The 57671-nt window shown below is 38.8% G+C and carries 60 protein-coding genes, 1 pseudogene and 1 riboswitch (1 of these 62 running past the window's edge); of the genes and pseudogenes, 9 read left to right on the top strand and 52 right to left on the bottom strand.

The features are described from left to right. From FD29_RS02200 to FD29_RS02185, 4 genes and pseudogenes are all read right to left on the bottom strand, one after another. Nucleotides 1–927: the 5' portion of a 2-oxo acid dehydrogenase subunit E2 gene (locus FD29_RS02200; RefSeq protein ID WP_057887349.1), read on the bottom strand. Its footprint begins 363 nt before the window's first position; 927 of the gene's 1290 nt are visible here — the first part of the coding sequence; its start codon is at nt 925–927; its stop codon lies off the left edge, out of view. Between the two features lie 24 nt (nt 928–951). Continuing rightward, nucleotides 952–1929, bottom strand: a complete 978-nt coding sequence (locus tag FD29_RS02195; RefSeq protein ID WP_057887348.1) for an alpha-ketoacid dehydrogenase subunit beta — start codon at nt 1927–1929, stop codon at nt 952–954. A 2-nt stretch (nt 1930–1931) separates the two neighbouring features. Then, a pseudogene (locus FD29_RS02190) lies at nt 1932–3036 on the bottom strand (thiamine pyrophosphate-dependent dehydrogenase E1 component subunit alpha). Between the two features lie 151 nt (nt 3037–3187). Then, nucleotides 3188–4186, bottom strand: coding sequence for a D-2-hydroxyacid dehydrogenase (locus FD29_RS02185; RefSeq protein ID WP_057887347.1), 999 nt, complete (start codon nt 4184–4186; stop codon nt 3188–3190). A gap of 236 nt (nt 4187–4422) precedes the next feature. Between FD29_RS02185 and def the strand changes: the two genes are divergently transcribed. From def to FD29_RS02165, 4 genes are all read left to right on the top strand, one after another. Continuing rightward, nucleotides 4423–4983, top strand: a complete 561-nt coding sequence (gene def / locus FD29_RS02180) for a peptide deformylase (protein WP_057887346.1) — start codon at nt 4423–4425, stop codon at nt 4981–4983. A gap of 140 nt (nt 4984–5123) precedes the next feature. Then, complete coding sequence (locus tag FD29_RS02175; protein WP_057887345.1) at nt 5124–5336, top strand: DNA-directed RNA polymerase subunit epsilon; 213 nt, start codon at nt 5124–5126, stop codon at nt 5334–5336. A gap of 3 nt (nt 5337–5339) precedes the next feature. Further along, the gene (gene rnjA, locus FD29_RS02170) at nt 5340–7031 is read left to right on the top strand and encodes a ribonuclease J1 (RefSeq protein WP_057887344.1); all 1692 of its coding nucleotides are present in this window, start codon (nt 5340–5342) and stop codon (nt 7029–7031) included. A 53-nt stretch (nt 7032–7084) separates the two neighbouring features. After that, nucleotides 7085–8035 carry a diacylglycerol/lipid kinase family protein gene (locus FD29_RS02165; protein WP_057887343.1) on the top strand — a complete coding sequence of 317 codons (951 nt, stop codon included), beginning with the start codon at nt 7085–7087 and terminating at the stop codon, nt 8033–8035. Nucleotides 8036–8149: 114 nt separating this feature from the next. On the opposite strand, the gene recD2 is transcribed toward FD29_RS02165, so the two are convergent. The 25 genes from recD2 to mraZ form a co-directional block, all read right to left on the bottom strand. Then, nucleotides 8150–10534 (bottom strand): SF1B family DNA helicase RecD2, encoded by a 2385-nt coding sequence (gene recD2, locus FD29_RS02160; protein WP_057887342.1) that lies wholly within the window; start codon nt 10532–10534, stop codon nt 8150–8152. Next, the gene (locus FD29_RS02155; RefSeq protein ID WP_057887341.1) at nt 10521–11189 is read right to left on the bottom strand and encodes a tetratricopeptide repeat protein; all 669 of its coding nucleotides are present in this window, start codon (nt 11187–11189) and stop codon (nt 10521–10523) included. The genes recD2 and FD29_RS02155 overlap by 14 nt, the downstream gene beginning before the upstream one ends. A gap of 8 nt (nt 11190–11197) precedes the next feature. Continuing rightward, nucleotides 11198–11848 carry a histidine phosphatase family protein gene (locus tag FD29_RS02150; protein ID WP_057887340.1) on the bottom strand — a complete coding sequence of 217 codons (651 nt, stop codon included), beginning with the start codon at nt 11846–11848 and terminating at the stop codon, nt 11198–11200. A 332-nt stretch (nt 11849–12180) separates the two neighbouring features. Continuing rightward, nucleotides 12181–13299 carry a tRNA 2-thiouridine(34) synthase MnmA gene (gene mnmA, locus FD29_RS02145; protein ID WP_057887339.1) on the bottom strand — a complete coding sequence of 373 codons (1119 nt, stop codon included), beginning with the start codon at nt 13297–13299 and terminating at the stop codon, nt 12181–12183. Between the two features lie 14 nt (nt 13300–13313). Continuing rightward, complete coding sequence (locus FD29_RS02140; protein ID WP_057887338.1) at nt 13314–13649, bottom strand: hypothetical protein; 336 nt, start codon at nt 13647–13649, stop codon at nt 13314–13316. 55 nt (nt 13650–13704) lie between these two features. Then, nucleotides 13705–14853: a cysteine desulfurase family protein gene (locus tag FD29_RS02135; RefSeq protein ID WP_083477736.1), complete on the bottom strand. Its 1149-nt coding sequence runs from the start codon at nt 14851–14853 to the stop codon at nt 13705–13707. A 12-nt stretch (nt 14854–14865) separates the two neighbouring features. Next, nucleotides 14866–15555 (bottom strand): 5'-methylthioadenosine/adenosylhomocysteine nucleosidase, encoded by a 690-nt coding sequence (locus tag FD29_RS02130; RefSeq protein WP_057887337.1) that lies wholly within the window; start codon nt 15553–15555, stop codon nt 14866–14868. 11 nt (nt 15556–15566) lie between these two features. Further along, nucleotides 15567–15854 carry a hypothetical protein gene (locus FD29_RS02125; protein WP_057887336.1) on the bottom strand — a complete coding sequence of 96 codons (288 nt, stop codon included), beginning with the start codon at nt 15852–15854 and terminating at the stop codon, nt 15567–15569. Next, nucleotides 15855–16424, bottom strand: a complete 570-nt coding sequence (locus tag FD29_RS02120; protein WP_057887335.1) for an NUDIX hydrolase — start codon at nt 16422–16424, stop codon at nt 15855–15857. A 247-nt stretch (nt 16425–16671) separates the two neighbouring features. Further along, nucleotides 16672–16893 carry a cold-shock protein gene (locus FD29_RS02115; RefSeq protein ID WP_057887334.1) on the bottom strand — a complete coding sequence of 74 codons (222 nt, stop codon included), beginning with the start codon at nt 16891–16893 and terminating at the stop codon, nt 16672–16674. Between the two features lie 13 nt (nt 16894–16906). Beyond that, nucleotides 16907–19684, bottom strand: coding sequence for an isoleucine--tRNA ligase (gene ileS, locus FD29_RS02110; protein ID WP_057887333.1), 2778 nt, complete (start codon nt 19682–19684; stop codon nt 16907–16909). A gap of 176 nt (nt 19685–19860) precedes the next feature. Further along, nucleotides 19861–20649, bottom strand: a complete 789-nt coding sequence (locus tag FD29_RS02105) for a DivIVA domain-containing protein (protein WP_057887332.1) — start codon at nt 20647–20649, stop codon at nt 19861–19863. Nucleotides 20650–20664: 15 nt separating this feature from the next. Further along, nucleotides 20665–21459, bottom strand: a complete 795-nt coding sequence (locus FD29_RS02100; RefSeq protein WP_057887331.1) for a YlmH family RNA-binding protein — start codon at nt 21457–21459, stop codon at nt 20665–20667. A gap of 2 nt (nt 21460–21461) precedes the next feature. Beyond that, on the bottom strand, nt 21462–21692 hold the full coding sequence (locus tag FD29_RS02095; protein ID WP_268871995.1) for a YggT family protein: 231 nt from the start codon (nt 21690–21692) through the stop codon (nt 21462–21464). A 53-nt stretch (nt 21693–21745) separates the two neighbouring features. Continuing rightward, nucleotides 21746–22159 (bottom strand): cell division protein SepF, encoded by a 414-nt coding sequence (locus FD29_RS02090; RefSeq protein WP_057887329.1) that lies wholly within the window; start codon nt 22157–22159, stop codon nt 21746–21748. A gap of 14 nt (nt 22160–22173) precedes the next feature. Continuing rightward, nucleotides 22174–23439, bottom strand: coding sequence for a cell division protein FtsZ (gene ftsZ / locus FD29_RS02085; RefSeq protein WP_057887328.1), 1266 nt, complete (start codon nt 23437–23439; stop codon nt 22174–22176). Between the two features lie 39 nt (nt 23440–23478). Then, nucleotides 23479–24828: a cell division protein FtsA gene (gene ftsA, locus FD29_RS02080; RefSeq protein ID WP_057887327.1), complete on the bottom strand. Its 1350-nt coding sequence runs from the start codon at nt 24826–24828 to the stop codon at nt 23479–23481. Between the two features lie 75 nt (nt 24829–24903). Beyond that, a complete protein-coding gene (locus FD29_RS02075; protein ID WP_162253410.1) occupies nt 24904–25503 on the bottom strand; it encodes a cell division protein FtsQ/DivIB in 600 nt (199 codons plus the stop codon). Nucleotides 25504–25621: 118 nt separating this feature from the next. Then, complete coding sequence (murG, locus tag FD29_RS02070) at nt 25622–26722, bottom strand: undecaprenyldiphospho-muramoylpentapeptide beta-N-acetylglucosaminyltransferase (RefSeq protein WP_057887386.1); 1101 nt, start codon at nt 26720–26722, stop codon at nt 25622–25624. A 9-nt stretch (nt 26723–26731) separates the two neighbouring features. After that, the gene (gene murD / locus FD29_RS02065; RefSeq protein WP_057887325.1) at nt 26732–28105 is read right to left on the bottom strand and encodes a UDP-N-acetylmuramoyl-L-alanine--D-glutamate ligase; all 1374 of its coding nucleotides are present in this window, start codon (nt 28103–28105) and stop codon (nt 26732–26734) included. A 16-nt stretch (nt 28106–28121) separates the two neighbouring features. Beyond that, nucleotides 28122–29087 carry a phospho-N-acetylmuramoyl-pentapeptide-transferase gene (mraY, locus tag FD29_RS02060; protein ID WP_057887324.1) on the bottom strand — a complete coding sequence of 322 codons (966 nt, stop codon included), beginning with the start codon at nt 29085–29087 and terminating at the stop codon, nt 28122–28124. A gap of 14 nt (nt 29088–29101) precedes the next feature. After that, nucleotides 29102–31270 (bottom strand): penicillin-binding transpeptidase domain-containing protein, encoded by a 2169-nt coding sequence (locus FD29_RS02055; RefSeq protein WP_057887323.1) that lies wholly within the window; start codon nt 31268–31270, stop codon nt 29102–29104. Continuing rightward, nucleotides 31267–31632, bottom strand: coding sequence for a cell division protein FtsL (ftsL, locus tag FD29_RS02050; RefSeq protein WP_057887322.1), 366 nt, complete (start codon nt 31630–31632; stop codon nt 31267–31269). Before ftsL ends, FD29_RS02055 begins: the two co-directional genes overlap by 4 nt. A gap of 15 nt (nt 31633–31647) precedes the next feature. After that, the gene (rsmH, locus tag FD29_RS02045; protein ID WP_057887321.1) at nt 31648–32598 is read right to left on the bottom strand and encodes a 16S rRNA (cytosine(1402)-N(4))-methyltransferase RsmH; all 951 of its coding nucleotides are present in this window, start codon (nt 32596–32598) and stop codon (nt 31648–31650) included. Further along, on the bottom strand, nt 32588–33019 hold the full coding sequence (mraZ, locus tag FD29_RS02040; RefSeq protein WP_057887320.1) for a division/cell wall cluster transcriptional repressor MraZ: 432 nt from the start codon (nt 33017–33019) through the stop codon (nt 32588–32590). Before mraZ ends, rsmH begins: the two co-directional genes overlap by 11 nt. 215 nt (nt 33020–33234) lie before the next feature. Here mraZ and FD29_RS11175 point away from each other — a divergent pair, with 215 nt between their 5' ends. Next, a complete protein-coding gene (locus tag FD29_RS11175; protein WP_371862700.1) occupies nt 33235–33360 on the top strand; it encodes a DUF4044 domain-containing protein in 126 nt (41 codons plus the stop codon). Nucleotides 33361–33435: 75 nt separating this feature from the next. Here the strand turns inward: FD29_RS11175 and thiT are convergent, their stop codons facing one another. The 12 genes from thiT to FD29_RS01980 all read right to left on the bottom strand — a co-directional run bounded on the left by thiT (nt 33436) and on the right by FD29_RS01980 (nt 47425). Next, nucleotides 33436–34014, bottom strand: a complete 579-nt coding sequence (gene thiT / locus FD29_RS02035; protein WP_057887319.1) for an energy-coupled thiamine transporter ThiT — start codon at nt 34012–34014, stop codon at nt 33436–33438. Between the two features lie 48 nt (nt 34015–34062). Beyond that, nucleotides 34063–34166: riboswitch (TPP riboswitch) on the bottom strand. A 33-nt stretch (nt 34167–34199) separates the two neighbouring features. Then, complete coding sequence (gene minD / locus FD29_RS02030; protein WP_057887318.1) at nt 34200–35000, bottom strand: septum site-determining protein MinD; 801 nt, start codon at nt 34998–35000, stop codon at nt 34200–34202. A 2-nt stretch (nt 35001–35002) separates the two neighbouring features. Beyond that, complete coding sequence (locus FD29_RS02025) at nt 35003–35671, bottom strand: septum site-determining protein MinC (RefSeq protein ID WP_057887317.1); 669 nt, start codon at nt 35669–35671, stop codon at nt 35003–35005. Then, entirely contained in the window at nt 35668–36210 is a 543-nt protein-coding gene (gene mreD, locus FD29_RS02020; RefSeq protein ID WP_057887316.1) for a rod shape-determining protein MreD, read from the bottom strand. The genes FD29_RS02025 and mreD overlap by 4 nt, the downstream gene beginning before the upstream one ends. Then, entirely contained in the window at nt 36210–37073 is an 864-nt protein-coding gene (gene mreC / locus FD29_RS02015; RefSeq protein WP_057887315.1) for a rod shape-determining protein MreC, read from the bottom strand. Before mreC ends, mreD begins: the two co-directional genes overlap by 1 nt. 46 nt (nt 37074–37119) lie before the next feature. After that, nucleotides 37120–38121, bottom strand: coding sequence for a rod shape-determining protein (locus FD29_RS02010; RefSeq protein ID WP_057887314.1), 1002 nt, complete (start codon nt 38119–38121; stop codon nt 37120–37122). A gap of 94 nt (nt 38122–38215) precedes the next feature. Continuing rightward, complete coding sequence (radC, locus tag FD29_RS02005; RefSeq protein WP_057887313.1) at nt 38216–38854, bottom strand: RadC family protein; 639 nt, start codon at nt 38852–38854, stop codon at nt 38216–38218. An 8-nt stretch (nt 38855–38862) separates the two neighbouring features. After that, on the bottom strand, nt 38863–40128 hold the full coding sequence (locus FD29_RS02000) for a bifunctional folylpolyglutamate synthase/dihydrofolate synthase (RefSeq protein WP_057887312.1): 1266 nt from the start codon (nt 40126–40128) through the stop codon (nt 38863–38865). Between the two features lie 75 nt (nt 40129–40203). After that, nucleotides 40204–42852, bottom strand: a complete 2649-nt coding sequence (locus FD29_RS01995) for a valine--tRNA ligase (protein ID WP_057887311.1) — start codon at nt 42850–42852, stop codon at nt 40204–40206. Between the two features lie 414 nt (nt 42853–43266). Next, nucleotides 43267–44484, bottom strand: a complete 1218-nt coding sequence (thiI, locus tag FD29_RS01990; protein WP_057887310.1) for a tRNA uracil 4-sulfurtransferase ThiI — start codon at nt 44482–44484, stop codon at nt 43267–43269. Nucleotides 44485–44493: 9 nt separating this feature from the next. Beyond that, nucleotides 44494–45639 carry a cysteine desulfurase family protein gene (locus FD29_RS01985; RefSeq protein ID WP_057887385.1) on the bottom strand — a complete coding sequence of 382 codons (1146 nt, stop codon included), beginning with the start codon at nt 45637–45639 and terminating at the stop codon, nt 44494–44496. Nucleotides 45640–45736: 97 nt separating this feature from the next. Next, nucleotides 45737–47425, bottom strand: a complete 1689-nt coding sequence (locus FD29_RS01980; RefSeq protein ID WP_083477733.1) for a septation ring formation regulator EzrA — start codon at nt 47423–47425, stop codon at nt 45737–45739. 323 nt (nt 47426–47748) lie between these two features. Here FD29_RS01980 and rpsD point away from each other — a divergent pair, with 323 nt between their 5' ends. Next, entirely contained in the window at nt 47749–48360 is a 612-nt protein-coding gene (gene rpsD / locus FD29_RS01975; protein WP_057887309.1) for a 30S ribosomal protein S4, read from the top strand. Between the two features lie 102 nt (nt 48361–48462). On the opposite strand, the gene FD29_RS11345 is transcribed toward rpsD, so the two are convergent. Both FD29_RS11345 and FD29_RS01970 read right to left on the bottom strand, forming a co-directional pair. After that, nucleotides 48463–48633: a hypothetical protein gene (locus FD29_RS11345; RefSeq protein WP_157049375.1), complete on the bottom strand. Its 171-nt coding sequence runs from the start codon at nt 48631–48633 to the stop codon at nt 48463–48465. 115 nt (nt 48634–48748) lie between these two features. Next, complete coding sequence (locus FD29_RS01970) at nt 48749–49348, bottom strand: DUF1054 family protein (protein ID WP_057887308.1); 600 nt, start codon at nt 49346–49348, stop codon at nt 48749–48751. 51 nt (nt 49349–49399) lie between these two features. Here FD29_RS01970 and FD29_RS01965 point away from each other — a divergent pair, with 51 nt between their 5' ends. From FD29_RS01965 to FD29_RS01955, 3 genes are all read left to right on the top strand, one after another. Next, nucleotides 49400–50704 carry a replication-associated recombination protein A gene (locus tag FD29_RS01965; RefSeq protein WP_057887307.1) on the top strand — a complete coding sequence of 435 codons (1305 nt, stop codon included), beginning with the start codon at nt 49400–49402 and terminating at the stop codon, nt 50702–50704. Then, nucleotides 50694–50972 (top strand): hypothetical protein, encoded by a 279-nt coding sequence (locus tag FD29_RS01960; protein WP_057887306.1) that lies wholly within the window; start codon nt 50694–50696, stop codon nt 50970–50972. Before FD29_RS01965 ends, FD29_RS01960 begins: the two co-directional genes overlap by 11 nt. Before the next feature lie 87 nt (nt 50973–51059). Continuing rightward, on the top strand, nt 51060–51533 hold the full coding sequence (locus FD29_RS01955; RefSeq protein WP_057887305.1) for a universal stress protein: 474 nt from the start codon (nt 51060–51062) through the stop codon (nt 51531–51533). A gap of 117 nt (nt 51534–51650) precedes the next feature. Here the strand turns inward: FD29_RS01955 and FD29_RS01950 are convergent, their stop codons facing one another. The 9 genes from FD29_RS01950 to FD29_RS01910 form a co-directional block, all read right to left on the bottom strand. Then, nucleotides 51651–52508: a helix-turn-helix domain-containing protein gene (locus tag FD29_RS01950; RefSeq protein ID WP_057887304.1), complete on the bottom strand. Its 858-nt coding sequence runs from the start codon at nt 52506–52508 to the stop codon at nt 51651–51653. Between the two features lie 103 nt (nt 52509–52611). Continuing rightward, the gene (locus FD29_RS01945; RefSeq protein WP_057887303.1) at nt 52612–52908 is read right to left on the bottom strand and encodes a glycine cleavage system H family protein; all 297 of its coding nucleotides are present in this window, start codon (nt 52906–52908) and stop codon (nt 52612–52614) included. Nucleotides 52909–52918: 10 nt separating this feature from the next. Then, the gene (locus FD29_RS01940) at nt 52919–54127 is read right to left on the bottom strand and encodes an FtsW/RodA/SpoVE family cell cycle protein (RefSeq protein WP_057887302.1); all 1209 of its coding nucleotides are present in this window, start codon (nt 54125–54127) and stop codon (nt 52919–52921) included. Nucleotides 54128–54138: 11 nt separating this feature from the next. After that, nucleotides 54139–54360, bottom strand: a complete 222-nt coding sequence (locus FD29_RS01935) for a DUF2969 family protein (protein WP_057887301.1) — start codon at nt 54358–54360, stop codon at nt 54139–54141. A gap of 10 nt (nt 54361–54370) precedes the next feature. After that, a complete protein-coding gene (gene yidD / locus FD29_RS01930; protein ID WP_057887300.1) occupies nt 54371–54664 on the bottom strand; it encodes a membrane protein insertion efficiency factor YidD in 294 nt (97 codons plus the stop codon). 1 nt (nt 54665) lies between these two features. Further along, nucleotides 54666–54848: a DNA-directed RNA polymerase subunit beta gene (locus tag FD29_RS01925; protein WP_057887299.1), complete on the bottom strand. Its 183-nt coding sequence runs from the start codon at nt 54846–54848 to the stop codon at nt 54666–54668. An 8-nt stretch (nt 54849–54856) separates the two neighbouring features. Continuing rightward, nucleotides 54857–55846, bottom strand: a complete 990-nt coding sequence (mreB, locus tag FD29_RS01920) for a rod shape-determining protein (protein ID WP_057887298.1) — start codon at nt 55844–55846, stop codon at nt 54857–54859. A 105-nt stretch (nt 55847–55951) separates the two neighbouring features. Then, entirely contained in the window at nt 55952–57274 is a 1323-nt protein-coding gene (gene murA / locus FD29_RS01915) for a UDP-N-acetylglucosamine 1-carboxyvinyltransferase (RefSeq protein WP_057887297.1), read from the bottom strand. Nucleotides 57275–57299: 25 nt separating this feature from the next. Then, nucleotides 57300–57533 (bottom strand): DUF1146 family protein, encoded by a 234-nt coding sequence (locus tag FD29_RS01910; protein ID WP_057887296.1) that lies wholly within the window; start codon nt 57531–57533, stop codon nt 57300–57302. Between the last annotated feature and the right edge of the window lie 138 nt (nt 57534–57671).

The following is a 57671-nucleotide window of genomic DNA, read 5'->3' as shown; positions in this document are numbered from 1 at the left end:
GTTCTTTACATTTGGAACGTAGAGTCCGTGTTCTGTATTCGTGGCGATACCGACATTGTAATAGTGCTTGTAAACTATTTCTTCAGTTGAATCGTCGATTGAAGCATTTAATTCAGGATATTCTTTCATTACCGCTACGAGAGCTTTAACAATATATGGCAAGAATGTTAAGTGAATACCCTTGTCAGCTGCAATTGCTTTGTACTTCTTACGGTTAGCCATCAAAGCGCTTACTTCAACGTCATCAAAACTCGTAACGTGTGGTGCGGTGTGCTTGCTAGTAAGCATTGCCTTAGCAATAGCTTTTCTAGTCATAGTCATCTTTTCACGTGTTTCTAGTTCTGGCGTAGCAGACTTGTATGGCGTAATTGGTTGGGCAGCAGTTGGTTGAGCTGGTGCAGCTGGTGTTGCAGCGTTTGCTGGTTGAGCAACGGCAGCTGGATTGCCACTCTTGAAGGCATCAATATCAGCCTTTGTAATTTGTCCATGTTTACCACTAGGTGTTACTTGGGAAAGATCAACACCAGTATCACGAGCATATTGACGAACTGATGGCATTGCTAAGTAATTGACATTAGCAGATCCGGTCGCAGTAGCAGCTGGAGTTGGAGTTGAAGCGGAAGTTGCTGCTGGAGCTGGTTTTTCTTCTGCCTTTGGCGCAGCCGGTGCGTCATCGCCAGTATCAGGTGATCCATCATCGATCACGATCAACGTGTCGCCAATTTCAACAGTATCGCCTTCTTTAGCAACAATTTGCTTAACGGTACCGGAAACTGGAGAAGGTAGTTCTTCAACCGATTTATCATTTTGAATTTCTACCAAGGAATCGTCTTCTTTAACGGTATCCCCTTCTTTTACAAGCCAGCTAGCGATTTCACCTTCGGCCATACCTTCGCCTAGCTCTGGTAATTTAAATTTGTATGCCATAGTTTTTTCCCTTCCTTCGATTAATTAGTAGTTGAGAATATCATTTACTTTTTCTTCAATTTCTTTAGCACGTGGAATCCAAATGTCTTCACCAAGAGCAAATGGATAAACACTGTTTGGTGCAGCAACTCTACCAATTGGTGCATCGAGAGAAAGGATCGCATCTTCGGCAATAGCTGAAGCAACTTGTGCTCCAACTCCGGCCATCTTTTGTGCTTCCTGAACGATTACAACTTTGTGAGTCTTTTCGATTGATTTGAAAATTGTTTCAGTATCGATTGGTGAAACTGTTCTAAGGTCGATAACTTCCACCGAAATGTTCTTTTTAGCTAACGTATCAGCTACTTTGAGTGCTTCGTTTACTTCAGCACCATAAGCGACGATCGTAATATCATTTCCTTCACGGACAACATTTGCTTTGTCCAAAGGAACTGTATACTTGCCATCAGGAATATCGTCTTTCATTGAACGATATAATTTCAAGTTTTCCATAAATAACACTGGGTCATTGTTTTCAATTGATGAGATCAAAAGCCCCTTAGCATCATATGGATTACTTGGCATTACAACACGCAATCCCGGAATTCCGGTAAAGAAGTTTTCCAAGTTATCAGCGTGCATTTCAGCCGTGTGAGTACCCCCACCATAAGGTGTTCTGATCGTTACTGGGGCATTCTTCAAACCGTCGAATCTGAAACGCATTCTTGCTAGTTGACCGGCAATTTGGTCGACTGCTTCAAATGAGAAGCCCATAAATTGGATTTCAGGGATCGGACGCCAACCGGTTAAACCTAAACCAGTTGCTAAACCTAAAATACCTGACTCTGCCAATGGAGTATCGAAGACTCGGTCTTCACCATATTTTTCTTGAAGTCCTTGAGTAGTTCTGAAAACACCACCATTTTTACCAACATCTTCACCAAAGATCAATGTTTTGGGATCGTCTTCAAGAGCAATGTCTAAGGCATCTGTAATTGCTTGAATATAAGTTTTCTTAGCCATTTTTACTTCGACTCCTTTGCTTCAAATTTACTGATTTCTTGTCTCATTTCTGGAGTTGGGATTTCAAAGGTACGTTTCAACATATCGGAAACCTTGTCAGCAGGAACATTGTCAGCTTCCTTGATAGCTTCCTTAAATGAAGCCTTGTATTCGTCGACTAACTTGTCCTCTTCTTCTTCTGACCAAAGTCCCTTGTCAGTGAGAACTTTTCTCAAACGGATCAATGGATCTTTTTCGAACCAAGGTTGTTCTTGTTCCTTAGTTCTGTAACGTTTAGGATCATCACCAGCACTTGAGTGAGCACCGAAACGATATGTCAAAGTTTCGATCATTACTGGTCCATTGCCAGCTACCATATAATCACGGGCAGCTTTAGCAACGGCATAACATGCCAAGATATCCATACCATCGACTTGCACGCTTGGAATACCTGCAGCAACGGCCTTTTGAGCCAAAGTTGGTGCAGCTGTTTGTTTAACACGTGGAGTTGAAATGGCGAAACCATTATTTTGAACGATGAACAAAACAGGTGCTTGATAAGCTCCGGCAAAGTTCATACCTTCATAACTATCACCTTGTGACGTACCACCATCACCGGTAATAAGTAAAGGCAATCGTGTCTTCTTCTTTATTCTTCTTGATTCCAAGACCAACTCCGGCAGCTTCAACATAAGCAGCACCGATGATGATTTGGGGCATCATTGAACGTGCTTTGAACTTGTTACCTACGACATGTCCTCTTGACCAAAGGTAAGCTTCCGTTACAGTAGCTCCGTGTTGGATCAATTGAGGAACATCACGATAAGCAGGCAATAAATAATCCTGTTTCTTCATTGCAAGAACAGTTCCCATCTCAGAAGCTTCCTCACCTTCAGTAGGTGCATAGAATCCCATGCGTCCTTGACGTGAAAAGTTCATTGTCTGTTCGTGTAATGCACGCTCCCATACCATCTTTTTCATAAATTCAACTAAATCATCATCTGAAAAAGTATCGAAGATCTCTTGATTAGTTATTTCAGCATTTTCATTTAATACTTGAACGGGTTTTGAAACGTTTGATAGATCATTTTTAATCGCTTCAAAGTCAACAATTGGTTTATTTGCCATTCTCCACAGTCCTTTCATAAAAAAACTCATCCCTTGTGAAATATTGTAAGGGCTTTCATACTTTTTAGTCTACCATTGATCTGCCAAAAAACAAGTGGTTTAGGCGCTCGGAGACTAAAAAATTTTTTCTTAATGTTTGTGAAAAAGATAACTATTTATCCAAATTAATTTCATTTTCAGACGTTCCCGTCTGTAATTCTGATACCATTGAATCCAACGAAATAGTTGCCATATTCTTGACCGCTTTTGTCGTATAAAAGGCGATGTGTGGCGTTAAAATGAATCTTGGACTTTGAATGACCTTCTTCAATAGATCATCTTTGAACTCTTGGTCGCTGAGATCAGTATTAAAAATTCCTACTTCATTTTCATAAACATCCATCACGGCACCGTATAACTTGCCATTAGCTACAGCCTCGTAGAGATCCTTCGTATTGATCAGGTCGCCACGAGCGGAATTAACGATGATCGCATTGTCTTTCATTTCAGAAATGGAATCACGATTGATCACAGTGTGACCCTTGCCTAGACTAGGAATGTGCAGTGTTACGACATCAGAATTCTTCAATAAAGTATCCAAACTGTCGACATACAAATCTTGTTTTTCAATATCGGGATTGTGAAATTTGTTGAAAGCGATAACTTTGGCACCAAATCCTTGATAAATTTTTATCGCTGCTCGGCCAATTCTTCCGGTTCCAGCAACACCGACGGTAAGTTCATTCAATTCACGGCCAATATCTGGTGCCCATCTGAAATCATGATTATCAACTTTTCTGAACATGTGCTTGAAGTTTCTCAATAAGGCCATCAATCCGGCCACAGAGTACTCAGCAATTGCCTCAGGCGAATAGCTAGGCACATTGGTCAAACGAATATTATTGCGTTTCAAAGCTGCCAGTGGAACATTATCGACACCAACATTTCTCAATGAAATAACATGAATCCCATATTCATTCATCACGTCAAAAATTTTTTCGTCGTATGGCAACTGTTGATAGGCTACAATTCCGTCATAACCTTGAGCTAGTTTGACTGTTTCAGGGGTCAACAAATCTGAAACGATCTTCACTTCAATATTATTGTCACGAGACCACTCTTGAATGTACTTCTTCTCATCTTCTCTGACACCAAAATCAATTAATTTCATCTGTAAAACCTCCGGTAGCATCTGTTTTATGTCACTAATATGAAATCGGTAACATTTACATTTAACATTTTATCATTGTGCGGATTAATATCACACAAATATCCCCTAGCTAAAATGTTTCCGCTTACTTTGATCAAAAATAGAAAAAAATTTCAAATATTTCTATTTTTAAAGGAAAATAATCTATAATAGATATACTAAGGTATTTTTGTACAATTAAACATTTGGAGGAAACTATGTATTTTATGAAAGATATCGTCCGTGATGGCGATCCCGTTTTAAGAGAAGTTGGCGCAAAGGTTCAATTTCCACTAAGTGATAAAGATAAAGCTTTGGCTGCAAACATGATGGAATATCTTGTTAAGAGTCAAGACGAAGAATATGCTGAAAAGCACCAATTAAGAGCCGGCGTTGGTTTGGCTGCTCCTCAAGTTGGCGTTTCTGAAATGATGGCTGCCGTCCTTGTTCCTAATGACGACGACCCTGACAAACCACTTTTGAAGATCACTTTGATCAACCCAGTTATTATCAGAAACTCAGTTCAACGTGCCGCTTTGTCTGAAGGTGAAGGTTGCCTTTCAGTCGATAAAGACGTTCAAGGATTTGTCCCTCGTGCTGATCGTATTACTATTAAATATGATGACTTCGAAGGTAACTCACAAACATTGCGTGTCAAAGGTTACCCTGCTATCGTTTGTCAACACGAGATCGACCACTTAAATGGCCACTTATACTACGACAAGATCAACAAGACTGCCCCATTCGACCTTGATCCAAGTACTATCGTCATTTCTTAATCAAGTTGTAAAGTATACTTACATTATTAGATATGGTAAACTTGTGCTATCTATTGATTACTGCACAAATGGACTGGAAAAAACGTCAAATGAAACTGACTTGTTTCATTTAATAATTCGAATTAAAGGAGAAATTTATATTGATTTATAAAGTTTTATATCAAACAAGTGAACTAGATAACCCCCGTCGTGAATTTACACATTCACTTTATGTGGACGCTGCTTCAAGTATCGAAGTACGTCAAGCAGTCGAAAAGAATACCGACTACGAAATTGAATTTATTCAGGAACTCGACGAAAAACATCTCGAATACGAGAAAAAGAGCCCTGACTTCAAATTAACGGAGTTTTAATTAATGTCCTTTAAAGTTAAAAATAATGAAGTCGCCGTTTTTGCCATCGGGGGCCTTGGCGAAATCGGTAAAAATATGTATGGAGTTCAATATCAAGACGAATTGATCGTCATTGATGCTGGTATCAAGTTTCCAGAAGACGAACTTCTCGGAATTGACTACGTCATTTCTGATTACAGTTACTTAGTAGAAAACAAAGATAAGATCAAGGGACTCTTCATCACCCACGGTCATGAAGATCACATTGGTGGTATCCCTTATCTTTTGCAACAACTTCCAAATATCCCCGTTTATGCCGGTCCATTAGCTTGTGCATTGATTAAAGGTAAATTGGAAGAACATAATTTACTAAGAACAACTGAAATGCACGTCTTACACGAAGATGATGTTATCAAATTCCCTAAGACTAGCGTTTCATTCTTCAGAACAACCCACTCTATCCCTGATACGTTAGGTATCGCAGTTCACACACCACAAGGAATCATTGTCGAAACCGGAGATTTCAAATTTGATTTGACTCCAGTTGCTGGATTGCCATCACCTAACCTTCAAAAGATGGCTGCTCTCGGAGCTAAAGGTGTTTTGTGCTTGCTATCCGACAGTACGAACGCCGAGATCCCTACATTCTCTAAGTCAGAACGTTCAGTTGGTTTGACGATCCACCAGATCTTTGAAACCATTCAAGGACGGATCATCTTTGCTACTTTCGCTTCTAACATCTATCGTATTTCACAAGCGGTCGATGCTGCGATTCAACAAGGACGAAAGATTGCTGTCTTTGGTCGAAGCATGGAACAAGCGATTGAAAATGGACGTGAATTGGGTTACCTAAATATCACTGATGATATGTTGATCGACCCACATGCTTTAAACAAGACGCCTGCAAGTGAAACTTTGATCCTATGTACTGGTTCTCAAGGTGAACCTTTGGCTGCTTTGAGTCGTATCGCTAACGGTACTCACAGACAGATCACGATTCAACCAGGAGATACCGTTATTTTCTCAAGTAACCCTATCCCTGGTAACACGATCAGTGTCAACCACTTGATCAACCAACTTTCTGAAGCTGGAGCCGAAGTTATTCATGGTAAAGTCAACAACATCCACGCTTCTGGTCACGGTGGTCAAGAAGAACAAGAATTAATGCTTCGTTTAATGAAGCCTAAGTTCTTCATGCCAATTCACGGTGAGTATCGTATGTTGAAGATCCACACCGAATTAGCTGAGTTGTGTGACGTGCCCCAAGATCACTCATTTCTCTTGGAAAATGGTGATGTCCTAGCTTTGACGAAGGACACTGCTCATGTTGTTGGTCACTTCCCTGCTGGAGACGTTTATGTTGATGGTAAAGGTGTCGGTGACATTGGTAACGTTGTGATCCACGATCGCCAAGTCCTTTCTGAAGAAGGTATGGTCGTTGTTGTAGCCACGATCGATTATCAAAAACACATCGTCTTAGCTGGTCCAGATATCCTTTCACGTGGTTTCGTTTATATGCGTGAATCAGGTGAATTGATTAACCAAGCACAAAAATGTGTCTTCCACTTGATCAAGAATGCTTTTGACGATGAAGATAACAAAGTTACTGAAGCAACTTTGAAACGTCTCATCATTGAAGGATTGCAAGAATTCCTTTACAAACGTACTGCTAGAAATCCTGTAATCTTGCCAATGTTAATTGGTACATCAATTTAAAAACTTCTAAAGTAGATCATTTGATCTACTTTTTTTATTTAAAGGGAACTAAGATGTCAGAAATCAAAAAAATTGAAATCATCCTGAACCATTTGGCTGGCAATGGTCGTGCTAAAAGTGCCTGCAATAAGGTAACTGAATTTTTAGAAAAAAACAGTCTAGTCTATGAAGTCCATCCAACCAAAAAAGCTGGCGACGGCGTCAGAATTGCTCGTAAGTTAGCCGATGAAAATCAAACTGGTGTCAAAATCGTCGTCATCGGTGGCGATGGTACGCTCAATCAGGCCGTCAATGGCATTAAACAATCTAATTATCCGCAAACACCGTTAGGATACATTCCGGGTGGTTCTGGTAATGATTTTTGCCGTGGAATCAAATTGAAAGTCAAGGATCCAGTTATCCTGATGCAAACTATTTTGGCCATGAAAGAACCCCAACGAATCGATGTCGGCAAAGCACTAGGTCCAAAATTTGAACATTACTTCGTCAATAATATCGGTATTGGCTTTGATGCCAGTACGGTTTATTTCACCAACCATTCGGAACGCAAGGAATTTTTGAACAAATTGCATCTCGGAACATTGTCGTATTTTACCAACCTACTCAAAGTCATCAAGCACCAACCTGCTTTTGGTTTGGGTGTCGACTTCGGATATCGGCACAAACACTTCGATTCAGCCTATATCGTCGTAGCCACTAATCACCCTTACTTTGGTGGTGGCTTCGCTATCGACCCTACTGCATCCCCCTTCAATCACCATTTAAATCTAGTCGTAGTTAAAAAAATCACCGGTATGACTTTTGTTAAACTATTCAGCAAATTGTTGACCAACGGTTCGCACTTACAAGATAAAAATGTCTGGCACATTGAAAAAACCAACTTTAAATTGCACAACTACACTAACCAACATGGCCAAATGGACGGTGAAGAGTTAGCTCAACACGAATTCCAACTATCCTTTACAATCGACAGCCAACTGTTTTGGCTACCTATAACAAATTAGATCAATCAAAAATGACCTCTGGATCCCAACTGGGAATCAGAGGTCATTTTTATGTTAATAACTGAAATCTGAAACATATTTGTCTTGCTCTCGATATAATTTTTTAGAAATAATTTAAGCTTCTTTTTTATCCATAAAGTCACTGGGAATAACGTTTTCCATTCCAATCATTGGATTGATAGCATTATTCATGACCATGTCCATTGTCAAAATGTATTCCTGAGGTTTTTCTGGCGTTGTTTCATCATCCTGGGACTTGACGTCACGTTTTACCTTGAAAGTATCGTAAATACGTTCCTTCAAGGTCGTCTGGCGTTCGCTTGATTGATCTCGGATCGAACGCTCAAAGGCTGAACGGTCTCCCACCATGATCAGCAGTCTCTTGGCACGCGTAACCGCTGTATACAATAAATTACGTCGCAACATTCGCGATTCTTCATTAACTAATGGCAAGATGACCATTTCAAATTCGGAACCTTGAGCTTTGTGAATCGAAGTACAATAAGCCAAAGCGATATTCGCCCAATCTTTTCGATCCAGCGTTACTTCATTGCCGTCAAAATCGATTACTAATTTGTCGACTTTATCCGTATTTTCTTTTGCCTTAATGATCCCGACGATTTTGCCAATCTCACCGTTGAAGACGTTGTCCTCTGGCGTATTAACTAAATAAACAACTTTGTCGTTGATCCGATACTTGATATTGCCCATCGAAACTTCTTTGCGCTTTGGTTTCATCGGATTAACGACATTTTGAATCACAAAGTTCAAATTATCGATCCCTGCTTGACCACGATACATTGGTGCTAAGACTTGCACATCCGCAATGTCAAAACCACGTTCACTCGATTTACTGATGATCTGTGACAAAACATCAGGCACGTTGCGACTGTTGCAGTTGATGAAACTTCGATCGGAACGATTTTGAAAGACGTCATCCACAATAATACCTTCATTAATATCGTGAGCCAATTGGATGATGGTTGAGTCTGAATCCTGGCGGTGAATATTTTTCAAAATTGTCGTTGGAAAGACTTCACTGTTGATCAAATCGGAAAAAATTTGACCAGGTCCAACTGATGGCAACTGATCTTTATCACCAACCAGAACAACTTGCGTTCCCGGTTGAACTGCCTTGATCAACGTCTTAAAGAGTTTTGTATCGACCATCGACATCTCATCAATGATCAATAATTTGCAATCTAAGCTCGGTTCAGCAAATTCATCATCTTCTGTTCCTGTCAAACCTAACAAACGGTGGATCGTCATAGCTGGTAAACCAGTCGATTCTCCCATGTGCTTAGCAGCTCGACCAGTTGGTGCTGCTAAAGAAATCGCATAGTCATCTGAAGCCGGATCTAAGGTGGCATCATTTAGTTTTCCATAGGCCGCTACGATCGCATTGATAATCGTTGTCTTTCCAGTCCCAGGACCACCGGTCAATAGAAAAATTGGATGCGTCAATGACTGCTCAATGGCTTGTGCTTGGGAGTCATCGTATTTAACATCAAAGTCACTTTCAACATGCTTGAGTTCTTTTTTAAAAGCTCGTTTAGTCCAAGAAACACCCTTGAACGTATCAGTGATCATCTTCAATGACTGAGCGATCGACCATTCACTGTCGGAAAGATCCTTTTCATAAACTTTGCCGTCTTCAACTAACAAGACGCCATCCTTTACCACGTCCCTCAATCCAGCCACAACTTTGTCAGTCATGTCAGTTTGCGAGTTGCTTCGTAAAACGCCAGTTACTCGTTGGATCAATTCTGTTCCCGGTACGTAAGTGTCGCCGGTCTCATTGACCATTGCCGTTACCATCTGGATCAAAGCTCCCTTGATCCGTCTAGGATCGTCGCCCGTGATTCCCAAACGCTTAGCCAATTCATCAGCTCGTTTGAAACCGACTCCTTTGACATCGATCACTAATCGATAAGGATCATCATTGATCTTCTCTAACGTCTGAGCACCGTACTTTTGGTATATCCTAGCACTCAAGGTTGGACCAAAGCCGTAGTGATTGAGTTGATATAAAGCTTGTTCTGCCTGATGATTGCTCGAAATTTGTTCGATGATATTTTGAGTTTTTTCTTCACCCAACTTGAGAAAATCCAAAGCATGGGGATCCTGCAATATTTTATCGATGGCATCGTTACCTAATTCGTCGACGATCTTCTCGGCCTTTTTCTTACCGATCCCTGGAAATTCGTCACTGGAAAAGAAACTGATCAATTCTTTTCTACCTGTAGGACGGCTCTGCTTATATGATGTAGCTTGAAACTGCTTGCCGTACTTAGGATGGTCGATTATTTGACCTTCAAAACGATACTCCTCTTCTTCAGAGATTTCGCCAAAACTACCGGTAACTACAATATCGCCAGCATCCCAATCGGTATTAGTCTTTTTTACCTTGATCGTAAAGATCTTGTACAGATTCTCCGGATTCTCGAAGAAAATGGCTTTAACTGTACCGATAAAGTATGGTTTCTCATTCTCCGCCATGATTATCACCTTGTTGTTTCAAATATTCCTGTAGTTCAGCTAGCTTCTTTTCATTCTTTAGATAGTACTTTTCGTCAATTTGTTTGGCTTGATTCAAGTATTCTTGATAATCCAGTTTCAAGTTCATCGCACACAAGGCCATATTAAAGTAATACTTGGCCTGTGGCTTAATTTTATTGGCAGCCTGATAGAATCCTAACGATTCATTGAAATTACCGTTAGCAAGCAATAAATCAGCTAATAATTCATTGGCTTGCTGATCCTTAGGAGCTTTTTCTACGGCCGTCAAAGCATACATAATGGCTAATTGCTTTTTCCCTTGTTGATCCAACGTTTTGGCCATCATGAAATAAGCTTCGAAGGCATAATTCTTGTCAACTAGCTTTTGAAAAATACTACCAGCTTTATCGAATTCATCAGCCAAGTAATAAACGTTACCCAAATTATAAAGTAAGTCTTGATTGTTTGGGAACATCTCCAATGATCGAGCCAATAATTCTTCTGCTTGTTCCAAATCGCCTGCTTGGACCAAATAAGTCGACAATTGTAAAATCTCTGGCAACTGTTTAGCATTTTGATTCAAATCGGCCACGATCAACTTAATAGCAGCTTCTTTATCGCCTTGGTTGAATAATTTTTCTGCTTTTTTATTCATTTAATACCTCAAATCGTATCTGAACTCTCAAGTTTCTTGTTCAAATAACCTGTTTCATTCCATTTAATTAATTTAAATTGTCCATTGTCATATTGTAAATGAGTCAAACTGGTATTGGAAAGTCCCCCATTTTTACGAATGTCAGCAACTTCAGTTCCCAATAACGATTGGATCAACGTTACGAGTGCAGCCCCATGACTGACAATCACGATGTTGTCCTGGTCGTTATTCTCAGCTACGATCTTCTTTACGGCCTTGGTAGTTCTATCAGCGACTTGTTCAAAAGATTCCCCTCGGATCAAAGAATAGTCGTAATCGGCTGGTTGATGTCTAAAAGCATAAATAACCTCAGGCATTTCCTCTTCCAATTCTGAAAACTTGCGTCCTTCCATAATACCCAGATCGAATTCTCTGAGATCATCAACGATCGTAAAAGGAATCTTTTCGTGTAGATCTTTGATCAAAGTTTCCGCCGTTGTCTTTGCACGGGGCAATGGACTTGAATACATATGACTGATCTTAATATTTTTTAGCCTTTTTGCCAGCAGAGTAATATCATGCAAGCTTTCTGGTAACAGTGGCGAATCGCCATGTCCACCTTGATATTTTCCCTCTAAATTCCATTCGGTTTTTCCATGTCTGACAAAATACAATTCCATTTTTTCTCACCTTACCAAGTTAGTTAATTATAATTATGGATTTTTTCAAGAATTTTTTCAAGTTAGGACCAAAACTTACAGAAAATTAGTGAATAATAATATGTCACGTGTAATATAACAAAAAATCATCTCTGATTCCCAATACGGGATTCAGAGATGATTTTACGTTACTCGAAAGCTGACATGTCCTGCTTTCTGAAATGAGTTACACAAGCTAGATTCCTGTGCATTGCTACGACTTAAAAATCATCCACCAAAATCGGGTGGCTAATTTCCAAGTCTAGGCAATTGCTCAGAATCTGACCACGCTTGTTGCACTCTCTTATATTACTTTAGATATATTGTAGCTTCTTCTCAGCCATGTAAGCAGCATCAATAGTAGCTCCACCTAGACACTCCTCGCCGTCGTAGAAGACAACTTCTTGTCCTGGTGTGATAGCACGAACTGGGTTATCGAACTCAACGTTGACCTTACCATCACCTAATACGTGAACTGTAACGCCAGTATCTTGTTGGCGATATCTGAACTTAGCTGTGGCATGGAAAGTATCGCCATAGTCAAGACCTGTGATAAATGATAGATCAGATGCATCCAAGTGATCAGCATAAAGTGCTGGGTTGTCATATCCTTGGTCAACGTAAAGAATGTTCTTTGACATATCCTTACCAACTACGAACCAAGGCTCGTTTGACTTACCATTACCACCGATACCAAGACCTTGTCTTTGACCGATCGTGTAGTACATCAAACCAGCGTGTGTACCCTTTACTTCGCCATCAGGTGTCATCATAGTACCTGATTGTGCGGGCAAGAACTCGCTTAGGAACTTACGGAAGTTTCTCTCACCAATGAAACATACACCAGTTGAGTCCTTCTTCTTAGCAGTAGCTAAACCAGCCTCTTCAGCAATACGACGAACCTCTGACTTTTGCATGCCACCGATTGGGAACAAAGCCTTTTGAAGTTGATCTTGTTGAACTGTACTCAAGAAGTAAGTTTGGTCCTTGTTAGCATCGCCACCACGTAACAAGTGAACGACACCGTTGTCATCACGGAATGATTGTGCATAGTGACCCATGGCAATGTAATCCGCATTCAACTTATTGGCGTAATCAAGGAAAGCCTTGAACTTAACCTCTTTGTTACACATAACGTCAGGGTTAGGAGTTCTACCCTTACGATACTCGGCTAAGAAATATTCGAACACACGGTCCCAATACTCCTTCTCGAAATTTACTGAGTAGTAAGGAATACCGATCTTGTTGGCAACCTTAGCTACATCCTCATAATCCTCTGTGGCTGTACATACGCCTGAATCATCCGTGTCGTCCCAATTCTTCATGAAGACGCCGATGACCTCGTAGCCTTGTTGTTTCAAAAGAAGTGCACTAACTGACGAGTCAACGCCACCACTCATACCTACTACAACACGCTTCTTCTTATTATCCATTTCTAAAACCTCATTTATTTGACTAATACATTTTTTTCTTTTAAAAAGTTCATTAAATAACGATAGTCACTGATTTCTTTTTCAGTGTCCTTGATCTTGAACATGTTGATATTGTGCATACCGCTTTTATCTGTGATAGCTAATTTCAAACTGTCCAAGTTTTTATCTACAGTTGCATGCAAATAATAACGGGCAGCGTAAGGAGAAGATCCATTGATCGGATGTTCCAAACGAAAACTGCCTTTGTTAGTTTCCATGAAACCTGCATCTAAAAGTGAATATTTTTTTACTGTTGGGTCAAGTTCATAAACTTCTTGATCACCTTGTACTTGAGCTTGTCGTTTATCCATTTTAATCATCCCTTATAATAAATTTTCTATTAATTATAAGTTTGAATAAAGTTTCCTAATTAGTCAAGTCTCTAACGATCTCAACCAACTTATTGGTAAATTTAACGACTTCTTCTTCCGTGTTATCTTTACCAAAACTGATTCTGACCGAGTCGTTGACCTTTTGACTGTCTTCACCAAACATAGCGATCAAGACATGTGAAGGTTCAAGACTTCCGGCAGTACATGCGGAACCACCAGAAATAGCAAAGCCTTCCAAATCCAATCTCGTCAACAATACCCCACGGTCGACTCCTGGCAAGTACAGATTCATAACATGATTCAAAGCATGTTCATCAGTTGGTCCATTGATTCCAAAAGCAATCTTATTGGCTTTCAAAATTTCTTGGATCTTTTGTTTAAACCCAAAGTAACGAGTTTGTCGAGCTTGTTTTTCTTCCGGAGTTAGCAATTCAACGGCTTTAGCGAACCCAGCGATAGCAGGAACATTTTCGGTTCCGGCCCGACGTTTGGTTTCTTGATCGCCACCTTTAATAAATGATGGAATCGAAATTTTATCATTTATATAAAGAAAACCGATAAATTTAGGCCCATTAATTTTATGAGCTGATGTAGATAACATATCAATGTGTTCTTTTTTGACATCGATATCTTCCATTCCAAAAGCTTGAACAGCATCCGTGTGGAAAAAGGCTTGGTGGTCTTTTAAGACTTCACCGATTTCTTTGATTGGATTCATTGAACCAACTTCGTTATTGCCATACATGATCGAAACTAGAATCGTATCGTCTCTTAGAGCATCTTTAACTTGTTGGGCTGTAACTTCACCACGAGTGTTAGGTTTCAAATAAGTCACTTCAAAGCCTAAAGTTTCGAGATAAGCTAATGGTTTCAGGATTGCTTCGTGTTCAATCGCTGTTGTAATGATATGTTTACCTAGTTTTTGTCTAGATAATGCTGTTTCGATTACGGCCGTATTATCACTCTCTGTACCACCGCTAGTAAAGACAATTTCTGAATCTTTAGCATTGATACTTTGGGCAATCGTATGACGACTTTCATCTAATACTTTACGAGCTTGGCGTCCAAAAAAGTTGGTAGCTGATGCGTTACCAAAATTATTTGCCATTTGATCGTGAATCACATCGACTACAGGTGTAGCCATTGGTGTGGTGGCAGCATTATCTAAATAAATAAATGCCACAATAAATCCCCTCTATTCTTGGTCTAAAAAGTTCAGCAACATAGTTACTGATTTGCGTCCGGCTTGTAAAACAAATTCGTCAAAGTTTACACTAGCATTTTCGTCACCAACATCACTCATTGAACGAATAACAACGAATGGTGTGTGGAATCGTGCACATACTTGAGCCACAGCGGCACCTTCCATTTCAGCTGCTAATGCATCTGGGAACGACTTTTTAATTGTAGCAATTTTTTCTTTTCCGTCAACAAATTGGTCTCCGGTTACGATCAAACCGACACGAGAAGTCAAACCAGTGCGTTCTGCAGCGGCAGAAATTCCCTTGACATAATCAGGATCAGCATTGAAATATAAGTCTTGTTGAGGTAATTGACCAACTTTGTAGCCAAAACCTGTTGCGTCAACATCGTGATAAGCCATGCGATCAGAAATCACCACGTCGCCGATGTGTAAGCCACTGCCAATTCCACCAGCAGAACCAGAATTAATTACAAAATCTGGTCGATAATGATCGTTGATGATTGTTGTCGTCATACCGGCTTGAACTTTACCAATACCACTTTGAGCAAGATATACTTCGTGGTTCTTGTATGTACCGATAGTGATATCGACCCCTGCAACTGACTCTTTTGTGACATCAGTCAGAGATTCTCTCATTAATTTAATTTCTTCTTCCATAGGAACGATTACGCCAATTTTCATACTTTAACTCCTTAAATGTAAAATAAGATTAAAAATACCAGAACGATTAGGCCGAATATTGTTATGATGGCAATATTTAGCTTTTTTTTCAATTTATTTGTCTTATCTTCAAAAGATCGCATATTTTCTTGAATAATTTGCTCTGGATGTTGCGTTTGATACTCTTGTTCGGAACGTCTCTGTTCTTGTTCTCGAATCTTTTGTTGCTGTGCTTCTACTTGATCAGCTCGTACGACCGTCTGAGGTTGATCAGCTTTCTTTACTTTCGAATTGTAAAAGTCTTTTATTTTTGAAAACATTTATTTTTCCTTTGCTTGCAGCAATTCCCAATAAGTAATGGCATAAATTGTCTTAGAATCGCAAATTACACCTTTTTCGATCTGAGCTTTGGCCTCGTCTAATGTTAAAGTTTCTACATTTAGAAATTCATCTGGGTCAAGTGGTCGTTTGAATTCGACTTTCTTTAAATCAGTTGCTTTGAACATAGTTAGTTTTTCATTGGAATAACCAGGACTAGCAAAAAAAGCAGTGATTTTCTCTAGATGGTCCGTTGTTAAGCCAAGTTCCTCATCCATTTCACGCAAAGCAACTTCTTTTAAGTCGCTGCCTTCGTCAGGATCGATCTTACCAGCAGGGATCTCCAAAGTCTCCTGATCCAAAGGTGTCCGCCACTGTCTGACAAAGATCATTTTATTATCATCTGTAAAAGGTACGATACCGACAGCTCCGTGATGTTCAACTACTTCACGAATATCTGGAATACCGTTTGGTAAGACGACTTGTTCGACGTCGACGTTAAAAATTTTGCCACCAAACATTCTCTTCTTGGCGACTACTGCTTCATAATATCTTGAATCTTCTTTATCCATTATTAAACCTTCTTGACCATTAATCTTCTAGCCGTCATCTTCATAACAGCTCTGCAAACGATAACTGCAATTTTCATTGTAACATGAAACGCCAGGATTGACCGTTGCAAATAGTTTACCAGAAATTAGCTCTAGCACAAAATCCAGAGAGGTACCCAAACCGGTTAACTTTTAATCAAAACCAAAGAGATCCTCTGATTCCAAAATACTGAATCAGAGGATCTCTTCTGTTAACTTATTTCAAATTTTAATCTTGGTCAGTGTCGTCTTCATCAAGAATAGTAACATTGACTGCTTGTGGGCCCTTGTAGCCCGGAGCTACTTCATAACTGACTGGCAAACCATCTTGAATGAAATAATCATCCCGATTCAATACTGAGTCAGCAAAGAAGAAGATATCATCGCCATCGTTTTTAATAAAGCCAAAACCACGGTTCTTATTAAATTTTATAATTTTTCCTGTGAACATTTATTCACCTATCCTATTCGTCAAAGCCGTCTGTTGCAGTTTCTGGATATTCCGCTGCAACAATTTTAGCACATCTAGTACAGAATGTTGGATAATGTTCGTCGCTGCCAACATCAGTCTTAGTCATACGACATCTTTGACAAACTTCGCCTTCAGCCTTTTCAACTAGAACGTCAGCAAGTTCATACTTGTCGGCATTTGTTAATTCAGCATCAGTCAATTCGAATTGTGACACAATCAATAGTTGACCGAAGTTACTGTTGATCTTATCAAGTACGGCTTTCAAGTCAGCACTTGGTTTGACAATAACTTTAGCTTCGAGTGATTTACCGATCAATTTGTCTGCACGGGCAACTTCTAGAGACTTCAAGACGTTATCTCTGAATTCCATGAAGACGGACCAGTCTTTTTCAATTTCTGCTTCATCAGAAATTTCTTCAACCTTAGGCATTTCAGCCAATTGAACGAAGTCTTCCGGTTCTTTTAAGTATTCCCAAACTTGTTCCATTGTGTGTGGCAAGATTGGTGTCAACAACTTAGCTAATTTAACTGCTACGTTGTAGATAACTGTTTGCATTGAACGACGAGCATGTGAATCTTCGGCATCAATATAAACAACATCTTTAGCAAAGTCTAAGTAGAATGTTGACATTTCGTTGACAATAAAACTGACAACTGATTTAGCAACATCAGCAAAGTCATACTTGTCATAGTCAGCTAAAACATCTTTAACCAAGTCGTTCAACTTAACCGTGATGTACTTGTCTTCGGCACGAAGATCATTGTAGTCAACCGCGTTAGTCTTAGGATCGAAGTCAGTTGTATTAGCTAACATGAATCTGATGGTATTTCTGATCTTACGGTATGTTTCAGAAACTTGTTTGAAGGAGTCAACTGATACAGAAACATCGGAACTTGAGTCAACTGAAGCAACCCACAAACGGATGATTTCGGCACCAAATTGTCTTTCGATATCAGCCGGAGCGATAACGTTACCAAGTGATTTACTCATCTTAACGCCGTTCTTATCAAGAGTGAATCCTTGGGAAAGGATGGCCTTATAAGGAGCCACGCCATAAGCTGCTACTGAAGTAACAAGCATTGAGTTGAACCAACCACGATATTGGTCAGAACCCTCAAGAATCAAATCGGCTGGGAAGACAAGGTTGTCACGAGTTCTGGCAACACCTGAGTGAGCTGTTCCGGAGTCGAACCAAACATCCAAGATATCTGTTTCTTTAGTGAATTTGCCGTTAGGACTACCTGGATATGTAAAGCCTTCTGGTAGAAGATCTTTAGCATCACGTTCAGCCCAAACATTTGAACCATACTTACCGAACAAGTCAGCAACATGATCAATTGTTTCTTTAGTCATGATTGGATCGCCATTTTCAGCGTAGAAAATTGGTAGTGGAACACCCCAAGCACGTTGTCTTGAGATAACCCAATCGCCACGGTCACGGATCATATTGTAAAGACGAGTTTTACCCCAGTCAGGCATGAAGTCGATCTTTTCGATCTCGTCCAAGATTTGTTGTCTGAACTTGTCGATTGAAGCAAACCATTGTGGTGTAGCACGGAAGATAACGGGTTTCTTTGTTCGCCAATCATGTGGATAACTGTGAGTGAAGAAGCTCAATTTAAGCAATGAACCATTTTCCTTCATTCGATCAGCAATGATCTTGTTAGCGTCATCGTAGAAGACACCTTCGTATTCAGGTACTTCATCAGTAAATCTACCTTGAGCATCGATTGGTGAGAAGACTGGCAACTTGTATTTCATACCAACAACAAAGTCATCGGCACCAAATCCAGGAGCTGTATGAACTAAGCCAGTACCATCATCAAGTGTAACGTGGTTACCAAGAATCAAGAGTGATTCGCGATCGTAGAATGGATGTGTGGCTGTTAAACCTTCAAGGTCACGGCCTTGAATAGTTTTTAAGATTTCAACATTTTCCCAACCAAGTTGTTCTTGAACATATTGAAGTCTCTCTTGAGCAACAACATACTTCTTACCGTCAGCATTTACTTCAACGTAAATGAACTTAGGGTTCACACAGATAGCTTCGTTTGAAGGAATTGTCCATGGAGTTGTTGTCCAGATAATAAATGAAGCATCTTGATCAACTACACCCTTGCCATCACGCACTTTGAAAGCAACAAAGATCGATGGTGACTTGATATCGTGATATTCAACTTCAGCTTCAGCAAGTGTTGATTCTGAAGATGGTGACCAGTAAACTGGCTTCTTACCACGGTAAATGTAACCTTTGTCAACCATTTCGCCAAAGACTTCGATTTCAGCCTTTTCGAATTCTGGTTGATAAGTAATGTATGGGTGATCCCAATCAGCTGAAATACCTAAACGCTTGAAACCGGCCATTTGTTTCTTGATTTCGCCTTGAGCAAATTCCAAACACATCTTACGGTAGTCTGAAAGGCTCATTTCCTTACGTTTAACACCTTTTTTAGCAAGTTGTTGTTCGATTGGAAGACCATGAGTATCCCATCCGGGTACGTATGGTGCACGGTATCCATCCATTGACTTGTAACGAACGATAATATCCTTTGAGATCTTGTTAAGTGCGTGTCCCATGTGGATATCACCATTAGCAAATGGAGGTCCATCCAATAGTTCGAAGGTTGGCTTGCCTTCATTCAATTTTTGACGACGTTCATAAAGTTTGTTCTCTTCCCATGCCTTTTGCCATTCAGCTTCCTTAGTTGGAAGGCTGCCACGCATTGGGAACTTAGTTTTACCCAAGTTTAAAGTATCTTTTACTCGCATTCTTTCACCCCTCTGAAATTAAAAAGAACCCATCCAATTTAGGACGAGTTCTTCGTTATACCACCTATTGGTAAATCAAATAAAATGTTTAAAAGTTGATATACCATAGATATCCTTTGCTAGTCTCACACCGTCTACTAGCTCGCTGAAAAGTATTCTCTATGGCACTTGTTCTTTTAATTATTTTTAGGATCAGCACCAGAATCGTCATCTTTAAAATTGAACGTAGGTTCATTTTGTTGATGATTGATCGTGTACGATTCGTCTGGTTGGTCATCCTGAATATTGTTATTATAATTCATTTGTTCCGAATTGAAAACCGAATCTTGCTTATTTTCATAATCTTGTGAATTATTTTGATTGTTTGGCTGATAATTAGTTTGCTCATTTGGTTGAGCATTCCCTTGATCATTAGCGTTTTGGCCGTTCACTTGGTCGCCAACTTCTTGTTTAAGTTTGTCAGTAGAAGTACTGTCATTAAGTTTGGACCACTCAGGACTGTCGACCATTTCCATTTGTTGCTGCAACATACCTTGCAGACCTTTACGAAATGAATTGACGCTACGTTTCAAATTGTCAGTCTCAATCGTTACTTGACGAGCTCGATCAGAAGCATCTTGTAAGATCCGATTCGATTTCTCCGTTGACTGGTTGAGCAGATCACGCGCTTTTTTCTGTGATTCCTCAACAATGATCTGCGCCTCTTGTTCAGATTCGTTCTTAACTTTTTCGGCAGCTTCTTGAGCTACTAAGATCGACTGGTTCAAAGCATCTTTCATATCGGTAAAATACTTCAGTTGCTCCGAAGTCTCTTTCAATTCTTTTTCTAATTGAGCGTTCTTTTGCAGTGCCAAATTATAGTCTTGGGCTGCTTGTTTCAAAAAGCTGTCAACTTGGTCGCGGTCATAGCCTCGAAATTTATTGTCAAATTCTTTATCATGTATTTCTACTGGTGATAATACCATAACTTCACGCCCCTATTATTTCTTAATGATATTCACGAACAGAATGTATTTATCATTCTTAGTTCTGCCCATAATATCATTAATTCTTATTCGACCATAGCCTCTGACACTCAGTGTATCAGTAATTGTTACAAATGAACTAGCATTTTTGTTAACGACCCAATTAATTTGAACTTTTCCATGATCGACTAAGGCCTTGGCACTTTGACGCGACAAGTCATAGACCGTGGCGATGATCGCATCTAGTCGCAACGACTGGACGTTGATCTTCTCATCGGTCGACTCATCTTTAGGCAAAAGCAATTCGTCAAAGCCCTCTTCTGTCAAATGGATCTTGTAAGGTCCAATTTTTTTGACTTGGTCCTCAATGTAACTTCCCATTGACTTGAATACAAAAAATTGCCAATTTTCGCCATCGGTAATAATGTCCCCAAAACGGTCACGGTCAATACCCGATCCCGTCAAAGAGCCCAATATTTGACCGTGATGCAAATTAGCAAATTTTTCCGGATACCGAATTTCATACATTGTGAGTTCGTAATCTGCTTCTTTAGGTACAAAATAGTCAGGAGCAATTATCCCCCTGACTCTTTCAGCATTGTTATAACCGCCAAAATAATTGACATATAAGTCATCATATTTATTGATCAGGTTATTCAAAATTGTTTGCTCACGCAGATTCAAAAAATCAGTCAGTTGTGGAGTATACATCGTTTGAGCTTTTAATAATAAATCACTCATTTTATCGATGAACGGTTTTTCCTCCGGACGGAAATAGCCCCCACCGATGATCTTTTTTTTCTCATCCATAGTTAGATTATCAAATAAATCACTTTCTGTAATAGTTGAATTATTATCAATGCAACTATTGGAGAAAAATCTAGAAAGCCTGTCGAAACTATCGGCAAGACCCTTCTAATTAAATTTAAGAATGGAGCCACTAATGCAACTACAAAACGACCGATAGCTGAGTTATACAAATTAGGGATAAATGACATTATACAGTAGACAAATATCACGAATTCATATAATTCGACGGCCATATTAATTACAAAAGGCAATCCACTTAAAATTTGATTCATATCTTTCCTCGACTTTATTCATTTATATCTGGTATGCTTCCATCAATTTCAAACTTTGGTGGTGTGCAAAGAAAGATTTTTTCTCCAACACGCTTAATTTCACCATTCAAGGCGAAGATAGTACCAGTTAAAAAGTCTACGATCCTCTTTGATTGTTCATCATTGACATTATTAAAATTAACGATGACAGCCTTGTTGTTCAAAAGTTGTTTAGCAATAACTTTTGCATCCGAGTATATCCGAGGTTGGTAAATAGCGATTTTGCTGTTGCCTTTAGTTCTAGCCTCACTGGCTGTACTCATTGATACGACTTTTTCGTTATTTGAATAGTCTGACTTAGGTTGCTTAGTATTAGTAACTGGTTTTGTTTCTTCAAAATCATCTTCGTCATTAATACCAAAAAAACTACCTAACTTTTCAAATGCCATAAGAAAATCTCCTTTTATTTATTGTTACGACGTTTAAAGATTGGAGGAGTAGAGTCATCATCATCATCGCTCAAATCAATTGTTTCAGGCTTTTGGAAGATTTCAAAATCGCCCTTTTCACCAGAAACGTTCTTTGACTTAGATGCATCACGATTAATATCCCAATCTGCTAAAGGATCATTTGATGATTGTGGTTGTGCCTTTGATTGTTGTGAAGGCATAGGACGGTCAGTATCACCGTTGTCAGTAGCTTTGTTCTTATTGTCCAAAACTGCTCTAGGGTTGTTTAGAGGACGTCTGAGAGGTTCTCTCTTCTTGTTGTCTTCATTTTCAACTCCAGTTGCAATCACAGTCACCTTAACTTGATCACCAAGTGTGTCGTCGATTGAAGTACCAAAGATTATATTAACATCAGATGTAGCTTGTTCGGAAACAATTTGCGCTGCATCTTGAGCTTCAAATAGTGACAAGTCTGGTCCACCAGTAATATTAAGAAGAACTTGTTTAGCACCGTCGATTGAAACTTCAAGCAATGGTGAAGAAACAGCCTTCTTAGTAGCTTCAGTGATTCTGTTTTCACCGTTAGCTTGACCGATACCCATCAAAGCAGAGCCTTGATCAGACATAACGGTCTTAACATCAGCAAAGTCCAAGTTAACGAAACCAGGTGATGTGATCAAATCAGAGATACTTTGTACGCCTTGACGTAAAACATCATCAGCAATACTGAAAGCTTCACTCATTGGTGTCTTCTTATCAACGATCTCCAACAATTTACTATTAGAAATAATAACCAAAGTATCAACGTCTTTTTTAAGTTCTGTGATTCCATCAGCTGCAAAACGTGAACGCTTGGCACCTTCAAATGCGAACGGACGTGTAACGACACCAACAGTAAGAGCGCCACTTTCCTTAGCAATATTAGCAACGATAGGAGCAGCACCTGTACCAGTACCACCACCCATTCCGGCGGTTACAAAGATCATATCTGCGCCTTCAAGGGCTTCTTTAATGGCCTCTTCACTTTCTTGAGCAGCTTTTTGTCCAACCTCAGGGTTTGAACCGGCACCTAAGCCACGAGTCAATTTAGGTCCCAATTGAATTTTAGTTTCAGCATTGGAACTTTCTAGAGCTTGAACATCAGTATTAGCAGCAATGAACTGAACGCCTTTGATCCCTGCTTCTACCATTCGATTGACAGCATTGCCACCGGCACCACCGACACCGATAACTTTAATTACCGCTCCCTTGTTTTCGCTTGAGTCTAAAGTATATTCCATTAAGGAGTTCCTCCTATTAAATCTATAATTTATTTATTTTTAATCAAAAAATCTACTCCAAAAGTCCTTGAATTTCGACCCTTTTTTCGCCTTTTCAGGTTGTTCAGTGGTCTCTTCTTGTATTGGTTGGTCTTCTTGAGTCGGAATATTGTTGCTTTCAGGTTGTTCAACCGGTTGATCCGGAGCAGCCTGAGTTTGAGGTCTATTATTATTGCGTTCAATCGTTGCCCCATTGACAACATTGTCAGCGATAACTCCAATATCATTCAGTCTAGAAGCATAAGTAACTAAGCCTAAACCTAACGAGTATGAAGGATAACGCATACCCATTTGCGTTGGGACATAGCTTCTGACTTTGACATCAAATATTTTTCTTGCTAAATCTTCAACATTTGGTGTAGCAGCAACGCCACCTGTCAAAACGATTCCACCAGGCAACGACAAAGCGCCGGCATCTTCAAGGGGTGCCTGAAGTCTAGTGAAAATTTGGTTGAGACGTGCTTCGATGATCTCTGCTAAGTACTCTTCTGAAATCATGGTTGGCTCGTTTTTGCCAACGACTTCAACACTGATATTCTCATCAGTAGCTGATTTGTCAGCCGAAGCATTACCATAATAGAGCTTTAATTGATTGGCATTTTCAACCGTTGTATTCAAAACGACTGAAATATCGTGCGTTACGTAATCTCCACCTTCAAAGTCGACAGTCGACAATTTAAGGTTATGATCGTGCACAACAGAAGCGGTCGTTTGACCAGCTCCCATGTCTATAATTACAGCTCCGAAAGAACTCTCACCGGCATTCAAAACGACTTGACTCAATGCCATTGGAGAAATAACTTTATGAATAATATTTAGACCGGCCTTTTCAATGGCCTTTTTAGTATTATGTACAATTGTTTGTGGTGCTGTATAAAGAATTCCAGTCATGTCCAAACGAACACCTATCATTCCACGAGGATCACGAATATTGTTGAATCCATCGACAGAAAATTGTTTAGGTATTAGAGAAACTACTTCTCTCTCACTAGGTAAGTTTTGGACCATGGCTGCTTGCATAACAAGTCGAACATCATTTTCGGTGATCTCTTTGGATTGAGATCCAACCGCAATCATACCTTGACATTTTTCTATTTGTAACATATTCGCCGATATGCCGACTACAACGTCACGTATTGATATATTTGCTTGTGTTTCGGCCTTCTTGACAGCTTTTTTAATAGCCCCCGCCGCTTTGTCTATGTCGACTATAACGCCACGGCTGACCCCTTCGGATCTTTCGCTTCCAACGCCAACGATGCTTAATCTATCATCTGATGACTCGGCAACGACTACTTTTATTGAATTTGTGCCAATATCAAGACCTACAAAAAATTCGGAATTGTCCATTAATCGTGGCAGCCTCCCTTACCTAGAAAAATCTATTCACTAAAAAATTTTAACACAATTATGGTTATATTAAAGCTATTTCTTGTCTTTAAAGGGATAAGAGTATGCTCCTATCTCCAAATCTATAACGCCCTTTTTTTTCATTTGGGCGGCCATACCAGGATAATATTTTAATTTCGATTTAACAGTTCTCATATCAGCGACAACTTTATTTCCATCATTCATATCGATCTTGATACGGTACGGATTCAATTTAGTTGGGGCGTTATAAAATTCAGAAATATTAGTCTGAACATTACTTGGTAACGTTGCATACATATTCGACATTTTCTTCAACCGTGCAGCACTGAAATTACTGTAGATTGGATAATTTCCGATTGGAGAACTCATTTTTTGTTTTATCACCTGACCATTATTGATGATCCGATAATAACCACCATCTTTATAAATATAGCCTAGCGTCGGATGTTCTTTAACGTTGATCGTCAGGTCACGCAGATTATGCGTGCCAAACTTGATTGATTTGATCGACGGAAGTTTCTTTTCAGTAGCTTTGGCAATTGAGCCATGGTGAATCAAAACATTTAACAAAGTAGAATTGTCATCGATCTTGGTCGCATCGATCACTTGTTGCGCCCCTAAATCATTGACACCTTTGACATTGATATTTCGCACCTTGCTTAAAGACGAACCAAAATAAGCAATCAATACTATGACAAAAACTATTATAAAAATCAGACTGTTTCTACTTATCCGTATCCGTCTTTTTTTCAACACCATCAATCCTCATAAATCACTTATTTACTAAGCCAGTTAATACCTTTATCAAACGATCAGCGGCATCAGGAACGCCAATTTTCTTAGAATTATCTGACATCTCTTGTTGAACGGCAGCATCACTCATAATGTCATTGACTTCTTGGAACAACTTATCAGAAGTAAGTTCTGCTTCCGGAATCAACTTAGCTGCACCGACCTTTGAAACGGACATAGCATTTTTAGTTTGATGATCATGCGTTACGTAAGGACTAGGAACAAAGATAGCCGGAATCCCTAATGCAGTGATTTCAGCAATACTTGTTGCCCCGCTACGTCCCACAATCAACTTAATGTCAGGTAAAATCTCTGGCATATTATCAATATATGGCAATACTGAGATATTTGCACTATTTAAATACTTTGAATCGATCGATTTAATCACATTGTCATAATGTACCCGTCCGGTAACAAACAGCACTTGATAATCGGTCTTTTCAAAACGGTCCAATGTCTCGATCACTGCTTGATTGATCGGTTTAGCACCACGGGAACCGCCAAAGATCATAACGGTATCCTTATCAGCAGCTAAATTGAACTCTTTTAAACGGTCATTTGGTTTAATATTGACTACTTCTTGAGCTCTGGGGTTTCCTGTGAAAACAATCTTCTTCTTTTCACTGAATTGGTCAGCTGCTTCCGTAAAGGCAATCGCAACTTTATCAACAAAGTGAGCTAAGAATTTGTTCGTTACACCGGCAATTGAGTTCTGTTCGTGGATCACTGTAGGAATATGCAATGCGTGAGCCGCATAAACCACAGCCCCACAGACATAACCCCCTGTTCCGATCACGATATCTGGCTTAAACTCTTTGACGATTTTTTTAGACTTGCGAATACTTGAAAGAAATAGTTGAACCGTCTTGACATTATCCAAAGATAATTTTCGTCTAAAGCCCTGAACTTCAATCGTTTTAAAATCGATGCCGGCATTCTTGACAATTTTGCTCTCTAAGCCTTTTTCTGTTCCAACGTATAAAACATCCTCGATCAGGTCACGTTCTTTGAGACGTTTGATCAAGGCCATTGCAGGATATATATGTCCCCCTGTTCCACCACCGGAAACAATTATGCGCATTTTCTTCATTTATTTGACTTCTCCCTTTAAAGTTTCAACCTCTTCAATAAATTGGTCGCCACGTTCTTCAAAGGTATGGAATTGATCCCAACTGGCAGCAGCGGGTGAAAGTAAGATCACGTCACCGGCATCGCTTTGTTTGTAAGCTTCGGGAACCGCTTCAGTCAAATTATTTACTTTAACGATATTGCCAACAGCCGCCTTTTCAGCTGATTCGATAACTTTGTCAGCTGTTTCTCCATAAACAATCAAATTGTTTACTTTACCTTTAAGTGATGGAATAAGTTCGTCAAAGCCATTTCCACGATCCAATCCACCAGCAATCAAAGTAATCGGTGTTTTAAAGGCGCTCAAAGCTACGATTGTAGCTTCAACGTTGGTTGCCTTAGAATCATTATAAAATTTGTGACCACCAAAGGTATCGACGTATTGTATTCTGTGTTTGACACCACAAAAGGATGACAATACTTCAATAATATCTTCATTCTTAACATCATACAATTTGGCAACGCTGATAGCTGCCAAAGCATTTTGAACATTGTGTTCGCCAGGGATCTTGATTTCATCCGTATTCATGATCTTTTCACCATTGCAGTAAATAATATCGTCTTTAACAAAGGCTCCGTGATCAAGTTCTTGGTTGTCGGAGAAAGGCAAAATTTGCGCCTTAGATTGTTTGGCCAAATTGCGCCATTCTTCAGTGTTCCAATTTACAACGAAGTAATCATTCTCAGTTTGATTTTTAGTAATGTGCATTTTAGCTTTGATGTAGTTTTCACGAGTCTTGTGAAAGTCCAAATGAGTTGAATAGATGTTGTTCAATACTGCTACGTGTGGATGCAAGTCGATCGTCCCTTGAAGTTGGAAACTTGATAGTTCAGTAACGATCACATCATCTTTAGTAGCTTTTTGAATCACATCGGAAATTGGAATACCAATATTACCAGCATAATAAGAATTCTTGAATTCTGGTGAATGCTTCAACATTAATTGAATCAAGGTCGTAACCGTCGTCTTACCATTAGTACCAGTAACAGCAACCATTGTTGCATCTGAGTAGCTATAAGCTATTTCTGGTTCAGTAATAACAGGAATATTCAACTTTTCGGCTTGTTGAACTAAGTCGTTTTCATAAACGATCCCAGGATTTTTGACCATGTAGTCGAAAGAATCATCGATCAAACTAGCATCGTTACTACCGGTGATAACTTTGAAACCATCATCGATCAATTCTTGAGCCTCAACATTATTTTCCAAGGGATTAGAGTCGACAACCGTCACATCTGAACCCATTTTTTTCAACAATTTTGCAACCGCAAAACCACTCTTAGCTAAACCTAAAACTAAAATCTTTTTGTTTGAATAATTACTCTTTGTTTTCATTGCTATTCATTACTTCCTATACGAATAAAATTAAATAAATTGCAGAACAAATTGCTCCAACGATCCAAAAGACGATATCGATCTTCCATTCAGTCCAACCGAGCATTTCAAAATGATGGTGAATTGGTGTCATCTTAAAGATTCGACGGTGGAATACTTTGAATGAAAAGACTTGTAACATAACACTCATAGTTTCAACTACATAGACGAAACCGATCAACAACAATGACCAGTAACGACCCAACAAGATCGAGATGGCAGCTAGTCCAGCACCAAGTGCTAGTGAACCAACATCACCCATGAAGATCTTGGCTGGTTTGTGATTGAAGACCAGAAAAGCTAACAAGGCACCGACAACTGAGAAACAGACGATAGCCAAGTCAAAACGATTTTGATTCATGGCAATTATTCCGTAAGTTGCGTAAGAAATTGTTCCTAGACCACCTAGCAAACCATCCAAGCCATCAGTCAAGTTAGTCGCATTAGAAAAACCAACTAGCCAGAATAATGTGAACAAAATAAAGACTGCTGCGGAGTCGATTGAAAAGAGCCCCGGAACGGAAAAGTTCATTGGTAGTTGATCTCCGTTATAAACGTAGAGAAAAATGATACCAACAATGACTTGTAATAGTGCCTTTTGATAAGCACGAAGTCCTAAGTTACGTTTCTTAAATACCTTGATGAAATCATCGATAAAACCAATACATCCATATAATACAATAACAAAAGTTGTAATTAATAATGAATGTGTCAATTGTCCTTGCCAAATGCCGACCCAAATATTCGTGATCAGTGCAGCAATGATAATCAACAGTCCACCCATCGTAGGTGTCCCTGATTTCTTTTCGTGCCATTTAGGACCTTCTTCTCTAATAGACTGTCCTTCTTTGTGAGCAACCAAGTAACCGATCAAAAATGGCATAAAGATCGCAACAATTGCAAAAGAGCTAATTATGTCGAAAACGATATGACTAAATTCCATGAAAATCCCCTTAATTATTTATTTTTCAATGTAACTATAATTTTACCACTCTCATTTATCACATGACCAGACTTGACTGACTGTTTCACAACATATCCATCACCTTTAGTCGTGACTTGTTTACCAGTTATCTCCGCAAACTTTAAAACATCGTTTTTGGACCAGCCAGAAAGATCCGGCATCGTCATTGCCCCGTTGGTCAAAAGTACGATCCGTTGGCCGGGCATAACTTTTTCATCACTAGCTGGCAATTGTTGAACTACTTTATTCCCTGTACCAATTACTCCGGATTGAAGTTTGAGGTCTTTGATCTGACTGAGCGCATCGTTAGTCGACTTGTCCAACAGACTTGGAATATTAACATATTGACTACCAGCTGGCGTAGCATTTTCAGGCGAACTACCCTGACTAACTAGTCGTTTGACTAGCGGATTGAAGACTTCTGAGAGAATCTTTTCTGGTGATTCCGTCATCTTCTGTGGCTGTTTCATTGTGACATAAACAATATATTTAGGATCATTGTACGGTATCATCCCTGCAACTGAGAAAATATAGTTATTCGAGCCTGTCAAATAACCTCCCGTAGGAGAAGCAATCTGAGCTGTACCAGTCTTGACGCCGACCTTGACACCAGGAACGTTATAGACGATTCCGGTTCCGTACTCTTTAGTTACAACTTGGTGCATGGCCTTTTGAACTTGTTTGGCCGTGCTAGCTTTGATCGGTTGACTGACGACTTTACGCTTGAAGGTCTGGGTCGTTTTGCCTGTATTAGGATCAACGACTTTCTTAATAATTTGTGGTTTGATCATCTTGCCACCGTTAGCAATTGCTGAAAAGGCTTGTAGCATTTGCATAGTATTGACGTTGACACTTTGACCAAAGGAAGTCATCGCTTGATCACTGGCATGTTCAAAGGAAATACCACCCGAAACTTCACCGGGTAATTCGATACCAGTCTTCTTGCCGATATTAAATCGTTTCATGTATTCCATCCAAGTTTTAGAACCGATCTGTTCTTCAAGCTTGACCATCCCAACGTTTGATGATCTGGTAAAGGCTTGGGAAAGTGGGATATAACCCCAACCAGCCGTATTCCAATCACCGATCGTTCGGCCACCTACTTCGACCGTACCTGATTTATACAATTCGTTTGGATCATAATTGCCGGAATCGATCGATGCTGACAAAGTAAGGATCTTCATAACTGAACCCGGTTCAAATTGGTCTTCTACCAGAGTATCTCGCCAACTGTTACTCAAACCTTTACCAGTCGTTGGATTGAAGGTTGGTCTTTGAGTGGCTGCTTCGATAGCTCCAGTCTTAGCGTTCATTACTAAGATCTGCAAGTTCTTTGGTTCATACTTCTCATCGATCGTCTGGGCCAAGATTTCACTGTACTGTTGAATTTTGCTATTCAATGTTAAATAAATATTCGAACCGTCAGCTGATCTCTTTTCGATCACTTGGGAATCAGGCAATTCATTGCCGTTGCTGTCGACTTTAGTAATTTTTTTACCATCACGGCCACCTAGAATTTTATTGAAATATTTTTCAACACCCATAACGCCACTGATGTTACTGTTCTCATCATTTGCGTTATCAGCTTTAGTGATCCCAACTAAATTAGTAGCAAAGACACCATTTGGATAAGCTCTCGATGGCAACTCCACAAAGTGGATCCCAGGGAGTTTCTGCTTGGCAATCTTGCGCTTGATCTCGATCGACAAACCACGACCCGAAGGTCCAAACTCTACCTGATATTGACCTTTAGTCTCAGGCGTTAGGAATTTGCGTAACTTGGCTTGGGACAGAGGTAAGTATTTGCTCAAGATCCGAGCGGTCTTCTCTTTATCGACCACATAGTCAGCTTTACCATCGGTAGTTTTGGACTTATGCGACACGATAGCATAAATATTATAGATCGTAGCATCTCCAGCAATCATCTCGCCTTCGGAGTCCAAAATATCGCCACGTTTGGCATTTACTTTATCGACATGTTCGTACTTTTGTTTGGTTCTCTGAACCAGGTTAACGCCATTATATTGCTTACTCATTGAGATAACGGCGAACCTTTGGATAAAAAGGATAAAAGAAAAGGCAGTCGCAATCAAAATTACCATACCAACAATATAATGATTGCGCCTTGCCTTATTTTTAAATAATTTTCTGAACTTACTCATTTTGAAATATTCCTTACATTGTTGTCACTCATTTTCAAATTGTGCTTTTTCGCAAAAGAAGAAAAACGATCAAAACTTGTTAATTCAGAAATTTCTTGTCTTAAATTAACATTGCTTGTATTGGTCTTTGTGATCTGTGTCGTAAGACTATCTAATTTATTTTGAGAAGAAGTCATAGATACTTTGATACTCACCAAAGTAACCATGAGCACCATTGCCAATAGACCGAGACCAACAATAGAAAAAGTCTCGAATTTTGACAGGGGGACACTGCGTGTTTTAGGAGCGGCTTGGACAGCCGGTTGGGGTTGAGCAACCTCTTGATAGTCTTGTAAATTTCTAGCAGTACTTTCTTCTCTCATATTAATAATTCTCCATTATATCTTTTCAACGACACGTAATTTGGCACTATGAGCCCGATTATTGTCAGACAGTTCATCATCATTAGGCAAGATAGGCTTCCTAGTGATCTGCTTTAAGATCGGTTTGATATCATCTGGAATAACGGGTAAACCTCTTGGTACATCAACATGCGAATTGTCTTTAAAAATATGTTTGACAATTCGATCTTCTTTGGATTGAAAAGTTATAACGCTTATTCTGCCTTGTGGTGCCAACAGATCGATTGCTTGTTCAAGGGATCTTTCGAGTGAACCCAATTCATCATTTACAGCAATTCTAATAGCTTGGAAAACACGTTTAGCCGGGTGGCCGCCAGTTCTTCTTGCCGCAGCTGGAATAGCATTCTTAATAATATCAGCTAATTCCAACGTCGATTCGATCCGGTGGTCGTCTCTAGTACGTTCGATGGCACGAGCAATTTGTTTAGCAAATTTTTCATCACTGTATTTATAGAAAATACTTACTAAATCATTGTATGACCAATCATTAACGATTTTTTCAGCATCAAGATCTTGTCTCTGATCCATCCGCATATCCAGACGTGCTTCCTTTTTATAGCTAAAGCCTCTGACGGCATCATCAAATTGTGGAGAAGAAACTCCCAAATCATATACGACGCCATCAACCTTTTCTACACCAAGTTCATTCAAACGAGCTTGCATATTTTCAAAATTATCACGTATTAAAGTTAACGAGTTATCACCGATTATCTCGGCATTGTTTTGAATACTTTCACCGACCTCAATAGCAGCTTCGTCTCGATCAAAAACATAAAGGTGACTATTGTGAACTCGACTCAATAGTTCTTTGGTGTGTCCACCACGTCCAAAAGTTGCGTCGACATAGATACCATTATCATGTGGATTTATTTCATCAATAGTTTCTTTTAAAAGTACTGTTTTATGTTTATATACATTAGAAGTCAAAGTCTGTCATTTTCTCCGATATTTCTTCAAAATTATCTTCAGCCTCTTGGCTAAATTCGTTCCAGCGTTGTTCATCCCAGATCTCAATACGGTCTGAGACGCCAACAATTACACAATTCTTTGTCAATTTGGCAAAACCGACTAACGAAGCCGACAAATTGATCCGACCTTGTTTGTCAAATTCTACCTCTGCCGCGGCAGAATAAAAGAACCGAGTGAATGCTCTTGCATCCTTCTTGGTTAAAGGTAATTTATCCAACTGTGCCTCAAGTTTTTCCCATTGCAACATTGGATAACCAAACAAGCAGCCGTCCATTCCACGAGTGATCACAAAGCTTTCACCCAGTGACTTTCTAAACTTAGCAGGTATGATAATCCTACCTTTATTATCAAGTGTGTGATGAAATTCACCCATGAACACGGATAGCTCACCTCAATTCTTTAACACTTCCTAATTTACCACAATTCCCCACTTTTAACCACACGATATTAGACAATCTGTCAAGAAATGTGAAAGCAGTTACTAATTATACACATCTAGCGGTGGGGACATTTTCCAATTATCGAAATGTACGTTTACAAATATTGCATAAATTGTAATTGTGAAGTACCATTTCACTATATATTAATTAGGTGGTGGAAGTTTTGGATGATAAAAAGCCTAAAAGTACATTGACAAAAATTACTCAAATTGTTGTTTGGCTAATGATTTTAGTCACTGTCGGTGGTGTTATTCTTACTGCAGTCATGAGTTTTATTTAAAAATTGATTACTTTTATAAGATAACTAAAAAGAGCCCTGAATATTCAATATTCAGAGCTCTTTTTGATTGTTTGTTTAATTTTTCACGATAATTAATTGCTTAAAGACTCGATTCAACACTACTACCAAAACGAGCAGCATGATCATATTGGCAATGAAACTACCACCGTTGATAACTAAAGAATAGATCCAAGGGTTCATCCCTTTAGGCGCATATGTTCCCCAGTAAATACCGCCAGCAATGAAGTGACAGAAGTATTTAGCGAAGAAACCGATCGATGAATACAATAAGATCAAACCGATAGCGTTCTTACCATTTTCGATGGCTTGTTTTACTTGAACGCTACCCAAACCGATCAATCCAACGACCCCAAAGGCCAATGGATATTCTACGATTCCTTGCAAAGGATTCAAGAAACCACCATTACTAAAGCCACGTAAGACCAGATCCAAAATGCCCCAAACGAATCCCGCCATCAAACCAGCTTTTAAACCACGTCTCAAAGCAAAGATAGCCATGGGAATAAGTCCATACATGAATTCAATCGATGAGACTCCAGTGGAATGTGGTACAAACGACAATACCAGAGCTAAGGCAGTGATCAAAGCTACTTCAGTCAAAATGATCAAATCATTATTTCTAACATTCGTCATACAAAAAAACTCCCTTCTGATTTTAGCCATCACAAGAGAGTTCGCGCTTTTGCTTGAACAACACTATCCCTACGCATGTATTAACATAACAGGTTTAAAGGGTCTGAACTACGAAGTTCACTCTCAGCCGACTGGCTCCCCCTGTGTTGACTTATTCAATTTACAAAAAAATTGTACCATAGTGACTAATGTCTTCCAAACACTCTGCCCCAAAATCCCACTTTTTTCGTACTTTCGTCCGATAAGTCTAGTGGAATGTTTTCACCAAGCATTCGTTTAGCAATATGTTGATAGCTGCGACCAGCATCACTATCACGATCGAAGGCCACTGTTTGGCCAGCATTAGAAGCTGAAATGACCCGATCCTCATCGATCACGATTCCCAACAGAGGAATGCCTAAGTGATTGACAATATCATCAATCCGCATGGAAGTCCCATTGTTGATCATGTTCTTACGAATACGGTTGATGATCAAATGTGGTGTTATCGGCATATTCATATTTTCTAAAATACCTACGACCCGATCGGCATCACTAACAGAAGCAACTTCTGGATTAGTTACTACTAAGGCTCCATCGGCAATCGAAACTGCATTTTGAAAACCATATTCGATTCCAGCAGGACAGTCGATCATGACAAAATCAAAACGTTGTTTTAATTCTTCAACGATCGTGCCAACAGAATCTTTATCTAAAACATATTTATCCGCAAACTGTGAAGCTGCCAATAAATAAAGATTGTCTTCAAAACGTGGATCACGTACCAGAGCCTGTGAAACTACTACCCGATGTTGTGCGACATCAACGATATCGTAAACGACCCGGTTAGTCAGCCCCATAACTGCATCGAGATTTCTCAAGCCAATATCTAAATCGACCATGCAGACTTTTTTTCCAAGGCTGGCTAAAACAGTACTAACATTTGCAGTTGTGGTCGTTTTCCCAACGCCACCTTTTCCAGAAGTTACAACTATTGATATCCCCATAGTTAACCGGTCCTTTTCTTTAGATCATTTAATCTATCTTTATAATTTGTCAGATTTTCCAAACTGATCGAATGCATGTCATCAATGAAAGCAAATTTGCCATTCTGAAAATCTTTGCGATTATCGTCAGTCACGATTTCGATCACATCAGCAATTCGCAATTGATCAACATTTTGTAAATTACCCAAAATAGCCGCATTGGTATTATTAGGATAACCTGCTTGAACCACTCCATTGACTTCCCCAAGAATATAAATCGAACCTGTGGCACAGATCTGTGCATCTCGATGAAGTGTACCTAGAAAAATCAAATCGCCTTCATAAGTCAATTTTTGACCGCTACGAACGATGCCTGATTCAACAGTTGTTTGAATCTTCTTCATCGCTTTGTTGACTTCATCTTTAGATTCAACGTCAGTCTCAATCCCCTTGAGCTCTAACTGTGGATACTTCTCGAATAATTCTCTAATATCGTCTTTTTGTTGATCGTTCAACAGACGATTACCTGTTTTGACCGTAAAATTAATGACATCATCATCTTCATTAGTTGACTTGACGTTTTGTTGCATGATCATTTCTTTTAGTTCTTTAAACGCATCAACATAATTGGCGTTAACGCCGATTATGACGGAAAAACCATTCTTATCACCTTTTAAAATGATGTCACTCATTTATTATCCCTCCGATACTTCACCAACCACTCGGATAAGTTAGCAATTGGAATATAAAGGATAAAGAGCACTACGATATTCCAGAGCAAAGTTGGTCCCAATGTGTATGTGATAAAGTCAAAAACACTCGCACTTGTCTGTTGCAACAATCTTTCTAACAAGTAGATCCCTGATTGTAAGAATGTCAAAGACAAGAAATAAATAGATAATTCATAACCCATATTATTTTTAACTAGCAAAAATTTAAAATGGTCGATTCCCACCATCAACAGTGGCAAAAGCACCGTATAAAGTCCAATGATTCCATAGTAATAAGAGTCATAAAGCACTCCAAAAACTATTCCATAGAAAATCAATTGTCTTCTATTATCGATTCGCATAGTCAGCATGACGATCATCATTAACATCAACTGTGGCAAAATGACGACCGTACCACGATTCATATTATTCAAAAAGGCCCATTTCATTAAACCGTCAAGGTAAAATGCCAACAAAATGAATAATATTTGGCCAACTATCTTACGCGCTTTAATATTCATTAGCGTTCACCGCTAACCGATGACTTGATTACTGTTACAACAGTAAAGTTACGCAGTTCAGCTGCCGGCGTGATATAAACTGAGTTAGTCATACCGTAGTTGTCCTTTTTGATTCCATAAACTTTACCAATGTATAATCCGCGAGGTGTCAAACCACCCAAACCGGATGTGATAACGCTTTGGCCTTTTTTAATATCCTTAGTTGAGTTGACGTTTTCCATAACTAGATCACCCGAGGCACTGTCATAACGACTGACAACTCCAGTGATATTCTTGTTGTTGCTTCCGGCAATTTCCGCCGCAAACTTATCGTTCAATTCGTTGTCAGTCGAGATCAATTCAACTTTTGAACTGACTTTGTCAACTTCAACTATTCGACCGATCAAACCGTTACCAGACATAACTGGCATGTTTTTCTTGATGCCGCTAGTTTGTCCACGGTTGATCGTCAAATAGCTTTGCCAGCTACTTGGTGAGCGAGACAAGACAGAAGCATTGACAGTGGAATAATCAGTCAACGTACTATTCAATTTCAATTCTTGCTTTAATTTTTTATTTTCATCTTGAACTACTTCTAGCTTAGCCTGATTTTGTGCCAATTCACCAATCTTAGACTTCAAACGTTTGTTTTCAGAATATGTATCGTACAAATCAGAAAATTCTGAGATAGCATTTTTAACAGCATTAGTTGGATATGCGAATACTCCTCCAACAACGCTTACGACATCATTACCAACTTGTTGGACTACTGGTGGCGTATTTTTTTTATCACGGATATTAACCGTTACCGCCAATAGGCCCAAAGTAACAATAATGAGTACCATCAAAATAATTAATTTTTTATTTGAAAAAAATTTTTGCATTGCTTCCTCCTAGTAGATCAAATAAAAAAAAGCGGGATTAACCCGCTTATTTTTGGCGACGCATTACATCGATATTTTTAAGTGATTCTCCAGTACCGATAGCCACACAATCTAGTGGGTCTTGAGCAATGAACACAGGAACTCCAGTTGCTTCTGATATTACTTCTGGCAAGTGATGTAACAAAGCACCACCACCAGTAAGAACGATACCATGATCGATAACATCGGCAGCAATTTCAGGAGAAGTTTCCTCAAGAGTTTCTTTAATTGTTTCAATGATCTCTTCAACGTTTTCGTGGATAGCAGTTGCAATATCTACCCCAGTCAATTGAATTGTCTTTGGTAGACCAGTTACAAGGTCACGGCCACGAATTTGCATTGATTCGATTTCTTTTGCTTTTTCAATTGATGCAGAACCAATTTGGATTTTAACATCTTCAGCAGTTCTTTCACCAATTTGAAGGTTAAAGTTTGACTTAATGTATGCAGAAATTGAATCGTCAAACTTATCGCCGGCTACACGGATCGAACGTGATGAAACGATACCACCCAATGAAATAGTAGCTACATCAGTAGTACCACCACCAATATCAACGACCATGTTACCAGTTGGATCCATAACAGGAAGACCAGCACCAATAGCAGCTGCAAAAGGTTCTTCGATAACGTAAGCTTCACGAGCTCCCGCGTGTTGAGTTGCTTCAATAACAGCTCTCTTTTCAACTTCAGTAACGCCACTTGGTACACAGACCATTACTGATGGCTTTGAATTGTTAGCTGTCTTTTCGATGAAATATTTCATCATAGCAGCTGTTGTGTCGTAGTCAGCAATAACACCGTCACGCATTGGACGAATTGCAGAAATACTACCTGGTGTACGACCGATCATTTCACGTGCATCTGAACCGACTGCAACAATTTCTCCAGTGTTATTATTCTTTGCAACAACTGAAGGTTCATTTAAAACTATACCTTTACCTTCAGCATAAACTAGAGTATTTGCAGTTCCCAAGTCTATACCGAGTTTCTTTGATCCAATACCAAACAATTTATTTTCTCTCCTTTAAAGTACACACCACATTTTACGCTACCCAAAATTATATCATAGAAAACGCCGAATGAAAGTACGACGAAATCATATCCTAAATTAAATTTAAAGACTTTAAACTAGAATAGGTTTTTTTTGTAATAATCAGATGATCGATTAAGTTTATTCCTATTAAATGGCAACACTTTTTCAAACGCAGACTGAATTCTTGATCATCATTTGAGAACATCAATGAACCATTAGGATGATTGTGTGCGACCACAACTTGCGTCGCTGACATCTTAACTGCCTCTCTTAGAATATCTCGTGGATGAACTGTCGCCTGATCGACCGTACCAATGAAGATAACTTGTTCATCAATTACATGGTAGCTATTGTTCAAATAAACGGCTACCAGCTTTTCCTGTGGGGCACCACCAATTTTATTTATTAAATGCCGACCGATATCATCTACAGAAACAATTGTCTCAGACAAAGTATCAGATTGAACCTTTCTCGTACCTAATTCAACAGCAGCCAGGATTTTACAAGCCTGTGCCACTCCAATACCATTAAACGACATTAATTGTTCCAAACTCAAATTTAAACTATTCGATTGACAAATAATTTTTTTAGCTATTTCAGAAACTTTAGACTCTCTAGTTCCGTTTCCGATGATTACGGCTAATAACTCTTCATCTTTTAAGGTGCTGACACCATACGCTAAAATTTTTTCTCTTAATTTTATCATCATATCTCAAATTACGAGAAATAATGCTCCAAATCTGAAACTAGATAAAATGACCCAGTGATCAAAAGAATTTGTCCTTCAGTCAACTGACTGATAATTTTCTGTAACTCCGCATGATAATTTTCAATGAAAGAAACATTGTCATACAAAGCTAAATTGTAATCATCAGCCTTAGCCGAACGTGCCATATCAAGTGTTGTGATATAAACATGTTTAGTTTTTGGCGCTAATTCTTCTAAAATCTCATGACGATCCTTATCTTTCATTCCAGCATACAAAACAATTATATCCTTATTTTCATAGTTTTTTGTTAAAGAATTAATTAAATTGTAAATTGCTGAAATATTATGTGCTCCGTCCATCAAGATCAGCGGTTTTTGTTGGACGATCTGAGCTCGACCAGGCAACTGTTTTGTATCCAAACTTGCCTTGATCGAATCAGTGGAGATTTCTAAATTATGAGTTTTTTGATAGCAAATGAATGTCTTGATTGCGATTGAAGCATTCATTGCGGTAGTTTCCTCAAAACCTTGGCAATGAATCCCCTCAATGTCTACTTTATCATCATAGTATGTAAACGATAAACTAAAATCATTATTTTTATAATTTTTTATACCAAAATTTTTGCCAAACTCAAAAATTGGACTATTTTGTTGCTCAGCAGCTTGCTGTACGATTCCTCGAACTGACTCGTGCAACTTACCAGTGATAATTGGTTTAGTTGGTTTAATGATTCCTGACTTTTCTTTGGCGATATCTTGGATCGTTGGGCCAATCAATTTTTCATGGTCCAAATCGATCGAGGTAATGATCGATTCTTCTGGAGTGATCACGTTAGTCTTATCGTGTTTAGCGCCAATGCCAGCTTCAATAACCGCCACATCGACTCGCCCACGAAAGTAGAAGAATCCTAAGACCGTGACAAATTCAAATTCTGCCAATTCGATCGTACCAATTTTGTCTTTGATAAAATTGACCGCTTCCACTAGATCCTTGTTAGAAATATATTGATGATTGATTTGAATCCGTTCATTAAATTCCTTGATAAAAGGAGACGTAAACATCCCTACTCTTTTACCAGTTCCTTCTAACAAGTTAGCCAAAAAGTTAGTCGTCGTACCTTTACCATTAGTTCCAGTAATATGGATCGTTTCGTAACTGTTTTGTGGATCGTCCAAAATATGCAGAGCCTCTTTGATCCTATCCAAATTATTAGTTCTATGAAATTTAGGCAATGAATGAATATAGTTCACTGCATCTTGATAATTTTCTAACAATTTTATCGCTCCATTTTTTATTAAAGAAAAGGAGGTTGGACGAATGCCAACCCCCTGTCATTATATACACAAATATTATTTGTTGTCTTTTAATTGTTGAATTCTTTGTTGGACTTTAGCTTGACGTGACTTGTAGTCAGCTAATTTTTCTTTTTGCTCATTAACGACCTTTTCAGGTGCTTTAGCAACGAAACCTTGATTTGACAATTTCTTGTCTATCCGCATGATTTCTTTATCCAATTTTTTAACTTCTTCATTTTGACGAGCAATTTCTTCATCAAGATCGATCAATTCTGCCAATGGAACGTAAAGTTCTGCACTCGTTGTAACAGCTGTCATAGCCAAAGCTGGTGCTTTGATATCAGTGGCAACTTGCAAGTCCTTTGGATGCATGAAGCGGTCGATGTATTCCTTGTTGTTCAAAATAATATCTTTGATCTTGTCATCTTGTGGCTTGATCATGATATCAACGGCATTTGACATTGGAGCGTTTGCTTCGACACGGATCTTTCTGGATGATTTGATCAAGTCGATCAAGACGTCCATTTGGTCCACAGCATCAGCGTCGTCCAAGTCAGCATGATACTCAGGATACTTAGCATGCATGATTGTCTTGCCATTGTGTGGCATTGTTAGCCAAATCTTTTCAGTAACGAAAGGCATGATTGGGTGCAATAAGCGTAGAGTTTGGTCAAGCACATAAGTCAAGATCATCTTCTTTTGCTTCTTGGCAGCTTCATCGTCACCAGTAAGAGTTGCCTTACTCATTTCGATATACCAGTCACAGAAATCGTTCCAGATAAAGTTGTAGATCGTACGTTCAACTTCACCAAATTCAAACTTGTCCATCTTTTCATTGATATCTTTAACAGCATCGTTCAATTTAGCCAAGATCCATTTATCTGACAGATCATATGATGTTACTTGTGACAAATCGTCCATTGCTGGAGTATCGTCGTCAAGGTTCATGATAACATAACGTGAAGCATTCCAGATCTTGTTGATGAAGTTCCATGAAGCATCCATCTTGTCATAACTGAAACGTGTGTCTTGGCCAGGAGTTGTTCCGTTCATTGTGAACCAACGAAGTGCATCGGCACCATACTTCTTGATCACGTCCATCGGATCGATACCATTACCAAGTGACTTACTCATCTTGCGACCTTGTGAGTCTCGCATCAAACCATGAATAACTGTGTTTTCAAATGGTTTTTTACCAGTGAATTTCAAACTTTGGAAAATCATTCTTGAAACCCAGAATGGAATGATGTCATAACCAGTAACTAAAGTATCTGTTGGGAAGTAACGCTTGTAGTCTTCTGAATCTTCATCAGGCCAACCCATAGTTGAAAATGGCCATAAAGCACTTGAGAACCATGTATCAAGCACATCTTTATCTTGTTCCCAGTTTTCAATATCCTTAGGAGCTTCTTCACCAACGTAAGTTTCACCAGTTTGTTTGTTGTACCAAGCTGGAATTTGGTGTCCCCACCAAAGTTGACGTGAAATAACCCAATCGTGAATGTTTTCCATCCATTGTGTAAAGGTATTTTCGAAACGATCTGGTACAAAGTTGACCTTGTTGTCACTCTTTTGATTCTTTAGAACCATTTCAGCTAATGGTTTCATCTTAACGAACCATTGAGTTGAAAGTCTTGGTTCAACTTGAACGCCGGAACGTTCTGAGTGGCCAACACTGTGAACATAAGGTTCGATCTTAATCATATCGCCGTCATCTTGCAAGTCCTTAACAATGGCTTTACGAGCTTCAAAACGATCCATACCGTTATACTTGCCGGCATTCTCATTCATAGTACCGTCAGCATTCATTGTGTTGATACGTTTAAGATCATGTCTGTTACCAACCGCAAAATCGTTAGGGTCATGGGCTGGTGTGATCTTAACCATACCAGTACCAAAGTCCTTATCAACATAGTGGTCAGCAATAATTGGAATCTTACGATCAACTAATGGCACGATAATTTCTTTACCAACGATGTCTTTGTAACGTTCGTCATCAGGAGCAACCGCTACGGCCACATCACCGAACATTGTTTCTGGACGTGTTGTGGCAATTTCAATGAAACCAGAACCATCAGCATATGGGTACTTAACATGATAGAAAGCACCTTGGTCATCCTTGTGGATAACTTCGATATCTGACAAAGCAGTTTGTAGTTGTGGATCCCAGTTGATAATGTATTCGCCACGGTAGATCAAACCTTCGTTATACATTTGAACGAAGACTTTACGAACGGCCTTTGACAGACCTTCATCAAGAGTGAATCTTTCACGTGAGTAATCAAGCGATAAACCTAATTTACCCCATTGTGACTTGATGATCTTGGCAAATTCATCTTTCCAGTTCCAAACTTCTTGAACAAACTTTTCACGGCCAAGGTCATATCTAGTAATGCCTTGTTCACGTAATTTTGCTTCAACTTTAGCTTGAGTAGCAATTCCGGCATGATCCATACCAGGTAGATACAAAGTATCGAAACCTTGCATACGTTTGTAACGGATCAAAGTATCTTGAATAGTAGTATCCCAAGCGTGACCCATGTGCAACTTACCAGTAACATTTGGTGGTGGGATAACGATTGAATAAGGTTTTGCTTTCTTGTCGCCAGAAGGTTTGAAATCATCATCGTCTAACCAAGTTTGGTAACGACCTTCTTCGACTTCTTGTGGATTGTATTTCGTATCCATGTCGATTTCTCTCATTGTTTGTTCTCCTTTTTTATGATGCTTGTTTGATGGTTGAATTTTAAATGATGGGACCCGTTGTGGTGGTAATAGCTTTAGTTCAAAAACCTAAACCATGGAATACGGTCGCTGAAGCGACCCCATAACAATTTCTAAGCGGTAAAACCGCTAAGAAATTGTAAAAAAAGAGCCCTCATCCCAAATAGGACGAAGACTCTCGCGGTACCACCTAAATTAAGAGTTATTGCTAACTCTTCACTCAACAGATAACGGTGGCCCGATCATTTAAAATGATAGCTCACAGGTAACAGTTAAAAAGTTCGACTGGGCAATTCTCAACAACATGCCTTCTCTGAAATCTTGCTAAATAACACTCCTGATCAAAGCTGATAAATTGATAATAAATCATAAATCCATATACGTCAATTAATTTTATAGCAAACTATTAATGTTTTCTTGATCATTTTCCATGAACTTGTCACCATGTTCAATCGTTGTGATCTTAATACCATTCATCGCACGTTCTAACAAACCATCGATATCAAGCGAACTTTCGAACTTACGTGTCTTTTCGATATTGGGACGTGTCTTAGGTGCTGGTGGAGCAAAGACTGTACAGCAATCTTCAAATGGTTGAATAGACAAATTGAATGTGTCGATTTTTTCAGCCAAACGAATGATTTCCGTCTTATCCATTGTAGCAACAGGACGTAAAATCGGCGTTGTTGTTACATCATTGATAGCTGCCATGCTCTCGAGCGTTTGTGAAGCAACTTGACCAACAGCCTCACCGTTAAAGATAGCCAAACCGTGTTCTTTTTCACGAATCATATCAGTCAATCTCAACATGAAACGACGTTGGATCGTCATCAAGTAGCCTTCAGGAACACCGGCTTTGATAGTCTCTTGAATTTCAGCAAATGGCACTTCGATAAATTTGATATTGCCACCAAAGGCAGTCAATTTTGAAGTCAATTCCTTAGCTTTGTTCAAGGCTTGTTCAGAAGTGTATGGAGGACTGAAGAAGTGGACCATTTCAATATCTACTCCACGCTTCATAGCCAAATAACCAGCAACTGGTGAATCGATACCACCAGAAAGCATCAACATAGCTTTTCCAGCTGTACCAACAGGAAGTCCACCGGCACCTTTGACAGTCAGATATGATAAATAAATGCCATCTTGTCTAACTTCAACAGAGATCTTGATATCTGGTTTCTTCATTTCAACATCGATACCGGGAAAAGCATCACAGATAGCATCCCCTAATTGCAAGTTGACTTGGTTAGTATCTAGTGGATAGTTGTGATCTGATCTTTTAGTACCCACTTTGAAACTCATGCCTGACTTGTAAGCTTCGTGCATCATTTCAACGGCCTTTTTCTTAACATCTTCAAAGTCACGTGAAACTTTAACACTCAATGAGAAGGTTTGAATACCAAAGACATTCTTGAGTTTTTCCATAACCGGCTTAGCATCGACGCCGTTTAACTTGATGTGCAAGCGATCACGATGTGGTTGCATTCTTAAATCTGGGTAATCTTTCAAAACCTTAGCAACATTACCGTGCAAACGGTCGATGAAGCTCTTGCGGTTCTTACCCTTTGTTGATAGTTCGCCGTAACGAACCATAATTTCAGTATATTCCATTTAAATCTCCTAATTCAAAATTTGGAAGTGATCGTGAATCTCATCCAAGTTCTTAATAAATTCATCCATTTCTTTTTCGGTGTTACTTTCATCTAAGCTGACCCGAACAGCACTAGTTGCAACTTTTTCTTGAATATTCATAGCCTTCAATGTACCGGATTCTAGTCCTTTTTTAGAAGAACAAGCACTGGTAGTTGAAATGTAAATATCACGTTCCTCAAAAGTATGCACGACAGTTTCGCCACGAACGCCATCGATCGTAAAACAAATAATGTGTGGAGCAAAATCGTCACCGATCTTAGAGAAGATATGTACATTGTCCAAAGTTTCCAAGTGGCGAACTAATTTTTCTTTTAATTGTTCCATCTTGTCTGCTTTGTCTGCCTCATTCTCTTTTAAGAGACGAATTGCTTTAGCCATACCAGCAATTGCAGGGGTATTTTCAGTTCCACTGCGAAGGCCAGATTCTTGGCCACCACCAGCCATCAATGGTTCAAGCTGCTTGCCTTCCTTCATATAAATAAAGCCGATTCCACGTGGTGCATGGAACTTGTGACCTGAGAAAGTATAGAAGTCGACACGAGGATCAATGAACTTAGATTGCAAGTTCTTACCAATAGCTTGAACGGCATCAACGTGATAACTGATGTTAGGATAATCCTTCAATACCTTAGCAATCTCATGGATTGGTTGGATAGCACCGATTTCATTGTTGACTGCCATAGTTGAAACTAGAATCGTATCGTCTCGAATAGCATTTTTCAAATCTTCGGCACTAATGTGGCCAGTTTTATCAACTGGTAAATAAGTCACTTCAAAACCAAGTTCTTCTAGTTGGTGCATCGTATTCATAATTGAAGGATGCTCGATCGAAGTAGTAATGATGTGCTTTCCGAATTCACGTTTCTTAAAAGCAGTCCCTTTGATGATCCAGTTGTTACCCTCAGTACCACCGCTGGTAAAGACAACTTCATCTTGTTTGAATCCCATTAAATTTGCAATTTGTTTACGAGATGTTTCCAATAACTCGTAAGCTTTCAATCCCAACTTATGCAAACTAGATGGATTACCGAAGTAATCTTGACTAGCAGCATTGTAAGTTTTTAGAACTGAATCATTAACTTTAGTTGTTGCACTATTATCAAAATATATCATTTTTGCCTCACCCAAAATAAAAAGGCCTCGAAAGGCCCAAATTTTTATCTATTATAATTTAACACACTTTGAACGTACTTTTGAAATATTATGAATTTTATGAATTGATTGTTTCTTTGATTCGGTCGACTGAACCGGCTTCAACTTCTTCCAAAGCCTTAGAGATCACGTTGACTGACTCATCATAATCATACTCATCATCGAACAATGAACGTGATTTATCCAATTGTTCTTTGAAGGCTTCATCTTTGCCTGCGTAGCGGTTAGCATATTGCAATAACTTCTCAGCTAAGGCAACATTGTATTTCAATTTGCTAGTTTTCTCAACTAAATTGTCCAAATCTTCTTGAGTAACGATAACTTGTTTGCTGATATCTTCCATATTAATTCTATCGGCGTCTAATTCATCGTATAACTTGTTGATCTCGTCATAAACCATGTAGAAATAATCCAAATAGTCATCAGGTAAACCATTCAAACGAAGCTGTTCCATCATTTTCTTTTGAATCTCCAAACGCTTAGCATATTCTTCAACGCTGTTACGAGCAATTTGTTCACTCGAAAGCATTTGGTTCAAATCATCGTTGATATTCTTCTCGCTGCTCTCGATCTCATCGAGTTGTCTGACAATTTCCTTAAAATCATTCTTAACTTGCGAGAAGATAACCTTTTTATCGGCAATGCTTTGAATATCGGCATCGTATTCACGGCGAATATCCTTGAGCGTTTGAATGTTAGTTTGGAAAGTACTTGTAGTTTTATCAGTTAAAATATAACTCTCTTCGAGTTTTTGAATCCGTTTATCCAGGCGGTTGTGTTGGAAAGTTGCATGGTTGATATAGTCAAGAACTGGCTTTTGATCTTTCAAAACATCCCGTTTGCCATCGATCTCCAAAGTCAAAGTTTCGTATAAATCATCGATCCGTTGTTTGATATCTTCATTATTAGTGTTGACGGCATCAAAGTTCATTTCACCTAGCTTTTTGCTTGACTCTTCGATCTTCTTTTGAACGTCAGCAATCAACTGTTCAATATCGTCGGTAAATTGAAATTGTTGTTTATCTAATTTTTGATAGACAAACTTGATCTCATCAATTTGACCTGGAAATACTTCATTCAAATCGTGATATAAAGGTTCAATGATCTTCAACTGGTCGGTGATCAGACCAAGTTTCAATCGGACATCGTCCAAGCATTGACTAGCCTCAATGTGATCACCTTTGTTTGTCAACTGCTTTTCCTTATCTAATAAGTTAGCAATTTCGGACAATTCATCTTCCAATTTATCGGTCGCCGGACCATAACTGAATGATTGCGTCAAAACTTGTTTACGTAAAGTTTGATATCGATGTTGCAACTCTTCGCTGTGAGTCGCATTCAGTTCGTTACTGGCCAACAGCTCCTCAAAGCCTTGCGAAACTTCCGTGATTTGTTTTTCAAAATCATTTAATTCTGTATTTACCTTTTTCAATTCATTGGCTGAACTGAACACTTTAAATTCAGTATTCTTATACTCAGCACTTCTGATCTCCGTCAAAATATCCGAAAAAATATCGTCAGTCTGTTTGTGATAGGCCACCTTTAATTGGTTAAAACGGTCATCACTGGCACCAGATAGTTTCATCTTTTCTAGTTTTTCAATTTTGTCGTCTAGTTGAGCCTTTTTTAACTCGTCTGTTCGATCCTTGTATTTGTTGAGAGTTCCCGCATTTCTTTTTTGCAAGAACCACATGTACCATAAGAAGAACAGAATGATTAAGATTATTCCAATAATAATTACAAACACATTTACACCCCTAATGACGATTCAGTCTTATCTTACAAAAATTATAACAAATATTAGTCCCATTATTATCGCTGTCTACTTTTCATAATAAAGTTTTAACTATTGGCTTTAAAAAATAGTTTTGACATTGGCTACTTATCACGGTATACTAGCTTTCGTGTAAAATATGCAGCAAAGAGCGGCAAGAACGTCAACATTTATCGACGAGTTAGTTCATCTAGTAACCTGTGGCTGCACAAGGCGAAGACTGTAACGATAACTGCACGAATGCTAAGCTCCAGTTAATTATTTTACTCCAACAAACATTTTGGAGGAATTTATTTATGTCAAGATATACAGGCCCACGTTGGAAATTATCACGTCGTCTAGGAATTTCACTTTCAGGTACAGGTAAAGAAATCGCCCGTAGAAACTACGCCCCAGGCCAACACGGTCCTAATGGTGGTCGTCGTAAGGTTTCAGAATACGGTCAACAATTAGCTGAAAAGCAAAAGTTACGTTTCATGTATGATGTTAACGAACGTCAATTCCGTAACTTGTTCAACCGTGCCGGTAAGATGGAAGGTCTTCACGGTTTCAACTTGATGGTTCTTCTTGAAACAAGATTGGATAACATGGTTTACCGTTTGGGTCTTGCAAGTTCACGTCCACAAGCTCGTCAACTTGTAAACCACGGTCACATCACTGTTGATGGCAAACGTGTTGATATCCCTTCATACGAAGTTAAAGTTGGTCAAAAGATCAGCCTTCGTGACAAGTCAAAAGACTTAGCTATCGTTAAAGATAACCTAGAAAACGTTGTTGGTCGTCCTGGTTTCGTTACTTTCGATGACAACACATTGACTGGTTCACTAGTACGTAACCCAGAACGTGACGAACTAGAACCAAATATTGATGAATCACTAGTTGTTGAATACTACAACCAAATCCTTTAATATTTTGTCAAAAATACATTCACTCTTTGGTGGATGTATTTTTTTTGCACCAAAAATACCTCTGATCCAAATGCTGAATCAGAGGTATTTTACATTCTCTAGTTACTTAATATTCAATTTTCCAAAGACATTAAAGAGAAGCAACATTCCAACAATGCTAGAAATCAATCCGCTCCACCACATGAAGCTGAATGTTTCGACAAAGAACATTTGGAAGAAAGCCAACATAATTAAAACACCGAGCCAAAATTCAATTGATTTGTACCATTTCATCTTGATCATCCCTTTTAATTAATCCCTATATTATTTAACTTCATTATAATTTAGATAATATTTAAAACAATAGAAAATTGCATAATATTATAAAGTCATTTTGTATAATGAGAATTTATTCAACGACTGCTTGATTGAACAATACTAAGTACTTACTCAACTGCATAAATTTATCCTCGATGAATTGGTCATAATCTCCTGTTAAGACTTTACTATCAGTTTTAGGAAGTTCAAAGCCTACCACCAGATCACTTGATTTGACCTTTTCATAATGATCGATGACTGCTTCAAATTCTGAAGCTGGTTTGAGAATACTGGTAGTGTGATCGTTGGAGACGCCCCAGCCTTCAGTTATGATTTGTTTTTGATATTGTTTTAATACCGGATAATAACTAGTTCGATTTCTGATGTCAGCCAACAAACTGAAAGTTATAAAATAGCAATCCGGCCAAAGGCCAAACTCCAAATGAGGCGTCTTCTTGTAACCTTTTTTATCTTGATTGATTGCCAACCATGTATCTGGCGGTGGATTTTTCGTCCGACGTTGGTGCTTGGCAATTTTTAAAAAGAACTTCTGACGATATTCAAGTTCTAATCGCGACAAGAGTTTTTCACCTAAAACTTCAAATTTAGGGTCCAAAGTAGTTTTGATCAATTCTAGTCGACCAGACAAAGTATCGTCATTGAAAACTTTAAAATCATTTTTATCAAACATGTCCTCAATCCTTTGTTGTAAAATATACATATCAATTATATAGGAGGTTCTATGCAAAAACCATTAGCATATCGAATGCGTCCAACAAATATTGATGAAGTTGTTGGTCAGCAGCACTTAGTTGGTCCACACAAAATCATTCGTCGAATGGTCGAAGCCAAAATGTTATCATCAATGATCCTTTATGGTCCTCCGGGGATCGGTAAGACAAGTATTGCCAGTGCCATTGCCGGAAGTACTAAGTATGCCTTTCGGATGCTCAATGCCGCCACTGATAGCAAAAAGGATCTACAGATCGTTGCTGAAGAAGCCAAAATGAGTGGCACTGTCGTCTTGATGCTCGATGAGATCCATCGTTTGGATAAAACTAAACAAGATTTTCTCCTACCACTGTTAGAAAGTGGTTCGATTATTTTGATCGGTGCAACGACTGAGAATCCATATATCAATATAAGCCCCGCTATTCGCTCAAGAGTCCAAATTTTTGAATTAAAGCCTCTGGATAGCGATGACCTTAAAAAAGCCGTTCAGCGTGCTTTGAAAGACGATAAGAATGTTTTGGGTAAATATCATGTTCAATTAGACGAAGATGCCTTGAATTTATTAGTTAGTTCTACCAATGGCGATCTGCGCAGCATTTTAAATGGTCTGGAATTGTCAGTCTTATCAACCGAACCTAATAAAGATGGCCAAGTCCACATTGATTTGCAGTCGATCGAAGAATCTGTCCAGAAAAAAGCTATCTCTTCTGATAAAGATGGCGACAGTCACTACGATGTCATGTCGGCCTTCCAAAAATCGATCCGTGGCAGCGATCCTAACGCCGCTTTACTCTACTTGGCACGACTACTTGAAGCTGGCGATTTGACTTCAGCTATTAGAAGGTTGATCGTCTGCGCTTATGAGGACGTCGGTTTAGCTAATCCACAAGCTTGTGCTCGAGCCGTTCAAGCAGCTCAAGTAGCTCAGATGGTTGGTTTGCCAGAAGCTAGGATTCCTTTGGCAGATGCTGTGATCGATCTCTGCCTGTGTCCTAAATCAAATTCTGGTGTCGTGGCTATCGACTCTGCTCTGCAAGATGTCAGAAACGGCAAAGCTAACTCAATTCCTGACGATCTCAAAGATGCTCATTATTCAGGAGCCAAAAAACTAGGTCACGGAGTCAGTTATAAATACCCACACAATTACCCTAACGCTTGGGTCGATCAGCAATATTTACCTAATAATTTAATCAATCAAAAATATTACCAACCAAATGATACTGGTAAATATGAACAAGCCTTAAATTTACGTATGCAACAGATTCACGAATGGAAAATGAATTCAAAACGGAGTCAGAATAATTATGATAATTAAAGTTCTAATGATATTCTTCATTTTTTTTTTACTAGCTTTAGCTTATATTCTTTGGTCACACAGCAATAAAAAATTTTTGATCTACTCCCCTGACGAAAATATGACTCTCAAAAATGTCATGCGTTTCACAGCAGCATTATTAGTCTTAGTTTCGATCTTAGGAATCGTTATCGCTTTCATCGGCAGTAGAGAAGCAAACTTCATCACATTGCTCTTAGGAAGTCTAATTGCCGCTAGTTTTTCAATTTATTTGGCAAATATCCGCTAAATCTTCATTGTTAACTGTATTTATTGGGCCAAATCAACTAAAATAAAGTTATAAAAGCAGTAATACTATATTAACGGGGTGATACTTATGTTACAACAATATAAAAACATTCTCGTACCAATCGATGGTTCATTTGAAGCTGAATTAGCATTTAAGAAAGCTGTTGAAGTAGCTAAAAGAAACAAAGCTGCTATTCACTTGATCCACGTTATTGATACTAGAGCCTTCCAAAACGTTTCTAGTTTCGATTCAACAATGGTTGAACAAATTACTGAAAAAGCCAAGGAAACAGTTAAGAGCTATGTCAAAACAGCTAAGGATGCTGGTCTCGAAGATATCGACTACAGTATCGAATACGGTGCTCCTAAAGCTATCATTGCTACTGAGTTCCCTAAAAAGTTAGGCGTTGATCTTATCATGATCGGTGCCACTGGTCTCAATGCTATGGAAAGACTCTTGATCGGTTCAGTTACTGAATATGTAACTAGAACAGCTGCTTGTGACGTTCTAGTTGTTAGAACTGACTTGGACAACAAAACTATCAAGAATAAGAAGAAATAATTAATCACTTAAAAAGCTGATCTCATTCATGAGGTCAGCTTTTTTTGCATAAAAAAGAGGATCAACTCATCACTGAGTCGACCCTCTTTTAACGGAATTTAATAAATTATTTTTTAATTAAAAGATATTCAAATGCATATCTTTCACTTTAGATTTTAATTTTTCAAATACTGGTTTATTCTCACTGATGCTTGAAATTACGTACGCTTTGATGTAGTCCTCGTCAGTCTTTTGACCTTCACGAGTACCAGCGTCTGCCAAGTAGCAGTACATCTCGTCCAGTTTGAACAACGTTTGTTCGCGTCTAGCGATAAAGATACCTTCGTTGGCGTAATCCATAGCTTTTTCGTTGTCATCCAACTTCAATGACAAATCAGCCATGTTATCGTAAATCAAGATGCTATCGTGATAATTTTCGTCGCCGATTTTATCCAAACTAGATTTGATCAAGTCTTTGGCTTGGTTGTAATAAACTCTAGCTTCATCGACTGACTTCTTGTTGATATAAGCTTTCGCTGTGAAGACATCGATCAAGATATCATACATATCAACGTTAGCAATGTTGACGTTCATTGCCCGGTTAAAGTCGAAAATGGCTTTGTCATAATTCTTACTTGTGACATATTCGATCAAACCATTGAAGAAGTGGATCAATTTGATTTCTTGTTTATTATTGACATTGATGTTTTTAAGCTTACCCAGTTTATCACTAATACCATCAAAATCATCTTGATAGAATGATTTCTTTATGTCGCTAATAATTGAATAAATTTGACTATCGTCATTGACGATTACGAGGTTCATTGTGATACCCAGTCTCTCACAAATGCGAACCAAGATTTCCATACTTGGAATTTTGTCTTTCTTTTCGATCAGGCTGACAGTTGCCTGTGTACAAATACCATCAGCTAACTCAGATTGCGAAATGCCTCTGAGTTTTCTGTAATGGCGAATTTTTTCACCTAAGATTTTCATTCTAAACTATCCCCATTCATTTATTAATTACAAGGACAATTTAAACAGTTATTAAAAAATATTGCAAGAAATAAGCAACAATAAAAAGATAAATTTTAAAAATTTAATTATTTACTTCAAAGAACCATGCGTCTTTTTCGGTACTATTTAATAATTCAGGATTATCATTTAATTTATCGTTCACCTTAACGATTTTCCCGCTAACAGGCGATTCTAGCTCAACCACGGCCTTTTGAGCCTCGATCTCACCACTGGAATCACCTTTTTTTATCTCAGAATTTAGATCAGGTAATTCAACATATTTGACATCACCTAAAGCTGCTTGAGCCTCTTTTGTGAGCCCTATACGTGTTGTCTCTTTACCCTTGTCGACCCAAAAATAATTCTCTTTTTCACTCATAGATCATTGCCTACCTTTGCGTAAAAGTACCACTACCATTTTCAAACATATAACTCTTGTGATGGAATCTCATCGACATTACTAAACCGATTCCGATCATGTTACCTAATAAGGCTGAACCACCTTGCGAAATAAACGGTAACGGAATACCTGTCAAAGGCAATAAACCAACGCTCATACCGATATTTTCAAACACGTGGAACAAGATCATCATGATAACACCTGTTGATACATAGGCATAAAATTCGTTCTTAGTATCAAAAGTTACTTGAATCATTTGGTAGATCAATAAGAAATACAACAAGATCAAAACACAGGAACCGATAAATCCGAAGTTTTCACCGATAACTGAGAAAATCATATCTGATTCACGAACTGGCACATAAACGTTTGATACGTTAAAGCCTTTACCAAACAATTTACCTGAACCAATGGCCTTCATATTCTGCCAGATCTGATACCCGTTCTCAGTCGTATCCGCTGAAGGATTCAACCAACTGTCGATTCGGGCAAACTGGTAGGATCTGAAACCAAAGTGACCAAGAACTTGACGTCCCCAGTCAGTTGTAGCAAACAACAACGCGGTCCCACCGACGACTGCTACGATCAAAAACGCCGGCAACAGTATTCGCCAACTGATCCCAGAAACTAGGATCATGCCTCCTAAGATGGCAACGAAAACCAAGATGGTACCAAAGTCATTTTGAAGCTTCAATAGTACTAAAACTGGTAACGTCCACAAGAAAAGCTTTCCTAATAAGGCAAAGTCGCCTTTAATCGTGTGCGTACGGTGCAAACTATTGTGATTCGTAATTACTTTTCCCAGCATCAATATAAATGCCGGTTTCATTACTTCAGATGGCTGGAACGTGAAAGAACCAACGGCAAACCAACTCTTAGCACCAGTCGTGGCAGCGTAAGCTCTACTGTAAAAGATCAGGACTAAGAATAACAACGCTAATCCGCCATAATAAGCATAGTTAGCCACTTGCCACAACTGCTCCGCATCAAACTGCATGATCACAGCAATGATGACCGCGCCGATAGCATACCATGCCACCTGTGAAACTACATTTTTTAACGGATTCTGTGAATCTTGAATGGTCGCAACATAAATCGACAAGAGACCAATTATCGCAAGCATCATCACGGAAAAGATGATTCCGTAATCGATCCGCGAATCCACATCATTTCGTTTTCTATTTTCTCTTATATCCATATCTTCACCTACTAATGATTATGTAGATTATATTGCATTAGCAACTCATTGATTGCATCATCCAATTTGATTGACTTAAATGGTGTTTGGTTACTTTCAACGTATGAAAGATAACGTTCACCATCTTTTTTGATTGTTCCGATATACTTCTTGCGATCCCAAAGTTCGTATGTTTCAGGATCACTGCTGATATCTTTCAAATTAATTTCGATTGATTTTTTTCTATTAGCCATTAAATCTTCCCTATTCTTTGTTATGAAATTTTTTTGCTATAATTTCATCTTCATATTTTTCTGGATGAGGATTTCTAAAAATGGTGAAATTATCTGGCACTGGATCAACTCCACCACGAACAAAGGGATTGCAACGTAAAATTCGTGCCAAACCCATAATTGTGCCTAAAATTCCACCGTGTTTTTTTACCGCGTCGATAAAATAAGTTGAACACGTTGGGTAATACCGACAGCTTGGTGGCAATACTGGAGAAATGAATTTTTGATAGAATCTAACGATTCCAATTAAAATTTTCTTGAGCATATTATTTTAGAAAATCAAACATATGGATCCATGTCCCCGGCCATAAAACTGCTAGCGGATTGGAGCCACCTAAGCCTGAGCCGATCAGCATACCTAACAGCAAGAAAATCAACATTAACAATAGTATCCAACCTATTTTTTTGAAAATATCTCGACGATATTCTTTACCAAAGTCTCTTTTCATTTTTCATCCTAGTATTTTTTATGTTTTTCAATGTTGTCCAACAAGACACCCGTACCTAAAGCAACTGAATCCAAAGGACTGTCGGTTAAGAGTACTGGAACTTGTAGTTTTTCAGACAATAATTTGTCAAGATTCTTCAACAATGCTCCACCACCTGTAAGCATGATACCGCGATCAATGATATCACCGGATAGTTCTGGAGGTGTTTGCTCCAAAACGTTCCTAGCGGCGCTAATAATTTGTTCTACGCCATCTGCTAGAGCCTCTTGGATCTCAACTTCATTAGTTGTGATTTCTTTTGGCAAACCAGAGACGATATCGATACCTGAAGCTGAGAATGTCTTTGATTCATCAGCATCCATTACACAACCGATCTCCATTTTGATCTGTTCGGCAGTTCTTTCACCAATGATCAAACTGTGGTGTTGCTTGATATAAGCTTGAATAGCCCCAGTCATTTTGTCACCGGCAAAACGAAGTGAACTACTTGTAACAATATCACCCATTGAAATAACGGCGATGTCAGATGTACCACCACCAATATCAATAACCATATTCCCTTGTGGTTTAAAGATATCGAGTCCAGCACCTACTGCAGCTACTTTTGGTTCTAGTTGAAGATAAACTTTACCGCCACCGGCTTGTTCAGCAGCTTCGATAATAGACTTTTGTTCAACTGGGGTAACGTTAGTTGGTGCACAGATCATGATCGTTGGTTTAGAGAAACGACTTCCCACATTCAACTTTTCAATGAAATATTGCAACATTTTTTCTGTAATATCGAAGTCAGCAATAACTCCATCCTTTAGTGGACGGATAGCTTTAATATTTGCTGGTGTTCTACCAACCATTAAATAAGCATCTTTACCGACAGCGACTACATCATTATTATTCGTATTAATTGCTACGACAGAAGGTTCATTTAGAACGATTCCCTCGCCTTTTACATCAATAAGTACATTGGCTGTACCCAAATCAATTCCTAGATATTTCGACATACTATATCCTCCAAGACTTAAACACAAGAAGTATATCATAATCAGCCTAATCATTAAATTCCCAATAAAAAAAAGAAAGTGGAAATTCCACTTTCTTCAGTTAAATTAAGCCAATTTGGTAATACTTGGTACTGTGCTTAGTACTAAACTTTCTCTACCGTTTTCATCGATTGAAACACGTCTGATCTTAGCACCTAAATTTCTTAACTTTTCTGTGAAATGATAATATCCACGATCCAAATATTGAAGGTTGGAAACGCGTGTTTCGCCTTCAGCAACTAATCCTGCCAAAACGAGTGCTGCAGCAGCACGTAAATCCGTAGCAGCAACATTAGCACCACTTAGTTGAGCAGGACCGAACATGATAACTGAATTACCTTCGATCTTGTAATCAGCCTTCATCTTACCGAATTCGGGGAAGTGCATGAAACGGTTTTCAAAGACAGTTTCCGTCATAACGGTTGTTCCGACACTCAATAGTTGAGCTAAAGTCATTTGTGCTTGCATATCAGTTGGGAAACCAGGGTGTGGCAAAGTCTTCACGTCAACTGGTTTCAATTGATTAGTCCCAATCACACGAATACCTTCGTCAGTTTCGTCAATTGAAACGCCCATTTCGATCAATTTAGAGATCAAAGGACGATTGTGAGCAGCGATGGCATCTTTGATGAAGATATCACCGTTAGTTACTGCCGCAGCGACCATGAAAGTACCAGCCTCAATACGATCTTGCATAATAGAATGTTCACAGCCATGTAAACTCTTAACACCATTGATCTTAACAGTGTTAGTACCGGCACCCATAACATCGGCACCCATCTTGCTCAATACGTTGGCAAGATCAACGATTTCTGGTTCTCTGGCGGCGTTGTCGATGATTGTTTCGCCATCGGCTAAAGTTGCGGCCATCATAATATTTTGAGTAGCCCCCACACTTGGGAAGTCCAAGTAAATGTTAGCTCCGTGTAGGCCCTCAGTAGTAGCATCGATATAGCCACCGTTTTGAGTAAACTTAGCGCCCATAGCTTCTAGACCCTTGAGATGAAGATCGATTGGTCTGGAACCAATAGCACAGCCACCAGGCATTGCTACGTGTGCTTCCTTGTTTCTAGCCAAAAGTGGTCCCAATACTACGATTGAAGCACGCATCTTGTCGACTAGATTTTCTGGAGCAGTTGTTGTTGTACCGGCACTTGTATCAACAGTTAAAATTTCATCAATTTCGTCATAAGAAACATCGGCATTCAAAGCTTTCAGAACTTTGGACATCGTGATTACATCCGACAACGGAGGGATATTCGTTAAAAATGTCTTACCTTTTGATGCTAAAATAGTCGCTGCTAAAATCGGTAAAGCAGCATTCTTTGCACCTTCAATTCTGACAGTTCCTTTTAATTGCGTAGGTCCATTTACGATTATTTGTTGCACAATATTCTCCTCCAAAAACCTGGAATCATTTAAAAAGCAAGGCTATATTTTGAGTCAAACTAAAAATGCTCATAAAAAAAGAGCTTACTGTATAACCAAGAGCGATTGCAATAAACGCTACAAGTAATTGTAACATTTTAGGATTGGTTTTGTTATATATCTTTTTCCAATCGATTGCTTGTAATGCATTAAAACTGATCCATATAAATATAACATGACTTATAAGCGTAATTATGGCATTTATACCCAAATTTGTCATTTTATAAACCTCACTTTCCCAAAAAATAACTATTTCTTAATAATTAGTCCACTTGGCATAAAAATACCTTACCCCTTTTGGACACAAAAAACTATCTGAGGGGTCGCTCCGCTCTCCCTCGTAACCATGTAGTGAAAT

The sequence above is a fragment of the Companilactobacillus mindensis DSM 14500 genome, assembly GCF_001434275.1.
Lineage (GTDB): Bacteria > Bacillota > Bacilli > Lactobacillales > Lactobacillaceae > Companilactobacillus > Companilactobacillus mindensis.
The sequence above is the reverse complement of the archived record's forward strand: the minus strand, read 5'-3'. Positions and strand labels throughout refer to the sequence as shown.

Excerpts from the sequence above, each read along its gene's own strand:
- FD29_RS02195 (WP_057887348.1), bottom strand. The coding sequence starts at position 1,929 with ATGGCTAAGAAAACTTATATTCAAGCAATTACAGATGCCTTAGACATT.
- FD29_RS02185 (WP_057887347.1), bottom strand. The coding sequence starts at position 4,186 with ATGAAATTAATTGATTTTGGTGTCAGAGAAGATGAGAAGAAGTACATT.
- def (WP_057887346.1), top strand. The coding sequence starts at position 4,423 with ATGTATTTTATGAAAGATATCGTCCGTGATGGCGATCCCGTTTTAAGA.
- rnjA (WP_057887344.1), top strand. The coding sequence starts at position 5,340 with ATGTCCTTTAAAGTTAAAAATAATGAAGTCGCCGTTTTTGCCATCGGG.
- FD29_RS02165 (WP_057887343.1), top strand. The coding sequence starts at position 7,085 with ATGTCAGAAATCAAAAAAATTGAAATCATCCTGAACCATTTGGCTGGC.
- recD2 (WP_057887342.1), bottom strand. The coding sequence starts at position 10,534 with ATGGCGGAGAATGAGAAACCATACTTTATCGGTACAGTTAAAGCCATT.
- FD29_RS02155 (WP_057887341.1), bottom strand. The coding sequence starts at position 11,189 with ATGAATAAAAAAGCAGAAAAATTATTCAACCAAGGCGATAAAGAAGCT.
- FD29_RS02150 (WP_057887340.1), bottom strand. The coding sequence starts at position 11,848 with ATGGAATTGTATTTTGTCAGACATGGAAAAACCGAATGGAATTTAGAG.
- mnmA (WP_057887339.1), bottom strand. The coding sequence starts at position 13,299 with ATGGATAATAAGAAGAAGCGTGTTGTAGTAGGTATGAGTGGTGGCGTT.
- FD29_RS02140 (WP_057887338.1), bottom strand. The coding sequence starts at position 13,649 with ATGGATAAACGACAAGCTCAAGTACAAGGTGATCAAGAAGTTTATGAA.
- FD29_RS02130 (WP_057887337.1), bottom strand. The coding sequence starts at position 15,555 with ATGAAAATTGGCGTAATCGTTCCTATGGAAGAAGAAATTAAATTAATG.
- FD29_RS02125 (WP_057887336.1), bottom strand. The coding sequence starts at position 15,854 with ATGTTTTCAAAAATAAAAGACTTTTACAATTCGAAAGTAAAGAAAGCT.
- FD29_RS02120 (WP_057887335.1), bottom strand. The coding sequence starts at position 16,424 with ATGGATAAAGAAGATTCAAGATATTATGAAGCAGTAGTCGCCAAGAAG.
- FD29_RS02115 (WP_057887334.1), bottom strand. The coding sequence starts at position 16,893 with ATGTTCACAGGAAAAATTATAAAATTTAATAAGAACCGTGGTTTTGGC.
- ileS (WP_057887333.1), bottom strand. The coding sequence starts at position 19,684 with ATGCGAGTAAAAGATACTTTAAACTTGGGTAAAACTAAGTTCCCAATG.
- FD29_RS02105 (WP_057887332.1), bottom strand. The coding sequence starts at position 20,649 with ATGGTATTATCACCAGTAGAAATACATGATAAAGAATTTGACAATAAA.
- FD29_RS02100 (WP_057887331.1), bottom strand. The coding sequence starts at position 21,459 with ATGGATGAGAAAAAAAAGATCATCGGTGGGGGCTATTTCCGTCCGGAG.
- FD29_RS02095 (WP_268871995.1), bottom strand. The coding sequence starts at position 21,692 with ATGGCCGTCGAATTATATGAATTCGTGATATTTGTCTACTGTATAATG.
- FD29_RS02090 (WP_057887329.1), bottom strand. The coding sequence starts at position 22,159 with ATGGCATTTGAAAAGTTAGGTAGTTTTTTTGGTATTAATGACGAAGAT.
- ftsZ (WP_057887328.1), bottom strand. The coding sequence starts at position 23,439 with ATGGAATATACTTTAGACTCAAGCGAAAACAAGGGAGCGGTAATTAAA.
- ftsA (WP_057887327.1), bottom strand. The coding sequence starts at position 24,828 with ATGGACAATTCCGAATTTTTTGTAGGTCTTGATATTGGCACAAATTCA.
- murG (WP_057887386.1), bottom strand. The coding sequence starts at position 26,722 with ATGCGCATAATTGTTTCCGGTGGTGGAACAGGGGGACATATATATCCT.
- murD (WP_057887325.1), bottom strand. The coding sequence starts at position 28,105 with ATGAAAACAAAGAGTAATTATTCAAACAAAAAGATTTTAGTTTTAGGT.
- mraY (WP_057887324.1), bottom strand. The coding sequence starts at position 29,087 with ATGGAATTTAGTCATATCGTTTTCGACATAATTAGCTCTTTTGCAATT.
- FD29_RS02055 (WP_057887323.1), bottom strand. The coding sequence starts at position 31,270 with ATGAGTAAGTTCAGAAAATTATTTAAAAATAAGGCAAGGCGCAATCAT.
- ftsL (WP_057887322.1), bottom strand. The coding sequence starts at position 31,632 with ATGAGAGAAGAAAGTACTGCTAGAAATTTACAAGACTATCAAGAGGTT.
- thiT (WP_057887319.1), bottom strand. The coding sequence starts at position 34,014 with ATGACGAATGTTAGAAATAATGATTTGATCATTTTGACTGAAGTAGCT.
- minD (WP_057887318.1), bottom strand. The coding sequence starts at position 35,000 with ATGGGGATATCAATAGTTGTAACTTCTGGAAAAGGTGGCGTTGGGAAA.
- FD29_RS02025 (WP_057887317.1), bottom strand. The coding sequence starts at position 35,671 with ATGAGTGACATCATTTTAAAAGGTGATAAGAATGGTTTTTCCGTCATA.
- mreD (WP_057887316.1), bottom strand. The coding sequence starts at position 36,210 with ATGAATATTAAAGCGCGTAAGATAGTTGGCCAAATATTATTCATTTTG.
- mreC (WP_057887315.1), bottom strand. The coding sequence starts at position 37,073 with ATGCAAAAATTTTTTTCAAATAAAAAATTAATTATTTTGATGGTACTC.
- radC (WP_057887313.1), bottom strand. The coding sequence starts at position 38,854 with ATGATGATAAAATTAAGAGAAAAAATTTTAGCGTATGGTGTCAGCACC.
- FD29_RS01995 (WP_057887311.1), bottom strand. The coding sequence starts at position 42,852 with ATGAGAGAAATCGACATGGATACGAAATACAATCCACAAGAAGTCGAA.
- thiI (WP_057887310.1), bottom strand. The coding sequence starts at position 44,484 with ATGGAATATACTGAAATTATGGTTCGTTACGGCGAACTATCAACAAAG.
- FD29_RS01985 (WP_057887385.1), bottom strand. The coding sequence starts at position 45,639 with ATGATATATTTTGATAATAGTGCAACAACTAAAGTTAATGATTCAGTT.
- rpsD (WP_057887309.1), top strand. The coding sequence starts at position 47,749 with ATGTCAAGATATACAGGCCCACGTTGGAAATTATCACGTCGTCTAGGA.
- FD29_RS11345 (WP_157049375.1), bottom strand. The coding sequence starts at position 48,633 with ATGAAATGGTACAAATCAATTGAATTTTGGCTCGGTGTTTTAATTATG.
- FD29_RS01970 (WP_057887308.1), bottom strand. The coding sequence starts at position 49,348 with ATGTTTGATAAAAATGATTTTAAAGTTTTCAATGACGATACTTTGTCT.
- FD29_RS01965 (WP_057887307.1), top strand. The coding sequence starts at position 49,400 with ATGCAAAAACCATTAGCATATCGAATGCGTCCAACAAATATTGATGAA.
- FD29_RS01960 (WP_057887306.1), top strand. The coding sequence starts at position 50,694 with ATGATAATTAAAGTTCTAATGATATTCTTCATTTTTTTTTTACTAGCT.
- FD29_RS01955 (WP_057887305.1), top strand. The coding sequence starts at position 51,060 with ATGTTACAACAATATAAAAACATTCTCGTACCAATCGATGGTTCATTT.
- FD29_RS01950 (WP_057887304.1), bottom strand. The coding sequence starts at position 52,508 with ATGAAAATCTTAGGTGAAAAAATTCGCCATTACAGAAAACTCAGAGGC.
- FD29_RS01945 (WP_057887303.1), bottom strand. The coding sequence starts at position 52,908 with ATGAGTGAAAAAGAGAATTATTTTTGGGTCGACAAGGGTAAAGAGACA.
- FD29_RS01940 (WP_057887302.1), bottom strand. The coding sequence starts at position 54,127 with ATGGATATAAGAGAAAATAGAAAACGAAATGATGTGGATTCGCGGATC.
- FD29_RS01935 (WP_057887301.1), bottom strand. The coding sequence starts at position 54,360 with ATGGCTAATAGAAAAAAATCAATCGAAATTAATTTGAAAGATATCAGC.
- yidD (WP_057887300.1), bottom strand. The coding sequence starts at position 54,664 with ATGCTCAAGAAAATTTTAATTGGAATCGTTAGATTCTATCAAAAATTC.
- FD29_RS01925 (WP_057887299.1), bottom strand. The coding sequence starts at position 54,848 with ATGAAAAGAGACTTTGGTAAAGAATATCGTCGAGATATTTTCAAAAAA.
- mreB (WP_057887298.1), bottom strand. The coding sequence starts at position 55,846 with ATGTCGAAATATCTAGGAATTGATTTGGGTACAGCCAATGTACTTATT.
- FD29_RS01910 (WP_057887296.1), bottom strand. The coding sequence starts at position 57,533 with ATGACAAATTTGGGTATAAATGCCATAATTACGCTTATAAGTCATGTT.